Source organism: Actinomyces sp. zg328 (genome assembly GCF_009829635.1).
GTDB lineage: Bacteria > Actinomycetota > Actinomycetes > Actinomycetales > Actinomycetaceae > Actinomyces > Actinomyces marmotae.
Genome location: NZ_VWPE01000004.1, coordinates 1 through 57023, shown reverse-complemented (window position 1 = coordinate 57023; position 57023 = coordinate 1). Strand labels below are relative to the sequence as shown.

The 57023-nt window shown below is 71.1% G+C and carries 47 protein-coding genes and 1 tRNA gene (1 of these 48 running past the window's edge); 21 read left to right on the top strand and 27 right to left on the bottom strand.

What is annotated here, in order from left to right:
* The 4 genes from GVV75_RS03895 to mmsB all read left to right on the top strand — a co-directional run.
* Positions 1-1144, top strand: the 3' portion of a protein-coding gene (locus GVV75_RS03895; RefSeq protein WP_159813572.1) for an FGGY family carbohydrate kinase. It extends 320 nt beyond the left edge of the window; 1144 of the gene's 1464 nt are visible here — the last part of the coding sequence; its start codon lies beyond the left edge, outside the window; it ends in the stop codon at positions 1142-1144.
* Positions 1145-1405: 261 nt separating this feature from the next.
* On the top strand, positions 1406-2527 hold the full coding sequence (gene chvE / locus GVV75_RS03890) for a multiple monosaccharide ABC transporter substrate-binding protein (RefSeq protein ID WP_159813570.1): 1122 nt from the start codon (positions 1406-1408) through the stop codon (positions 2525-2527).
* 34 nt (positions 2528-2561) lie between these two features.
* On the top strand, positions 2562-4172 hold the full coding sequence (gene mmsA / locus GVV75_RS03885) for a multiple monosaccharide ABC transporter ATP-binding protein (protein WP_159813568.1): 1611 nt from the start codon (positions 2562-2564) through the stop codon (positions 4170-4172).
* Positions 4169-5338, top strand: coding sequence for a multiple monosaccharide ABC transporter permease (mmsB, locus tag GVV75_RS03880; protein ID WP_159813566.1), 1170 nt, complete (start codon positions 4169-4171; stop codon positions 5336-5338). Before mmsA ends, mmsB begins: the two co-directional genes overlap by 4 nt.
* 82 nt (positions 5339-5420) lie before the next feature.
* Here mmsB and GVV75_RS03875 read toward each other — a convergent pair.
* From GVV75_RS03875 to GVV75_RS03865, 3 genes are all read right to left on the bottom strand, one after another.
* A tRNA-Thr gene (locus GVV75_RS03875) sits at positions 5421-5496 on the bottom strand.
* A gap of 65 nt (positions 5497-5561) precedes the next feature.
* The gene (locus tag GVV75_RS03870) at positions 5562-6488 is read right to left on the bottom strand and encodes a DsbA family protein (RefSeq protein WP_159522518.1); all 927 of its coding nucleotides are present in this window, start codon (positions 6486-6488) and stop codon (positions 5562-5564) included.
* A gap of 189 nt (positions 6489-6677) precedes the next feature.
* Entirely contained in the window at positions 6678-8798 is a 2121-nt protein-coding gene (locus tag GVV75_RS03865; protein ID WP_159813564.1) for a protein kinase domain-containing protein, read from the bottom strand.
* A 270-nt stretch (positions 8799-9068) separates the two neighbouring features.
* Between GVV75_RS03865 and GVV75_RS03860 the strand changes: the two genes are divergently transcribed.
* Together GVV75_RS03860 and GVV75_RS03855 are read left to right on the top strand one after the other, a co-directional pair.
* Entirely contained in the window at positions 9069-10196 is a 1128-nt protein-coding gene (locus GVV75_RS03860; RefSeq protein WP_159522516.1) for an ABC transporter ATP-binding protein, read from the top strand.
* A 612-nt stretch (positions 10197-10808) separates the two neighbouring features.
* Positions 10809-12182 (top strand): DUF4032 domain-containing protein, encoded by a 1374-nt coding sequence (locus tag GVV75_RS03855; RefSeq protein ID WP_159522515.1) that lies wholly within the window; start codon positions 10809-10811, stop codon positions 12180-12182.
* A 187-nt stretch (positions 12183-12369) separates the two neighbouring features.
* Here the strand turns inward: GVV75_RS03855 and GVV75_RS03850 are convergent, their stop codons facing one another.
* The 4 genes from GVV75_RS03850 to ispF form a co-directional block, all read right to left on the bottom strand.
* Positions 12370-13605, bottom strand: a complete 1236-nt coding sequence (locus GVV75_RS03850) for a hypothetical protein (protein ID WP_159813562.1) — start codon at positions 13603-13605, stop codon at positions 12370-12372.
* A 185-nt stretch (positions 13606-13790) separates the two neighbouring features.
* Entirely contained in the window at positions 13791-14786 is a 996-nt protein-coding gene (rlmB, locus tag GVV75_RS03845) for a 23S rRNA (guanosine(2251)-2'-O)-methyltransferase RlmB (protein WP_159624058.1), read from the bottom strand.
* 82 nt (positions 14787-14868) lie between these two features.
* Positions 14869-16395, bottom strand: coding sequence for a cysteine--tRNA ligase (gene cysS, locus GVV75_RS03840; RefSeq protein WP_159813560.1), 1527 nt, complete (start codon positions 16393-16395; stop codon positions 14869-14871).
* A 60-nt stretch (positions 16396-16455) separates the two neighbouring features.
* Positions 16456-17007, bottom strand: coding sequence for a 2-C-methyl-D-erythritol 2,4-cyclodiphosphate synthase (ispF, locus tag GVV75_RS03835; RefSeq protein WP_159813558.1), 552 nt, complete (start codon positions 17005-17007; stop codon positions 16456-16458).
* 184 nt (positions 17008-17191) lie between these two features.
* Between ispF and GVV75_RS03830 the strand changes: the two genes are divergently transcribed.
* Positions 17192-18505: a methyltransferase domain-containing protein gene (locus GVV75_RS03830; RefSeq protein ID WP_159813556.1), complete on the top strand. Its 1314-nt coding sequence runs from the start codon at positions 17192-17194 to the stop codon at positions 18503-18505.
* A 296-nt stretch (positions 18506-18801) separates the two neighbouring features.
* Entirely contained in the window at positions 18802-19767 is a 966-nt protein-coding gene (locus GVV75_RS03825; protein ID WP_159813554.1) for a hypothetical protein, read from the top strand.
* Between the two features lie 249 nt (positions 19768-20016).
* Here the strand turns inward: GVV75_RS03825 and GVV75_RS03820 are convergent, their stop codons facing one another.
* Positions 20017-21474 carry a chemotaxis protein gene (locus GVV75_RS03820; protein ID WP_159813552.1) on the bottom strand — a complete coding sequence of 486 codons (1458 nt, stop codon included), beginning with the start codon at positions 21472-21474 and terminating at the stop codon, positions 20017-20019.
* A 187-nt stretch (positions 21475-21661) separates the two neighbouring features.
* Here GVV75_RS03820 and GVV75_RS03815 point away from each other — a divergent pair, with 187 nt between their 5' ends.
* Positions 21662-22117 (top strand): GNAT family N-acetyltransferase, encoded by a 456-nt coding sequence (locus tag GVV75_RS03815; RefSeq protein WP_159624069.1) that lies wholly within the window; start codon positions 21662-21664, stop codon positions 22115-22117.
* Positions 22118-22252: 135 nt separating this feature from the next.
* Here the strand turns inward: GVV75_RS03815 and GVV75_RS03810 are convergent, their stop codons facing one another.
* From GVV75_RS03810 to GVV75_RS03770, 9 genes are all read right to left on the bottom strand, one after another.
* Positions 22253-23809 carry an NlpC/P60 family protein gene (locus GVV75_RS03810; protein ID WP_159813550.1) on the bottom strand — a complete coding sequence of 519 codons (1557 nt, stop codon included), beginning with the start codon at positions 23807-23809 and terminating at the stop codon, positions 22253-22255.
* Positions 23810-23907: 98 nt separating this feature from the next.
* Positions 23908-24549: a hypothetical protein gene (locus GVV75_RS03805; RefSeq protein WP_159813548.1), complete on the bottom strand. Its 642-nt coding sequence runs from the start codon at positions 24547-24549 to the stop codon at positions 23908-23910.
* A gap of 37 nt (positions 24550-24586) precedes the next feature.
* A complete protein-coding gene (locus tag GVV75_RS03800) occupies positions 24587-25384 on the bottom strand; it encodes an HAD family hydrolase (protein ID WP_159624075.1) in 798 nt (265 codons plus the stop codon).
* Between the two features lie 146 nt (positions 25385-25530).
* A complete protein-coding gene (locus GVV75_RS03795; RefSeq protein ID WP_159522497.1) occupies positions 25531-26376 on the bottom strand; it encodes a PTS system mannose/fructose/sorbose family transporter subunit IID in 846 nt (281 codons plus the stop codon).
* A 19-nt stretch (positions 26377-26395) separates the two neighbouring features.
* Positions 26396-27328: a PTS mannose/fructose/sorbose transporter subunit IIC gene (locus tag GVV75_RS03790; RefSeq protein ID WP_159624077.1), complete on the bottom strand. Its 933-nt coding sequence runs from the start codon at positions 27326-27328 to the stop codon at positions 26396-26398.
* 38 nt (positions 27329-27366) lie between these two features.
* Positions 27367-27858: a PTS system mannose/fructose/N-acetylgalactosamine-transporter subunit IIB gene (locus tag GVV75_RS03785; protein ID WP_159813546.1), complete on the bottom strand. Its 492-nt coding sequence runs from the start codon at positions 27856-27858 to the stop codon at positions 27367-27369.
* On the bottom strand, positions 27858-28298 hold the full coding sequence (locus tag GVV75_RS03780) for a PTS sugar transporter subunit IIA (protein WP_159717256.1): 441 nt from the start codon (positions 28296-28298) through the stop codon (positions 27858-27860). The genes GVV75_RS03785 and GVV75_RS03780 overlap by 1 nt, the downstream gene beginning before the upstream one ends.
* Positions 28299-28653: 355 nt before the next feature.
* Complete coding sequence (locus GVV75_RS03775; RefSeq protein WP_159813544.1) at positions 28654-30867, bottom strand: NAD(+) synthase; 2214 nt, start codon at positions 30865-30867, stop codon at positions 28654-28656.
* Between the two features lie 132 nt (positions 30868-30999).
* Complete coding sequence (locus GVV75_RS03770) at positions 31000-32010, bottom strand: LacI family DNA-binding transcriptional regulator (protein WP_328703533.1); 1011 nt, start codon at positions 32008-32010, stop codon at positions 31000-31002.
* Positions 32011-32098: 88 nt separating this feature from the next.
* Between GVV75_RS03770 and GVV75_RS03765 the strand changes: the two genes are divergently transcribed.
* Entirely contained in the window at positions 32099-32878 is a 780-nt protein-coding gene (locus GVV75_RS03765; protein ID WP_159813542.1) for an HAD family hydrolase, read from the top strand.
* On the top strand, positions 32875-33714 hold the full coding sequence (locus GVV75_RS03760; RefSeq protein WP_201288697.1) for a glycerophosphodiester phosphodiesterase family protein: 840 nt from the start codon (positions 32875-32877) through the stop codon (positions 33712-33714). The genes GVV75_RS03765 and GVV75_RS03760 overlap by 4 nt, the downstream gene beginning before the upstream one ends.
* Positions 33715-34299: 585 nt before the next feature.
* Here the strand turns inward: GVV75_RS03760 and GVV75_RS03755 are convergent.
* On the bottom strand, positions 34300-37047 hold the full coding sequence (locus GVV75_RS03755) for an ATP-dependent Clp protease ATP-binding subunit (RefSeq protein ID WP_159813540.1): 2748 nt from the start codon (positions 37045-37047) through the stop codon (positions 34300-34302).
* A 256-nt stretch (positions 37048-37303) separates the two neighbouring features.
* Here GVV75_RS03755 and GVV75_RS03750 point away from each other — a divergent pair, with 256 nt between their 5' ends.
* The 4 genes from GVV75_RS03750 to GVV75_RS03735 all read left to right on the top strand — a co-directional run bounded on the left by GVV75_RS03750 (position 37304) and on the right by GVV75_RS03735 (position 40101).
* Positions 37304-38011, top strand: a complete 708-nt coding sequence (locus GVV75_RS03750; protein ID WP_159624090.1) for a hypothetical protein — start codon at positions 37304-37306, stop codon at positions 38009-38011.
* Positions 38012-38176: 165 nt separating this feature from the next.
* Positions 38177-39133, top strand: coding sequence for a hypothetical protein (locus tag GVV75_RS03745; RefSeq protein ID WP_159813538.1), 957 nt, complete (start codon positions 38177-38179; stop codon positions 39131-39133).
* Between the two features lie 138 nt (positions 39134-39271).
* A complete protein-coding gene (locus tag GVV75_RS03740) occupies positions 39272-39697 on the top strand; it encodes an MmcQ/YjbR family DNA-binding protein (RefSeq protein ID WP_159813536.1) in 426 nt (141 codons plus the stop codon).
* A gap of 179 nt (positions 39698-39876) precedes the next feature.
* Complete coding sequence (locus GVV75_RS03735; RefSeq protein WP_159522486.1) at positions 39877-40101, top strand: Rv0909 family putative TA system antitoxin; 225 nt, start codon at positions 39877-39879, stop codon at positions 40099-40101.
* 156 nt (positions 40102-40257) lie between these two features.
* Here GVV75_RS03735 and GVV75_RS03730 read toward each other — a convergent pair whose 3' ends face one another.
* The 4 genes from GVV75_RS03730 to GVV75_RS03715 form a co-directional block, all read right to left on the bottom strand.
* Positions 40258-41091: an alpha/beta fold hydrolase gene (locus GVV75_RS03730; RefSeq protein ID WP_159813534.1), complete on the bottom strand. Its 834-nt coding sequence runs from the start codon at positions 41089-41091 to the stop codon at positions 40258-40260.
* Positions 41084-41713, bottom strand: coding sequence for a DUF998 domain-containing protein (locus GVV75_RS03725; protein ID WP_159624096.1), 630 nt, complete (start codon positions 41711-41713; stop codon positions 41084-41086). The genes GVV75_RS03730 and GVV75_RS03725 overlap by 8 nt, the downstream gene beginning before the upstream one ends.
* A complete protein-coding gene (lysX, locus tag GVV75_RS03720) occupies positions 41710-44922 on the bottom strand; it encodes a bifunctional lysylphosphatidylglycerol synthetase/lysine--tRNA ligase LysX (RefSeq protein ID WP_159813532.1) in 3213 nt (1070 codons plus the stop codon). The genes GVV75_RS03725 and lysX overlap by 4 nt, the downstream gene beginning before the upstream one ends.
* Positions 44923-45165: 243 nt before the next feature.
* Positions 45166-45633 (bottom strand): hypothetical protein, encoded by a 468-nt coding sequence (locus GVV75_RS03715; protein WP_159522479.1) that lies wholly within the window; start codon positions 45631-45633, stop codon positions 45166-45168.
* A 642-nt stretch (positions 45634-46275) separates the two neighbouring features.
* On the opposite strand from GVV75_RS03715, the gene GVV75_RS03710 reads away from it, so the two are divergent.
* Together GVV75_RS03710 and GVV75_RS03705 are read left to right on the top strand one after the other, a co-directional pair.
* Positions 46276-46935 (top strand): response regulator transcription factor, encoded by a 660-nt coding sequence (locus GVV75_RS03710; protein WP_159522477.1) that lies wholly within the window; start codon positions 46276-46278, stop codon positions 46933-46935.
* Positions 46932-48164 carry a sensor histidine kinase gene (locus GVV75_RS03705; RefSeq protein ID WP_159813530.1) on the top strand — a complete coding sequence of 411 codons (1233 nt, stop codon included), beginning with the start codon at positions 46932-46934 and terminating at the stop codon, positions 48162-48164. Before GVV75_RS03710 ends, GVV75_RS03705 begins: the two co-directional genes overlap by 4 nt.
* 5 nt (positions 48165-48169) lie before the next feature.
* On the opposite strand, the gene GVV75_RS03700 is transcribed toward GVV75_RS03705, so the two are convergent.
* The 4 genes from GVV75_RS03700 to dnaK all read right to left on the bottom strand — a co-directional run bounded on the left by GVV75_RS03700 (position 48170) and on the right by dnaK (position 52304).
* The gene (locus tag GVV75_RS03700) at positions 48170-48613 is read right to left on the bottom strand and encodes a heat shock protein transcriptional repressor HspR (protein WP_159522473.1); all 444 of its coding nucleotides are present in this window, start codon (positions 48611-48613) and stop codon (positions 48170-48172) included.
* The gene (locus GVV75_RS03695) at positions 48610-49641 is read right to left on the bottom strand and encodes a DnaJ C-terminal domain-containing protein (protein WP_159813528.1); all 1032 of its coding nucleotides are present in this window, start codon (positions 49639-49641) and stop codon (positions 48610-48612) included. Before GVV75_RS03695 ends, GVV75_RS03700 begins: the two co-directional genes overlap by 4 nt.
* Before the next feature lie 138 nt (positions 49642-49779).
* A complete protein-coding gene (locus GVV75_RS03690) occupies positions 49780-50433 on the bottom strand; it encodes a nucleotide exchange factor GrpE (RefSeq protein ID WP_159813526.1) in 654 nt (217 codons plus the stop codon).
* Positions 50430-52304, bottom strand: a complete 1875-nt coding sequence (dnaK, locus tag GVV75_RS03685) for a molecular chaperone DnaK (protein WP_159522467.1) — start codon at positions 52302-52304, stop codon at positions 50430-50432. Before dnaK ends, GVV75_RS03690 begins: the two co-directional genes overlap by 4 nt.
* A gap of 523 nt (positions 52305-52827) precedes the next feature.
* Between dnaK and GVV75_RS03680 the strand changes: the two genes are divergently transcribed.
* Entirely contained in the window at positions 52828-53163 is a 336-nt protein-coding gene (locus GVV75_RS03680) for a type II toxin-antitoxin system VapB family antitoxin (RefSeq protein ID WP_159522465.1), read from the top strand.
* Between the two features lie 87 nt (positions 53164-53250).
* Positions 53251-53871, top strand: coding sequence for a LytR C-terminal domain-containing protein (locus GVV75_RS03675; RefSeq protein ID WP_159813524.1), 621 nt, complete (start codon positions 53251-53253; stop codon positions 53869-53871).
* Between the two features lie 138 nt (positions 53872-54009).
* Here GVV75_RS03675 and GVV75_RS03670 read toward each other — a convergent pair whose 3' ends face one another.
* Positions 54010-55410: a uracil-xanthine permease family protein gene (locus GVV75_RS03670; protein ID WP_159522461.1), complete on the bottom strand. Its 1401-nt coding sequence runs from the start codon at positions 55408-55410 to the stop codon at positions 54010-54012.
* 264 nt (positions 55411-55674) lie between these two features.
* Here GVV75_RS03670 and GVV75_RS03665 point away from each other — a divergent pair, with 264 nt between their 5' ends.
* Together GVV75_RS03665 and GVV75_RS03660 are read left to right on the top strand one after the other, a co-directional pair.
* Entirely contained in the window at positions 55675-55986 is a 312-nt protein-coding gene (locus GVV75_RS03665; protein WP_159813522.1) for a DUF4190 domain-containing protein, read from the top strand.
* Positions 55987-56091: 105 nt separating this feature from the next.
* Positions 56092-56826, top strand: coding sequence for a glutamine amidotransferase-related protein (locus tag GVV75_RS03660; RefSeq protein WP_159624119.1), 735 nt, complete (start codon positions 56092-56094; stop codon positions 56824-56826).
* Positions 56827-57023: the final 197 nt, after the last annotated feature.

The window sequence follows — 57023 nt, the reverse complement described above, 5'->3', positions numbered from 1 at the left end:
GCTGGGCGGGGGCGACCAGGCGGCCGGGCGCGCGGCGTGGGCCCGGGCGGTGGGATCGGTGCCGGTGGCCTCGCTGACCGTCACCAAGCTGCGCTGGCTGGCGGACCACGAGCCCGGGGCGGCCGCGCGCGTCGCGGCCGTGTGCCTGCCGCACGACTGGCTGACCTGGCGCCTGCGGGGCACCGGGCGCTTGGAGGATCTGGTCACGGACCGCTCCGACGCCTCGGGCACGGGCTACTTCGATCCGGTGGCCAATGCCTACCGGCGCGACCTGCTGGCCCTGGCCCTGCGCATCAGCGAGGAGGAGGCCGAGGCGATCATCCTGCCGCGCGCGCTGGGGCCCCACCAGGCCGCGGGCCCCGGCGGCCGCGATGTCCTGGGCCGCGACCTGTCCCACCTGGCGCTGGGCCCGGGGTGCGGGGACAACGCCGGGGCGGCCCTGGGCCTGGGCCTTGGCCCCGGTCAGACCAGCGTGTCCTTGGGCACCAGTGGCGTGGTCGCGGCGGTGTCGACCACCCCCGTCCACGACCCCAGCGGCCTGGTGGCCGGCTTCGCCGACGCCACCGGGGCCTTCCTGCCGCTGGCCTGCACCCTCAACGGCGCCCGGGTCCTGGACGCCGCCAAGACGGTGCTGGGGGTGTCCTACGAGGAGTTCGACGCCCTGGCCCTGGCGGCCGCCGAGGGCGCGGGCGGCCTGGTGCACGTGCCCTACCTGGAGGGCGAGCGCACCCCCAACCTGCCCGGGGCCACCGGGATCCTGACCGGCATGACCCTGGCCAACCTCACGCCCGGCAACTACGCGCGCGCCGCCGTCGAGGGCCTGCTGTGCCTCATGGCCGACGCCCTGGACGCCGTGCGCGCCCAGGGGGTGGGCATCAACGAGGTCACGCTCACCGGCGGCGGGACCAGATGGGCCTGCGCCAAAGCCCTGGCCCCCGCCATCCTGGGCGTACCGGTCAACGCGCCCGCCCCCGCCGAGCGCGTCGCCGACGGCGCCGCCAAACAAGCCGCCTGGGTTCTGACCAACACCGACCAGCCCCCCGCCTGGACCCCCAGCGCCCCCGAGCGCCTCACCGCCACCCCCCGACCACGCATCCGCGCCGCCTACCACACCGCCGCACGTCTCCTCCTCACCCGCGGCTGAACAGCCGAGACCCCACAACCCCATCCGCCCCGATCTCGCGGGCGGTGGAAGCGCGCATCGCCCCGGGACGCCGACCGCGCCCCCATAAATCGGTGCCCTGCCTCAGGACGTCGTTGACTGCCATACCTCTGTCTTAAGGATGAACTGTCACCGGCGATTGGAAGCAGGGCACCCTTGTTTACAGGTCATCCTTCAAGTGCTACGGTGAAACAAATAGGCGGCTTGTCGGGCCGCCCCTCACATAGCAGGCAAGGAGGCCCTATGTCGAACCTGACCCGCAGGTCGTTCGTGGCCGGTGGGGCCGCGAGTCTCGCCACCGCCCTCGCGGCGTGCACGGCCGAGCGCACCGCCGATTACTACGGCTCGTCCTCCGGAGGGCAGGGCGCCCTCGTCGGCGTGTCGATGCCCACCAAGAACCTCGAGCGGTGGAGCCGCGACGGCGAGAACCTCAAGACGCTCCTGACCGACCTGGGATACCAGGTCGAGCTCCAGTTCGCCGACAACAAGGTCGAGCAGCAGAGCTCCCAGCTCCAAACCATGATCAACAAGTCGCCGAAGGTCATCGTCGTCGGCGCGATCGACGGCTCGGCCCTGGCACCGGTCCTCCAGTCCGCCGCCAACCTCGGCATCACGATCATCGCCTACGACCGCCTCATCCGCGACACCGAGGCCGTGGACTACTACGTCACCTTCGACAACTACAACGTCGGCGCATTGCAGGGCAAGTACCTCGTCGATGCGCTCGGCCTGGAGTCCGCCAAGGGGCCGATCAACATCGAGCCCTTCTCCGGCTCCCCGGACGACAACAACGCGCGCTTCTTCTTCTCCGGGGCCTGGGATGTGCTCGCCCCCTACGTCAAGGCCGGTACCCTCGTGTGCCCCTCGGGAAAGATGCCCGCGTCCGTCGATGACTGGCAGTCCATCGGCATTCAGGCCTGGTCCAACACCACGGCCCAGGCGGAGATGGAGAACCGCCTCAATTCCTTCTACAGCGCCACCACCCGCGTCGGAGCGGTACTGGCACCCAATGACGCCATCGCCCTGGGCGTGTCCCAGGCGCTGGACTCCGCGGGCTACGGGCCCACCGACTGGCCAGCGCTTACCGGCCAGGACGCCGATCAGGCCAATGTCGCCAATATCGTGGCGGGCCGGCAGTCGATGACCGTCTTCAAGGACACGCGCAAGCTCGGCGAGCGCTGCGCGGCGATGGTCGACCAGATCATCAAGTCCGAGCAGGTCGAGGTCAACGACACCGACTCCTATGACAACGGCGTCAAGGTGGTCCCGGCCTACCTGCTCGAGCCGGTGACCGTCGATGCGGGCAACGTCAAGGAGGTCCTCGTCGACTCCGGTTATTACAGCGCCGGGGAGATCGGGCTATGAGCCCGGTGTGCGGACGCATGGGAGGGGAGCGGTCATGAGCCCCGAATCGACGTCGTCTCCCGCCATTGCCGGCGCCCCGGACGGCCTTATCCTCCAGATGAGGGGCATCACGAAGTCCTTCGGGCGGTTCACCGCCCTCCAGGATGTCACCTTCGATGTGCGGCGCGGTGAGATCCACGCGATCTGCGGGGAGAACGGCGCGGGAAAGTCCACCCTCATGAATGTCCTGTCGGGGGTGTGGCCGCGCGGCACCTACGACGGCGACATCGTCTACGACGGCGCGGTCCGCGAGTTCCGCTCCGTGCGGGACTCCGAGGCGCTGGGAATCGTCATCATCCACCAGGAGCTGGCGCTGAGCCCCTACCTGTCGGTGGCTGAGAACATCTTCATGGGCAATGAGAAGCAGCGCGGGGGCGTCATCAACTGGGAGGACACCAATGACGAGGCGGCCCGCCTCCTGGCCGAGGTCGGCCTCGACATTCAGCCGCGGACGCGAGTGGCGGACTTGGGTGTCGGCCACCAGCAGCTCGTCGAGATCGCCAAGGCCCTGTCCAAGGACGTGCGCCTGCTCATCCTCGACGAGCCGACGGCCGCGCTCAACGACGAGGACTCCGAGCACCTGCTCGGCCTCATGCGGGGCCTGCGCGAGCGCGGCATCTCCATGGTCATGATCTCTCACAAACTTGGGGAGATCTCCCGCATCGCGGACCGCACGACGATCATCCGCGATGGCCGGACTATCCAGACCGCCCCGTTGCACGGCCCCGGGGCGATCACCGAGGACGAGATCATCCGCCTCATGGTGGGCCGCTCCCTCGACAACCGCTACCCCGAGCGAGCGCCGAGCATCGGCCAGGAGATCCTCCAAATCCGCGACTGGACGGTCCACCATCCCATCGACACCGCGCGCAAGGTGGTTGACGGGGCGGCGCTGAGCCTGCGACGCGGTGAGATCGTGGGCCTAGCCGGCCTCATGGGCGCCGGGCGCACCGAGCTAGCGATGAGCGTATTCGGGCACTCCTACGGCACGGGTATCTCCGGCACCGTCCTCAAGGACGGCGTTGAGGTCTCCACCTCCTCGGTTGCCCGGGCCATGGATGAGGGCCTGGCCTACGTCAGCGAGGACCGCAAGGCGCTGGGGCTCAACCTCATCCAGGACGTCAAGACGAACACCACCGCCGCGGCGCTGCGGAAGATATCTCGTCGCGGCGTCGTCGACGAAAGCGCCGAACTCGAAATCGCCGAGCGCTACCGCCACGAGCTGCGGACGAAGACCGCCTCCCTGTCGACCCCGGTGGGCTCCCTGTCCGGGGGCAACCAGCAGAAGGTCGTCCTGGCCAGGTGGATCTTCACCGACCCCGACGTCCTCATCCTCGATGAGCCCACGCGCGGGATCGATGTAGGCGCCAAGTACGAGATCTACCAAATCATCGGCGAGCTGGCGGACTCCGGCAAGGCGGTCCTCGTCATCTCCTCCGAGCTGCCCGAACTACTGGGCATCTGCGACCGCATCTACGCCATGAGCCACGGGCGCATCACCGGCCAGCTGCCCCGCGCCGAGGCGGACCAGGAGAGCCTCATGCGGCTCATGACCATCGAGAAAAGCGACCGCGATCGATCAGCGGGAAAGGACGGCGCGAAGTGAAGGGCGTCAACGCATACCTGGGGCGCAACCTGCGCCAGTACGGCATCCTCGCGGCCCTGGTCGCGATCATCCTCTTCTTCCAGGTCCTCACCGGCGGCCTCCTGCTGTCACCCAACAACGTGGCCAGCCTCATCCAGCAGAACGCCTACGTCATGATCCTGGCCGTGGGCATGGTCATGGTCATCATCGGGCGCCATATCGACCTGTCCGTCGGCTCCCTCGTGGGATTCATCGGCGGCATCATCGGCCTGCTCATCGTCAACCAGGGCCTGCCCTGGATCGTGGTGGTCCTCATCGCCGTCGGCATCGGGATGCTCGTGGGGTGCTGGCAGGGCTTCTGGGTCGCCTACATGGAGATCCCCGCCTTCATCGTCACCCTGGCGGGCATGCTCATCTTCCGCGGTCTGACCGTGGTCCTGGTCCAGCGCACCGTCTCCGGCATGCCCTCCAGTTTCGTTTCGATCGCGAATGGCTCCCTGCCGCCCTGGCTGGGCTACTTCCAGGACTACGACGGCGTGACGATCCTCATCGGCGTCGTGGCAATCGGCGGATTAGTTCTGACGCAGACGCGGGCCCGACGGCGCGCAGTGACCGCGGGCCGCCCCGTCAAGCCCCTGGGCGCCTTCCTCGTGCGCGAGGGCGTCTTCGCGGCCGCGATCGCGGCGCTCACGGCACTGCTCGCCTACTCGGCCGGGGGCACGCCGATCGTGCTGGTCATCGTCGGCCTGGTCATCCTGGTCTACTCCTTCATCATGGGGCGCACGGTCTTCGGCCGACACGTCTACGCCGTGGGCGGCAACCTCAAGGCCGCGCGCCTGTCGGGGGTCGACGTGCGCAAAGTCGATTTCCTGCTGTTCGTCAACATGGGCTTCCTCGCCTCACTGGCGGCCATCGTGACCACATCCCGCGCGGGGGCCGCGGTCTCCACGGCCGGCAACCTGTATGAGATGGATGCGATCGCGGCCGCCTATATCGGGGGCGCCGCGGTCTCCGGGGGAATCGGCAGGGTGTCCGGGGCGATCATCGGAGCGCTCATCATGGGCGTGCTCAACATGGGACTGTCGATCATGGCGGTCGACTCCGCATGGCAGCAGGCCATTAAGGGGCTGGTCCTCCTGCTCGCCGTCGCCGTCGACATCGTCGGCAAACGGCGCGCGGGGGCCTGACCCGCGGAATAGCGCCCCTCCCGCGCATCGACGCGGGAGGGGCGCGCGTCCCGATCCGCATGCCGCTGACGACCGATGGGCGTGGAGCCGCGTGCCGGGTTCGAACCGGCGACCTGCTGTTTACAAGACAGCTGCTCTACCAACTGAGCTAACGCGGCGTGCGGGCCTCGGCACGAGGCCCGGGCGCAAGTGTGGCACATGCGCCGAGGATCGCGGGACGCTCTCAGGCGCCGGGTGTCGCGGCGCCCTCCTCGGGGGCGGGCTCATCCGAAGCGGCGGGCGTCTCAGGGGCGGGGGTCTCGGTCGGCGTGGCGGGCGCTGCGGTCGGCGTGGCGGGCGCTGCGCCGCTCTGCTGGCCGTTGACGTAGTCAGCCAGGCTGTTCTTGGCCTGGAGCAGGTTCAAGTCGACCTGCTTCCCGTCGTAGAGGATCGTCGGGGTGGCACGGAAGCCGCCGTCCTGGAAGGACTTGGTAGAGGCGTCGATCCACTTCTGATAGCCGGAGTACTTCAGCGCCTTCTTGATGGCGCTCCGGGTGTCCGAGGACAGGCCCGCCTCAGAGGCGACCTCGTTGATGGCTGTCTTGGTGATCAGGCTCTTGTCCTTCTTGGAGAACGCGACGCCGAAGCGGGCGAGAAGGGCGTTGTGGTAGTCGAGGGCCTTGTCGGGCTCGTTGTCGAGAACGGCGCCCATGGCGTGGTAGGCCATGTTCGTCCAGTCCTGGTTGAGGAACTGCGCGGGGTGGAGGGCGAGGGTGATCTTGCCGTCAGAGGCGAGCTTCTTCATCTCCTCGGAGTGGTCCACCTCGAAGTTGGCGCAGAAGTGGCAGGCGTAGTCGAAGTAGACGTCGAGGACCGGGGCGTCAGCGGTGGAGGAGCCCACCGCGAGATCCTTTCCGTAGGTCCACGAGCCGTCTTCGCGGACAGCGGAGGGAAGGCGGCTGTTCTTCTTGGCGTCTTCAACTGACTTCGCGTGCCAGACCGTCCCGGCGACTCCACCAACGACGGCGACGGCACCCGTCCCGATGAGGGCGCGGCGCGTGAGGGCAGCGCGGTGGGACTTGCGGGCCTGCTCCTCGCGCAGGGCCTGAGCCTTGACACGGGCGGCCTCCCGGCGCTCGGCCTTGGTTGGGCGGGGATCATTCGAGGCCATGATCGGCTCCTCCGAATCTGCGTGGATGTCGTAGCGCAACGGTTCGCACAGACAATAATTGAAAATTCACTATTCTGGAAGGGGCGGCGCGAACCGCGACCGTCACGGGGCGCCGGGGAAGCGGCCCCAGCGGCGAGGCCCGCCCCAGTCCCACGCCGCGTCCTGCGGCGATCACCGACGACGCCGCCCTCACTGGAGGGGGCTAAGGGTCGCCGGCGGAAGGCGCATGAGCACCTCCAGCACGAGGCACCCGACGCCGAGAGACACGAGCACGACGGCCCACAGCGCGCGGATCGGCCGACCGGGCATGAAGGCGGACACGATCTTGGCGCCGCCGCGCCGAGTGGAGGCGCCCCAGGGGACAAACCACACGATGAGCAGGAAAACGAGCTCGCAGCCCGCCATGAGCAGGGCTCGGCGATGGCGCAGGCGCATATCCTCGAGGAACGACGGATCCACGCCGACCTCCGCGCCCATCGGATCCCGCAGCAAGAAGTAGAGACCGCCAGCGACGACGCCGGCCAGGAGGATCGCGGGCAGCGCCGCCCCGGCGGAGCGAAGCAGGTAGAGCGGGCTCGTGGCCCACATGCGAGCGGTGTCGGCCGCCGTCGCGCTCCCCTTGTGAAGCCTGCGCCAGCGCCGGTCGTCATCCCCGCGGCCCACGGCGCCGGCGATGACCACGAGAATGGACGCGGCCAATGCCACCCAGACAGGCGCCCACATGCCGAGCATGACGAGGAGGAAGCCAACGCACAGGATCATCGTGCGACGGCGCTGGGGCTCGCGGGCCCAGTCGGGCAGCGCCGCGGCCGGGGCATCCGCGACTCCGGAGGTCCCGACCGAGGCGGGGCGGGCCTCGTGGCTCGCGGGGTCGAGCGCCCCGGCGGAGGCAGTCCCCACACCCGTCGGCCCGGTGTCGGTGGGACCGGTCGCCCAGCCCGACGCGGCCGGGCCGGGGGTCCCCGGGGCCCCTGACCCCTGGGCCTGGGGGGAGATCGCGGGCGGCATCGGCTGGGCGGCCTGGGCGGGGGCCCAGCCGGGGGTCGACCCTCCGGCCGGAGAGACCGGCCCGCCGGAGGGAGGAGTCGGCAGCGCGGGCGGCGAGGCGGGCCGGCTCATGGGAGACGCCCCGCCGGGTCCCGCCCCGCCGGAGCCCGGGGCGTAGGAGACGGGCAGCGCCGTTCCGCCGGCCCGCGCATCGGGGGCGGCACCCTCGAAGGGGCTCGGCGCGGGGACCCTCCCATAGGCTCCCGGGGCGGCGCCGTAGCCGGAGGCCGCAGGGGTCATCGTGGGGCTGCCCCCCGGCCGCTGGACCGACGTCAGGCTCGGCCCGCTCGCCGGCGGCACCCCGTAGGCGCCGTCCGACGCTCCCGAGGATGGCAGCGGCGCGGCGCCACCGGCCCCGGGAAGAACCGCGGCGAGCGCCCGGGAGCCGTCCCCGCCGTCGGCGATCTCATCGAGGACGGAGAGAAGCCCGTCGATCGAGAGGCGGTCCGCCACCTTGGGCTCCAGGGCGGCGCGGAAGGCCCGCGCCAGGGCCGGGCACTCCTCGGGAAGATCGCCGAGCTCGGGCGTGCCGGCGTAGACACGGCGGAAGACCACCTGCCAGGGGCCGGAGCCGAAAGGCGCGCGCCCGGTGACCGCGAAGAGGAGAACACCCGCGCAGGCGTACCAGTCGACCCCCGGGGAGGGCTCATCGCCGTCGAGCATCTCGGGCGGGATGAACCCGGGAGTCCCGGTGACCTGGCCGGTCTGGGTGAGGCGGACGTCGTCGGCAACCTGGGCGATGCCGAAGTCGATGAGGACCGGGCCCTGGGCGCCGAGCATGACATTGGAGGGCTTGAGGTCCCTGTGGATGACTCCGGCGTCATGCACGGCACGCAGGGCGTCGACCAGGCCATGGGCGAGATCGGACAGGTCACGGGCGTCGGTGACGAGGTCGTAGGCCCCCTCGCGGTCGACCTCGCGCTGGAGGGTGGGGCCCTCGACGAGCTCGGTGATGACGAAGGTCATGCCGTGAGCGGACTCGGAGTCGCCGGTCTCGATGTCGAGGATACGGGCGACGCGGGCGTCCCGCACCCTGGCCAGGACCTGGGCCTCCCGATCGAGGCGGCGCCTCGCCATGGGGTCGGCGGCGATCTGAGGATGGAGGATCTTCATGGCGACGCGGTCGCCGGCCTCATCGGTCACCTCCCAGACCGCACCCATGCCCCCGGCGCCAAGGCGCCGCAGGAGCCGATAGCCGCCGACGGTGGCGCCCGCCCGCAGTCCGCTGATCGACGGAGGAAGAGAGACAGGCGGCTGCGTCATGCGGCCAGGGTACCGGCCAAGCAGGACCGACCATAGTATGTGATGTAGTTCACAGGTGTTTGTCCAGGTCTCATTCTGACAGGTGTCGCGCTCGGGAGTGCGCCATGACACTATGTCTCCCGTCGAGGGCTTCCGCCCCGGCACCGTGCCAAGGACGCCACGCGCTGCCCGGCTCGACCGATCTCCGTCATCCTCCGTCAACGCTCACATCCCGGCACCTCTCCACCACGGATCGTCCGGCACGTACCTGCCGGTGAAGGGAATAACTCCATGGCTACCGTGACCTTTGATCACGCCACCCGCATCTACCCGGGCAATGACCGCCCCTCGGTGGACCAGCTCAACCTCGAGATCGCCGACGGCGAGTTCCTCGTCCTCGTCGGCCCGTCCGGCTGCGGGAAGTCGACGTCACTGCGCATGCTCGCCGGCCTGGAGGACGTCAACTCCGGCCGCATCCTCATCGGCGACCGGGACGTCACCGATGTCCAGCCCAAGGACCGCGACATCGCCATGGTCTTCCAGAACTACGCCCTGTACCCGCACATGAGCGTGCATGACAACATGGGCTTCGCCCTGAAGATCGCCGGCACCCCCAAGGAGGAGATCGACAAGCGCGTCCGCGAGGCCGCCAAGATCCTGGGCCTGACCGAGTACCTCGACCGCAAGCCCAAGGCCCTGTCCGGCGGCCAGCGCCAGCGCGTGGCCATGGGCCGCGCCATCGTGCGCAAGCCCAAGGTCTTCCTCATGGATGAGCCCCTGTCCAACCTGGACGCCAAGCTCCGCGTCCAGACCCGCACGCAGATCGCCTCCCTCCAGCGCTCGCTGGGCGTCACCACGGTCTACGTCACCCACGACCAGACCGAAGCCCTCACCATGGGAGACCGCATCGCCGTCCTCAAGGACGGCCTCCTCCAGCAGGTCGGCACCCCTCGTGAGATGTACGACAAGCCCGCCAATGAGTTCGTGGCCGGCTTCATCGGCTCCCCCGCGATGAACCTGGGGCACTTCACCGTCAACGGCGATGTCGCCTCCATCGGCTCCGCCAAGATCCAGTTGAGCCGCGCCACCCTCGACGCCATCAAGCCAGAGGACGGCGGCAAGATCACCATCGGGTTCCGCCCCGAGTCCCTCGAGGTGGTCTCCGCCTCCGATGAGCACTCGATCCCGGTGCGCGTGTCCTTCGTCGAGGAGCTCGGAAGCGACGCCTACATCTACGGCGAGCTCGTGGGCGCCGAGGGCTCGGAGGACAAGCTCGGCAGCGGCGAGGACTCCAGCCAGATCATCGTCCGCGTTCCCCCGCGCACCGCTCCGGGCGCTGGCGAGACGGTCAACGTGCGCATCAAGCCCGGCCAGGAGCACATCTTCTCCGCGGCCACCGGTGAGCGCCTGCCCGCTTGATCACAAGCCCCACGACCCTCTCAGGTCATCGTCGGAGCCCCGTTCCCGCCACGGCGGGGGCGGGGCTCCGCCGTGGCGCAGCGGAGAGCGCTGGCGCGGCTGTCGGTCGTGCGCCGTCGGGTGGCGCCATCCGCACCGACGGGCGCCATCCACACCCAGTGGAGCGCCCCAACCCACACCCACAGGCGCCATCCACACCCACAGGTGCCATCCGCACCCAGTGGAGCGTCCTACCCGCACCAGTCGGTGATTTCCGCACCAGTGGGTGCGAGAAGCACCGGTCAGGGCGAAAACGCTTGTTATCGCGGGGCGCCGGGGCGTGAACTCCGGGACGGGCGGGGACGCCCCGGCAGCCAGGGGCCTCCTCAAGGCCTACGGCGTCGAGCCCGGTGCGGGTCATCACCGACAACGCCGCCCTCAACCACCACGGCAGCTGCCATCGGCCCCGCACCGCCCACCACAACCGGCCACCCACCACAACCGGCCACCCACCGCCCGCCTCGCCCACCCGCCTCGACCAACTGCCCGCCTCTCGGCTCACCACCCGGGCAGCGTCATGCCCTCAGGCATTTGGTCGGCCCGACAGCACGGGATTCCTGCAAGAATCGTCGCATGCTCATGTCCATGCAGATCTCGGCCGCGACGATCGATCCGGCCCTCCTCGACCTGCCCTGGGAGCTCCCCCTGGAGGAATGGCCCCAGGATGTTCTCGCCGCCCTGCCGCGCGGCCTGTCCCGGCACGTCGTGCGCTTCGTCAACCTCTCCGAGCGCGTCATCGCGGTCAAGGAGATCGGCGAGGCGGTGGCGCACCGCGAGTACCAACTGCTGCGCGACCTCGTGCGGCTGGGCGCCCCCTGCGTCACCCCGACGGCAGTCATCACCGGCCGCATGAGCGCCGACGGCGAGCGCCTGAACTCGGCCCTCGTCACGGAGCACCTGTCCTACTCCCTGCCCTACCGAGCCCTGTTCAGCCAATACATGAGCCCCGACACGGCCACGCGCCTCATCGACGCCCTCGCCGTGCTGCTCGTGCGCCTCCATCTGCTGGGCTTCTACTGGGGGGACGTCTCCCTGTCGAACACGCTGTTCCGACGGGACGCGGGAGCTTTCGCCGCCTACCTCGTGGACGCCGAGACGGGAGAACTCTACCCCGAGGGCGGCCTGACGGAAGGCAAGCGCCTGTACGACATCGACGTCGCCCGAACCAACATCATCGGTGAGCTCATGGACCTGCAGGCCGGAGCCCTCCTGGAGCCGAGCGTCGACACGATCGAGGTCGGGGACCGGATCGTGGAGCGCTACCACGATCTGTGGGAGATCCTCACCGGTGAGGAGTCCTTCTCCATGAGCGAGCGCTGGCGGGTGCGCCTCCGCATCGAGCGGCTCAACGAGCAGGGATTCGACGTCGGGGAGCTGACCATGCGCACGGACGAGACCGGGGAGCACCTCGTCATCCAGCCCAAGGTGGTCGACGCCGGCTACTACCACCGCCGCCTGCTGCGCCTGACGGGACTGGATGTCCAGGAGCGCCAGGGGCGCCGCATGCTCAACGATCTGGAGGCCTACCGGGTCACCCGCGGGATGCGGGATCGGCCGCTCGAGCAAGTGGCGCATGCCTGGCTCGCCGAGGTCTTCGAGCCAACCATCCAGTCCGTGCCGATCGAGTTGCGCCGCAAACTCCAGAGCGCGGAGATCTTCCACGAGGTGCTGGAGCACCGCTGGTACATGTCCGAGGCGCAGCGACGGGATATATCCATCGATGAGGCCGCTCAGGACTACATCGCCAATGTGCTTCCCCAGCACTGGGACGAGGAGTCCTACCTGTCGCTCGGGGACAGCCAGGAGATGGAGGCGATCTTCACCGATGACGACGAGCCGCTCATCGAGGACGACGCCGAGTTCGCGGCCCGCGACGAGGAGACGGCCGAGGCCTACAGCGCCAACCCCTTCGGCTTCACCGCCGGCATGAAGTTCAAGGGCGAGTAATCACCTCCCCCTATATGCGAGACCGGTCGAAAATAGGAGCGAGACCGGTCAGTTATCCACAGGCCGCTCCGGTGCACCAAGGGCGCCGCCACCCTGCGCGCCGCGGACCGGTCTCGTGCCTGATATCGACCGGTCTCGACGCCGTTTTCGACCGGTCTCGCTCCTATTTTCGACCGGTCTCGGCGGATTAGTCGGAGACGAGCTCGGTCTCGACGAGGCGCGTCTCCTCGTCCGCGCGACGGCGCAGCTCGCGATGACGCACGACGGAGGCCAGCGAGGCCTGGAGGACCGCGTCGACGAGCACCATCGCGCCCACCGCCGCCACCCCCTTGTTGATCCCACCGCGCCGGCGCAGCGCCGCCCCGAGCAGCGCCCCGCCGATCCCGCCCTCCAGCACGAGCGCGGCTCGCACCGTCCACGGCTTCTCCGTGACGGTCTCCACGTAGGCCTGCCGGATCGCCTGGCCGGGTGTTCCCGGATCGCTCACCATGAGACCGACGGAGCGGGTCACGGCATTGGCCAGGCCGCGGGGCTCATGGACGACGACGCCCGGCACCTCCACGGGCGCCAGCGCCCCGGAGAGCACGCTGTCCACCCAGCCCGGCAGGCCCAGGGCCTTGATCATCGCGGTCAGACCCGCGGCGCCCGGGGTGGCCAGGGCCTTGGCAACGGCCTCTGCATCGGCTCCCGGGACGGCGGCGGTGATCGCCGACGCGTCCGTGACGTCGGTGAGGAGGCCGTCCACCACGGCGCTCAGCGCGGGCCCGGGCTCGGCGACCCCGCCCCACACGTACTGGGAGGTCATGCCCCAGGAGAAGACGGCGTCATCCTCGGACTCACCGGTGGTCACGGCGCGAACGGTCATGTCGCCCTCGTCGACCGTCAGGACGAGCGCGGGCAGGGACTCCTCGTCCCAGCCGAACATCCCGAGCGACAGGCCCTCACCGGAGTGCAGGACGATGCGCCGATCGATCTCCGGGACAGTGGCCACCGCCAGCGGCCGCTCGAGGAGCGTGGCCTGCAGGGGCACCATATAAGCGCTGATCGGGGAGACGATGACGGTGCGGGCCGTCGGCGTGCCATGGCGGGCGAGCCCGGGCAGCTCTGCGTCAGCGGGGAGCGCGTTGAAGGAGGCGGGGCCGATCGTCACCGAGGCGCCGAAGGCGCGCGCGAGGGACTCGGCCAGCTCGCTGACCCCCATGCCGGGAACGACGCCGCCGCGACTGGGCGGGGTGACGGCGACCCGCGCCTCGGCGTCGGCGAGCAGGGTGATGGACAGCAGGTGGGGGGTGCTCGGGTACCACTCGAGGCGCGCGACGACGCGCTCGGAGTCCAGGCGCTCGGCCACTTCCTGGGGCGCTGTGCCGGGGGCGATGACGACGCCCTCCGTGCGGTTCCAGCGCTGCGATGCGTCCTGTGCCATGGCGGTCTCCTCGAGGTTGGCTGCGACCCATTGTGGCAGTAATACGGCCCGCGTGTGAATGAGGGCGGCTCCAGGGCCCGCGCCAGGGGCGCCGCGCCTGAGCCCGGTCGCGGCGCCCGGTCGCGGCGCCCGGTCGCGGCGCCCGGCCGAGATCAGCCAGGGATGGTGAGCCCCGAGCCGCCCGCTCAGCCCTCGGCCGCCGCGCGGCGCAGGCGGTCCACCTCGTACAGGGTGATGCCCGTGGCCACGGCGGCGTTGAGGGACTCCACGCTCGTGGAGATCGGGATGGAGGCGATGACGTCGCAGGTCTCGCGCACGAGTCTGGACAGCCCCGAGCCCTCGGCGCCAGTGACGACGACGAGGGGGGCATCGGCCAGGGAGAGCCCCCCCACCGGGGTGTCGCCCCCGCCGTCGAGCCCGACGACGAAGCACCCCTCCTTCTTCAGTTCTCGCAGGGCCCGCACCAGGTTGGTCTCGCGGGCCACGCGCACGCGGGCGGCCGCGCCGGCGGACACCTTCCAGGCGGTGGCGGTGACCCCGGCGCTGCGGCGCTCGGGGATGATCACGCCGTCGGCCCCGAAAGCCCCGGCCGAGCGCAGGACTGCCCCCAGGTTGTGGGGGTCGGTGACCTGGTCGAGGGCGACGAGCAGGGGCGTGCGACCGAGCGAGCGGGCGCGGTCGAGGAGGTCGGCGGCGGTGGTGTACTCGTAGGCGGGGACCTCAATGGCCACCCCCTGGTGGGCGGCGCGGTCGGTGAGGGCGTCGAGGTCGAGGCGGGTGGTCTCCAGGACGGGGGCGCCCAGCAGCGCCGCGCGACGCACGACGGCGCCGAGCCGGTCATCGGAGGAGGCCGAGACGGCCATGAAGACCCGGCTGATGGGCACGCCCGCGCGGGCGGCCTCGGCCACGGCGTTGCGACCGCAGACGATCTCGAATCCCTCGGGCACGCGGAAGCCCCTCTTGAGGCGCTCCATCTGGTTGACCCGCTGATTGGCCCCCGAGGCGCGGGCCTCGGCGCGGGCCTTGGCGAGCGCCTTGGGGTGGCCGACGCGGTTCTCGGCCTTGGGCGTGGGGCCCTTGCCCTCCAGGCCCTGTCGGCGATTTCCGCCCGAGCCCTTCGTGGGGCCCTTCTTGGATCCGGGGCGGCGCCGGGGGCCGGGGTACTGCTCGTTGCCGGGCATCGCGTGCCCTCCTGTCTTACGTTTCGTGGGGTTGCGGCGCGGGCGGTGATCCGCGCCCGGGCCGGGATGGTTCAGGCGGTGGTCACGCGAGGTGCCAGCGGGCGCCGCCCGCGGAGTCCTCGACGACGACGCCGGCCGCCGCGAGCTGATCGCGCAGGGCGTCGGCGCGGGCCCAGTCCTTGGCGGAGCGCGCGGAGGAGCGCTCGTCGAGGAGCGCGGTCACAAGGTGGTCGAGGGCGCCCATGGCGGCGTCGGAGCCGTCTGCCCCGGCACTGCCGAGCGTGCCCGCCCGCCAGGGCTCGGAGAGGGGGTCGAGGCCGAGGACGTCGAGCATGGCGCGCAGGTCGAGGGCCGCGGCGGCGACTGCCGTCGGCTCGGGGGTGGGGGCGGCGAGCGCGGCGTTGAGGGCCTTGAGGGCGGCGTGGACGCAGGCCATGGCCCCGGCGAGGTTGAGATCCTCATCCATGGCCGCGGTGAACTCGCCGGGCAGGGGCCGCGAGCGCAGCTCAAGGGCGGGGGCGTCCACGGAGCCGGCCGGGCCGGCCGCCTCGCCGGGGACGAGCTCGAGCGCGCGGGTGATCGCGCCGGCCAGTCGCTCCCACAGGGCGGCGGCGTCGGCGAGGGTCTCCTCGGAGAACTCGACCGTGGAGCGGTGGTGGACGGCGCCCAGCGCCAGGCGGAGCACGGGGGCGGGGTAGGCCTTGAGCAACTCGGCCACGACCAGCGAGTTGCCCAGGGACTTGCTCATCTTCTCGCCCTTGACGGTAACCCAGGCGTTGTGGACCCAGTGGCGGGCGAAGCCCCAGCCGGCGCCGTGGGACTGGGCCTGCTCATTCTCATGGTGGGGGAACCTCAGGTCGATGCCGCCACCGTGAATGTCGAACTCGTCGCCGAGGTAGCGCCGGCTCATGGCGGAGCACTCCAGGTGCCAGCCGGGGCGGCCGCGCCCCCAGGGGGTGTCCCAGGCGGCGTCGTCGGGCTCGCCGGGCTTGGCGGCCTTCCACAGGGCGAAGTCGCGCGGGGAGTGCTTGTCCGCCTCGACATCGGCGTCGATCTGGGCCTCATCCTCCGTGGAGGCCAGGTCCTCAGGGCGCTGGTTGGTCAACGAGCCGTAGTCGGGCAGGGAGGCGACATCGAAGTAGACGTTGCCGGGCGAGCCGGCATAGGCGTGACCGGCGTCGATGAGGCGGGAGATGAGGTCGATCATCTCGGGGATGTGGCCGGTGGCGCGCGGCTCGTAGGTGGGCGGCGCGATGCCCAGGGCGCGGTAGGCGGCGTCGAACTCGCGCTCGAAGCGCTGCGCCCAGGCCCACCACTGAACCGGCGGCTCGGCGGCGGCGGACTTGGCCAGGATCTTGTCGTCGATGTCGGTGACGTTGCGGATGAGGACGACCTTCTGCCCGCAGCGCTCCAGCCAGCGGCGCAGCACGTCGAAGGCGATGCCGGAGCGCATGTGGCCGATATGCGGGGAGCCCTGGACGGTGGCGCCGCACAGGTAGATGCCGACCACCCCGGGGGTGACGGTGGGGGCCAGGGGAACGACGTCGCGCGCGGCGGAGTCGTACAGGCGCAGGGCCAGTGCTGGGGCGTCGGTGGTCTCGGTGCTCACGGGGGCAGCCTATCCGGTGGGCGCGTCGAGGGCCGGGGCGGCCCGGGGCGGGGACCTGGGTCAGGGGCGCGCGGACGGGGCGACGGGGTAGACGAGGGCGGTGGCGATGGCGAGCAGCCCCTCAGCCCGGCCAAGAAAACCGAGGTGGTCGGTGGTGGTGGCGGAGAAGTGGACGGGCGCGGCAGCGGCCCGGCTGAGCGCGGCGGTGGCCTCGGCCATGCGGGGGGCGATTCGGGGGCGCTCGCCGACGAGCTGGACGGCGATATTGCCGATCTCGAAGCCGGCGGCCCGCACCCGCCGCGCCGCCTCGGCCAGGAGCGCGCTGCCCGCCGCGCCCTTCCACTGCGGCTCGGCAGTGCCGAAGTTGGAGCCGAGATCGCCCAGGGCGGCGGCGGAGAAGAGGGCGTCGCAGCAGGCGTGGGCGACGACGTCGCCATCGGAGTGCCCCGCCAGCCCGATCTCACCGGGCCAGTCCAGGCAGGCCAGGCGCAAGGGCGTGCCGGAGTCGGCGGCGGCGAAGGCGTGGACGTCAGTGCCGATCCCGGTGCACGGGAGCACGAGGGGGGCAGAGGTGGCGGGCGGGGAGCTGGGGGTGGCGTCGGATGGGCTCATGGGAGCAGTGTGCCGCGCGCGGGCGGGGCCGGATAGGCCGGCGGGGCCGGCCGGGCGAGGCCGGGCGGGCGGGGCGGGATAGGCGGGCGGGGTCGGATAGGCCGGCGGGGCCGGCCGGGCGAGGCCGGCATTGACCCCGGCGCTGACGCCAGCCCTGACACGGACGACCGGGATATCCTCGGGCATGCCCATCGACCGTCATGTCGACCGTATCGTCGGCGCCCTCGGCCCGGACGCGCCGCCCGCGCCGGCGACGCCGTCGGGAGCCTCATGCGCGCTGCACGACTCGGGCGACTGCCGCTCCTGCCCGCGGATGGGCATGGAACTTCCCGATCAACTGGCAGCCAAGCAGGGCGACGTCGCCCAGCGACTGGGCGCGCGCGTGCCCAACACCGCCTGGGCCGCCCCGGCCATGAGCGAGCCCTCGCGCTTCCGCAACAAGGCGAAGATGGCGGTCAGCGGGACGGTGGACGCGCCGATCCTGGGCCTGGCGGATCGCTGGGGCGGCGCCGTCGACCTGCGCTCCTGCCCTCTCCATGCGCCGGCGATCGAGGAGGCCCTGCCGGTGCTCGCGGGCTTCATCAGCTGGGCGGGCCTGGAGCCCTACTCCATCCTGAGCCGGCGCGGCGAGCTCAAGCACCTCCTCGTCACCGCCTCCCCTGACGGCGACCTCATGGTCCGCTTCGTCCTGCGCAGCCGGCGCCTGGTGGGGAGGCTGCGCGACGGGCTGGCGCGCCTGCGGGGCCTCCTGCCAACGCTCGCCGTGGCCAGCGCGAATATCCAGCCCATCCACCAGGCCATCCTGGAGGGGGATGAGGAGATCGTGCTCACCGAGGAGGACAGCCTTCTCATGCGCCTGTCACTGCCGGACGGGGCACGGACGGCCCCGGGAGGGTCGACGGCATCCGCTCCGCGCGAGCTGGCGCTCTATCTGCCGACGCGCTCCTTCTTCCAGACGAATACCGCCGTTGCTGAGGCGTTGTACGCGACGGCCCGCGACTGGGCGGGAGACTCCCCCGATGGCGCGGCGCCGGCACGGCGAATATGGGACCTGTTCTGCGGAGTGGGCGGTTTCGCGCTGGCGCTCGCGGGGGCTGCGGGTCAGGGCGGGGATCCGGGGCCAAGTGTGCTCGGGGTGGAGATCTCGTCGTCGGCGATCGACGGCGCGCGGGCCTCGGCGGCGCTGGCGGGCCTGCCCGCTGATCGGGTCCGGTTCGAGGCTGGCGATGCCCGCGTGCTCGATCCCTCGGCAGCGCGTGAACTCGGCGGCCTTCCGGATCTTCTCGTCGTCAACCCGCCGAGGCGCGGGATCGGGGAGGAGCTAGCGGGGCGGATCGAGGCCTCGGGGGTGGAGCGGGTGCTGTACTCCTCATGCAATCCGGCGACGCTGGCCGTCGATCTGGAGAGGATGCCGTCGCTGCGCGCCCGCCGCGCGCGCCTATTCGACATGTTCCCGCACACCTCGCACGCCGAGGTGCTCGTCGAGCTCGCGCGCTGAGGCGGCCCATCCGCGCCCAGCAGCGCCATCCGCACCGAGAGGTGCCACCCACACCGAGAGGTGCGTCCTGCCCGCACCGGTCGGTGATTTCGGCTCCTGTCAGTGCGAAACGCGCCAGTCGGCATCGCGATCCACGCCGTCCCACCGGCATCCGCCCGATCTCATAGAGACCTCCCACCAATGCGCGGCAATGGTCACGGCGGATCGGGAACCACAGGGAGCGCCGAGCACACTCAAGGCCCGCTTCTGGGGAAGGGATACCCAAGAGCCGCGGAAGACGCCGCACGCTCGACTCCATGAACGCAGCCCAACCGGGACCCGCCCGGCTCACTTCCCCACCAGCGCCGGTCATCGTGATCGCCAAGGAGACGGCGACACTGGACAACGGTCCCCGGCACCCCGAGCGGATCGATGGCCTGATACGGATCGCCTCGGGGATCTACACGGAGGCGGCCTCCTGGGGGACGATGGCGCCGCGAGAGCGCCACGAGGTTCTCATCGAGGCGGTGCGGCGCATCGAGCAGGGCACGATCCTGATCGGGGCCTCGGCCGCGGTCGCCTACGGCCTGCCGATCGTCGGGATGCGCCTGGGCCGAGTGGAAGCGCTGCGCGTGTCCGGCCAGCGGAGCGCGACCACGCTGCTTCACCGCCGCCATAGGGAGGGGCTGACGGGCATCTCGGAGAACCAGGGCCTCCTCCTGTCGTCGGTCGCGGACACCGTCATCGACATCGCTCGCTGGGGCGGTCTCATCCCGGGCGTGTGCGCGATGGATGCCGCCCTCCATGAGGAACTGTGCGTCTGGGAGGAGATCCAAGAGGCGCTGGAGCGGCTGCCGGCCGGCAGCCGGGGAGTGCGGACCGCGCGGACCGCCCTCGGCCTGGCCGATAAGCGCTCCGAGTCGCCGGGCGAGTCCGTGTCGCGGGTGCGCCAATGGCAGGGGCGCTTGCCGCGGCCGGTCCTGCAGTACGTGCTGGACGTCGGTGGCCGGGTGATCCGCGTCGACTTCTTCTGGGCCCAGATCAACCTGGTCGGCGAGTACGACGGCAGGATCAAATACGACGCCGCGTCCTTCGGGAAGGACCCGCGGGCGGTGCTGCTCGATGAGAAGGACCGGCAGAACGACCTCGAGGACCTGTACGGCGTCAAGGTGCGGCGGTGGCGCTGGGCCGACGCCTGGTATCACGACGGCGCAGCGATGATCGAGCGCCTGGTCAGAGCCGGTCTGGCACAGATGCCCGCGCCATGGCCGTTGCGCGCGTGACCCTGGCGGCACTCCTCACCAGTGCTGCTCAAGAGGGGCCAGGGCCCAGCGCGGCCGAACCGAGCGCCGCCATCCACGCCGAGCGGTGCCGCCTACACCCACTGGCGCCACCTACACCCAGCGGTGCCATCCGCGCCGAGCGGTGCGTCCTGCCCGCACCGGTCGGTGATTTCGGCTCCTGTCAGCGCGGAACGCGCCGCACGGCTCAGCGCGGAACGCTCCGCGCGGCTCAGCACGGCTCGGGGCAACTCAGCGCAACTCAGCCAGGGCGCGCCGCACGGCGGTGATGCGCTCCTGGATCTCGGCGGCCAGCATGGGGATCTCCAGATCACGGATGGCACCGGCCAGATCCGCCAGGTCGCGCGCCTCGGGGAAGCCGTCCTCGCAGAGCGAGGCGGCCCTCCGCACCTCCTCGCTCTCCCCGACGCTCGCCGCGGCGGCCTCGGCCAGGAGCTCGGTAAGTGGGCCTCGCGTGGCCGTGAGCTCCTCGGCGACGGCGTCGAGCTCCCCGCCGACGAGCTCTCGCCGGGCCTCCAGCAGGGCCCGGTGATCGGTGAGCCGCGTGATGCCCTCGCTCAGGGCGCTCGTCAACTCCTCGAGGGAGCCGACAGCGTCGTTCTCAGCCACGTCGTCATCCCCGGCGAGGATCTGGGCCGCGAAGAACCCCGAGGCGAGGTTGTGCAGGCGCATGAGGGCGATAGCGAAGCGCACGGAGTAGGCATCGCCGCGCAGCTCGGAGACCTGCCCGGCCAGGGGCCGCAGTTCCTCGGCGCATTCCAGGACGAGGGCGTCGACCCTCCGGTAGCGCTCCTCGAAGCCCGCGGCACCAGCGCCCGCGCCGATGACGCTGGCATCCCCGCCCGCATCGGGCCGCAACGCGTCGAGGCGCGCGACCTCGTCGCGCGTGGCGCGCAGGGCGGCGCGCAGCTCGGCCAGCCTCGTCGAGAGCGCCTGGATGTCGGTGGCGCGGCGCTCCAGGAGGCGCACGAGGCGGGCGAGCTCGTCGAGGAGGGCGAGGTGCCCACTGGTGGCCTCCTCGATCGCCTGCATCTCCGCCAGCACGCGGGCCACCGGCCCCTCAGCCCCCTCCGCGCTCGGGATGCCGACCCCGGCGGCCACGAGCGCGGCCACCTCGGAGGCCACGGCCTGCCGGGTGAAGTCGACCGTCGACTCATACCCCAGCGCCTCCAGCTCGCGGCTCAGCGCCGCCTGCCCGGCGGCGGCGACCTCCCGCCGGGTCGAGCCGCCGGCGGCTGAGGCCGCCTCGACCTCCCGCACCCGCTCGAAGGCCCGCTCGAAGGCGTCGCGCTGCTCGGTGAGCTGGGGGAGGGTGCGGATGGACAGGTAGCCGCTTCCCGAGGGGACGATGGTGGCGAATACCCGGTAGTGCCCGCCGTCGGAGGATCGGTTGGTGATGTAGGCGCTGGCGGCGTGGCCGGCCTCGATGTCCTCCCACACCCCGCGGAAGAGCCCGGCGGGCATGACGGCGTGGCGCACCACGTTGTGAGCCCGACCCACGAGCGCCCCGCGCGGGTAGCCGGACAGCCTCATGAAGATCGAGTTGGCGCGGCGGATGCGACCGGCCGCGTCGGTGGTGGAGAAGAAGATCTCGTCGGCCTCGAAGACGCGCTCCGGGGCGGGCGGCGCGCCGTCCCCGGCCGACTCGCTCCGGCCCGCTGTCCGGGTCAGCTCGGTGTGCTCAGTCATGGCGGGGCCTCCTCCGGCCGAGTGCTCGTCCCAACGGTGCCGCGCTGGGCTCCCCGAGACTACCCCCGATGCCGACGCCGCGCTCCCGGACCGCCCGCGCCCCGGACCATCACGGCTAGGCTCAGGGCAAACGCGCCGACCCTCAGACGGCGCGCGTCCCGCGGCAGTCACGCAGAGAGGCACCACGATGGCCACCGAGATCGTCACCCAGGCCGGACCCGAGCTCGTCGAGGCGATGGAGCGCCTCATCCCCCAACTCTCCCGCAGCGCCCCCGCCCTCACCGCCGAGCAGTGCGAGGCGCTCCTCGCGCAGGACGGCGTCTATCTCTTCGTCTTCCGCCCGGACTCCCCCGCCGACGGCGCCCCCGCCCCGATCCTGGGCATGCTGACGCTGGCGACCTTCACGATCCCCACGGGCCTGCGGGCCTGGGTGGAGGACGTCGTCGTCGACGCTGAGGCGCGCGGCCAGGGCGCCGGCAGGCAACTCGTCGAGGCGGCGGTCGCCCACGCCCGGGAGCTGGGGGCGCGCACCGTCGACCTCACCTCGCGCCCGTCCCGCGAGGCAGCCAACCGGCTGTACCAGCGCTGCGGCTTCGAGTTGCGCGAGACGAACGTCTACCGCCACAGCGCCCCCAAGAACTGAGCCCTCTGAAGGTCACGCCCCGGCACCGGCGGCATTCGGATCCCGCTCCAGAGGCGCCCCCGCCCCGTTCCAGGGCGGGGGCGCCTCATCGCTCCAACGAGCGGAAGGGCGGGGCTCGCCGCTCAGATCCCCGGATCAGTTCTCCGGGAAGGGGCGCACGACCTCTCCGACCATGCCGCTCCAGCCGTAACCGACGGTGATGTGCTGGATGCGCGCGGGCCGTCCCATCCAGTCGGTGTGGACCACCTGGTCGCCGCCGAGGTAGATGGCCACATGCGTGATCGTGCCCGAGCCGTCGACGTAGAAGATGAGGTCGCCGCGCTGGCGCTGGGACAGCGGGATGTGCTGCATCCTGGGGTGGCGGAAGAGTTCCTGCGAGGTGCGGTAGTCCGGCCAGGCGTGCCGGTGGGTGTTGATGGGCTGGGGGTCGAGGCCGCCGGCGTAGAGGGACTGGAGGACCAGGCCGGAGCAGTCGTAGCCGAGGCCGTAGGGGCCGGCCCCGCCCCAGGTGTAGCTCGATCCGATCTGGTCTTGCGCGTAGCCGATCATCGCCTCGATGCGCTCGGAGCGGGTGGCGCTCAGGCGGATGGGGGTGGCGTGGTGGTCCTCAATGGCGAACCAGTCGTAGCCGGTTCCCAGGGCGTCCCAGGTGGCCTTGTCGACGACGCCGGTGGCCGGCAGCCCGGCACGGCTCTGGAAGTTGGCGACGGCGGACATGAGGGCGTCGTCCACCGAGGCGAGCTTCGAGGGGCTCCACAGGCCCAGGGACTGCTGCACGATCCTCACCTTGACGCCGTTCATCCCGATGGTGAGGTTATTGCTGGCGCCGTTGAGCGGGGTGATGGTCTTGGTGGGCTGGAGGAACCACGACGGCGCCCAGTAGGCCCACCAGGCCCCGGAGTCGTAGAACCAGTAGGTCTTGCCATCGATGCTCCGGCTGCCGGTGGCCATGATGCCACTGGAGGGGTCCATGTAATACCACTCGTCCAGGCCGAGCCACCCGGTGGCCATGGCTCCGGTAGAGGGGGTGTAGTAGCGCCAGCCATCGGCGTGCTTGATCCATCCGAGCGCCATGGCGCCGTCGGCGGCGAGGTAGTAGCGCGCCCCGTCCACGGTGAGGCTGCCCGTGCTCATGACGCCACTGGAGGGGTCGAGGTAGTACCAGTGCCCGCGATCCTTGAGCCAGCCGGTGTACTGGGTGCCGGAGGCGCGGTTGTAGTGCCAGCCGGCGTCGTCCTTCCACCAGCCGGTGCGCATGTAGCCCTCGGCGTCGAAGCAGTAGATGGCGTAGTCGATGGGGGCGCACTGGGAGCGGGGGAAGGTGCCGTCGGGGTTCCTCCACCACCAACGCCAGTCGGCCTTGACCCATGTGCCGGCGGGGTTGACGGAGGACGGGGCGATGGCGGGCACGGCGGCGGCCTGACGCTCCTCCGGCCGAGGGGCCACGGCCGCGGGCCCGGCCGCCCCAGGATCAATCGCCGACGGCGTCGCGCCCGCGTCGGGCCGGCCCTCCGAGGGCGCGGGGCCCAGGCGGTTCCCGGCGCCCGAACCGGTGGTCGACGCCGGGGCGCTCGGGGATGGCGTCGCCCCCGGGTCATCGACCGCGCTCGCCTGTGCGGCGAGGGGGAGGGCGAGGGCGGCGGCGAGGCCCGCGGCCGCGAGTCGGCGGGCGGCGCTCCGTGTCCAGTGCATGGGTTCTTCTCTCGTGGGGAGGGGCGCTTCATCGCGCCGGCTGTGGAGTTGGGCGGGTTTCGTCTCAGGGCGGGGCCTGGGAGGAGCGTGGGGCGGGGTCAGAAGACTACCGGCCAGGTCGATAGGCAGCCGGTGAGGGCGATCTGCGCCTGCGCGCGGGATTCGGCGGCGGCCTGGTACTCGGGGTTGGGCGTCGGGGTCCGCCCGGACTTGATGTCGTCCTCGGCCTGGGCGGCGTCCGCATACTCGGAGATCTCGCCGCCCGAGAGCCTGCCGGCCACGCTCACGTAGGCGTCCAGGGAGGTCAGGGCGGCGGTGGCCGTCGGGTCGGAGCCGGCGGCGTCGGCCAGCTGGCCCCGGTGGCTCGACGCGAGCACTCCGGCGAAGGACTCCCAGGCTTTCTGCTTGGCCACGGGGTCCTTCGAGTCGGCGAGCGCCGTGTAGCGCTGCCCCTCGGGGGTCTCGGCCAGGGCCCTCCCGACGACGCCGTCCATCGCCGCGCACTGCGCGGAAGCGGTGACGGCAGCGAGCGGGGCGGGGGTCGTGGTGGCGGTGCGCAGCTCGGTGGGTAGCCCCGCGCCGGGCTGCTCGGCGCCGGCGGGTGCCGCCGTGGCCGCGGTGCTGGGGGCGGCGGCGGGCGTGGACTCAGCGCATCCGGCTAGTCCGACGACGGCGAGGAGCGCCGCCGCAGCGGCCCGGGGGACCGTGCTGGTGAGCAGGGTGTTGAGGCGGCGCATCATGCGGTCAGAATACCAAGGCGATGACGGCTATCTCACCTCAGAGGACCGGTGGGACCTGGCCGAGGAGGTCGTCGATGAGCTCGGCCATGGAACCGACCACGCGCTCGCAGGCCCGGCTAACCTCGGGCGGGGCCCAGGGCAGGGTGATGGGGTGGTCCGCGAGGGCGTGCATGGAGACGTCGTTGTAGGAGTCCCCGAGCGTCCACACCTCAAGGCCCTCGGAGGCCCGGATGGGCGCCAGGGGGCCGGCGAGGAGTTCGGCGAGCCCGCCCCCCTTGGAGGATCCGGTCGGCACGATGTCGAGGAACTCCAGGTTGCGGTGGCACTCGATGCCCGCCCCCCAGCGCTCGACGGCCTCGATCTCGATGCGCTCGCGCAGGAAGTCGTCGGTGACACGCAGCGGCACCCCGATGAAGCGATGCTCACTCATCAGCGCGGCACTCATGGGCTCGAAGACCTGGAGGATGGGGGAGGTGTCGCCGTTGTTGTCGGCCAGGATGTAGTCCTGCGTGATCGTGGTGGCGTAGGTGGTCACGCCGGGTAGGCCGGCGGTGTCCTCGACGATGGCGCGGGCGACTCCGTCGGGGAGGTGGCGGGCCGCGAGGACCCGGTACTCGCCATCGATGAGGACGGCGCCGGTGAAGACGACGCCGTAGTCGAAGCGCACCCCTTCGGGTTCCAGGACGCCGCGCGCGGCGAAGATGGATTTGCCGGTGTCGATGGCGAGCAGGTTGCCGGCAGCTCGCCAGCGCTCCATGGCCTCGCGGTCGGCCCGGGCCACGGCGCGATTGAAGATGATGGTGGAGTCGAGGTCGGTGACGATGAGGCGTCGCATGGGCCCTCCGTTGGGCTTCTGGCTGGGCTGGCGGATCTCAGGGCGAATCGGGCCTGGCGCAGGCGACGGCGCCTGCGCGCGCGAGGGGCGCGGGAGCGGCGCTCCACGCGCCCCTCGCAGCCTAGGGCATGGGGCCGCCCACCGGCTCAGCCGAGGAGGCCCGTCCAGGCGCCGAGGATGCCGACGACGAACATGCCCAGGATGATCCACAGCGCGTTGACCTTCTTGTTGAGCAGCCACATGCACAGGAAGGTCAGTCCCAGCGCGGCCACTCCCGGCAGCAGCTGATCGAGGATCATCTGCAGCGTCGTGTCGGTGACGATGCCGGTGTCCCGGTTCTCGACCGACGCGACCACGGCCGGGAAGTTGATCGTCGTCCACTTCGAGACCAGGGCGCCCATGACGAACAGGCCCATGACGGCAGCCATCTGGGTGATCTTCTTGAGTTGGCCGCCGCCGACCTCGGTGACCATCGCGGTGCCCCGCTCGTAGCCGAGCTTGAGCCCGTACCAGCGCGTAGCCACGCGCAGGACGTTGATGCCCAGGAAGAACAGCAGGGGACCCACGATGGAGCCGTCGAGCGCCAGCGAGGCGCCCAGGGCCGCCAGGACGGGCCGGGCGGTTCCCCAGAAGATGGGGTCGCCAACTCCGGCGAGCGGCCCCATGAGGCCGATCTTGACGTTGGTGATGGTGTCGTCGCCGATGGGCTCGCCCTTGGCGCGCTGCTCCTCCATGGCGGCGGTGATGCCGAAGACGACGGAGGACACCCACGGGTGGGTGTTGTAGAACTCCAGGTGGCGCTCGAGAGCGGCGGCCTGCGCGGCCTTGTCGCCCTTGTAGACCTTCTTAATCACGGGCATGAGGGTGAAGCAGAAGCCCATCGCCTGCATGCGCTCGAAGTTGAAGGAGCCCAGGAGCGTCGTCGAGCGCCAGTACATGGACCGCAAGTCCCTGTTGGTCAGGGAGCGCTCAGCGGTCGTGGTGGAAGTCATGATCATGTTCTCCATTCACTCAGTCGAGCTCGTCGTCGAGGTCATCGTCCGCGTAGGCGCCGCCACCGGCGGGCGCGGGGACTGCCTGGGGCGCGGGGGCCGGCTTGGCGAACTCGGGGTTGAGCTGGGTGTAGATGACGGCGAGGCAGGCGCCCACGATGCCCAGGCCCACGAGCGTCACTCCGGTCGGCATGACCTGGAGGACCCAGTTCGCCATGTCCCCGGCGCCCTGGGGGGCGGCGACGGAGCCCTTGCCGGCGATCGTCGTGGCGAAGGTGGCGAAGACGAAGCCCAGGAAGAAGAAGGGCATGAGCTTGCGGGCCTTCATCATGTTGATGACCATCGCGTATCCGACGACGACGATGAATCCACCGGCGATTCCCAGTCCCTTGGTGATGACCTCGGGGATGGCGTCCAGCGCCTTGTTGACGGCGTCGCCGGAGGCAAGCGCCGCGACGATCGCGGTGGGGATGGCCACGCGCAGGCCCTGGAGGCCCAGGGCGGTAAAGTGCATGGCCACGATGCCCCGGTAGTTGGCCTGCTTGGCGTATCGATCGGCTTGGTGGGCGAAGAACACGGCGATGGTTCGCACGAAGATCGTCAGGGCCTGACCGGCGACGGCCAGTGGGACGGCGACGCCGATAGCGGCATCGATGGCCGCCTTCGTGCCACCGGCGCCGTTCATGGAGGCGACGGCGATGACGGTGGAGATGGTCGAGGCCATGGCCGCGTCGGGGGCCATGGCGGCGCCGACGTTCAGCCAGCCCAGCGCGATCAGCTCCAGGGTGCCCCCGACGACGATGCCGACGGTGGGCTGGCCCAGGGCGAGTCCGGTCAGGGTGCAGGCGACGAGGGGGCGGTGGAACTGGCGCTCGTCGAGGACGCTCCCCAGCCCCGCGATGAAGGCGACGATGGTGACCAGGATGATCTGGATTGTGGAGATGTCATGCATGGGAGAACCTTTCGCGTGGGCTCAGCGCGAGGCCGGCCCTACGCCAGCCCCTTCGACTTGAGGGTGGGCATGAGGTCGGAACGACCCGTGGAGGGGACCTGCTGGATGTACTGGGGGATGCCCCGGGAGTCGATCTCGGTGAAGGCGGCGACGTCCTCGGGGGAGGCGTAGACGGCCTGGGACACCTGTGAGGTCCCCTGCTTGAAGGTCATGCCGCCCACGTTGACCTCGCTGGCCTCGATCCCGAGGTCGAGGAGCCTCACGATGTCCGCGGGCGTCTCGACCACGATGATGGCCTTGAGAGCGGCGTACTTGGGGTTCTTGTAGACCCGCGCCGCCTTCTCCACACCCAGGACGTGGACCTTGACCTTGCCGCCGCCGGTTTGAAGGAGGAGGGACTTCCGCAGCTCGTCATTGGCGGCGCTGTCCGAGACCGCGAGGATGGCCTCGGCGCCCAGGGAGCCCGCCCAGTTGTTGGCGACCTGTCCGTGAACCAGACGGGAATCGATGCGCAGGAGCTTGATGTCCATCAGAGCTCGTCTCCTTCGTCGTCAGAGGTGGTGAAGGTGTTGGGGGTGTACTCCTCGGAGAGGATTTTGATGCCGGCCTGGCCGGCGGTGCGGGCGACCTCGACGAGCTCGGGCAGGTCCGCGCCGGCCATGCGGCGGGCGAGGACCTCGACGAGCATGGGAAGATTGGCGCCGGAGACGACGTCGGCGTCGGGGCGCTCCGCCGCGAAGCGCGCCGCGGCGTTGTAGGGGCTCCCGCCGAAGAGGTCGCACAGGATGAGGTGCCGCTCGGACGGCGAGGCCTCAACGGCCGCCGCGTACTTGGCGAGGAGGTCGTCAGGCCCCTCCGATTGCTCGAAGGTGACGGCGACGACGTCGTGGCTCGGGCCGACGATCATGGTGGAGGAGCCGAGCAGCCCCTCCGCCATGCGCCCATGAGCAGCGATGATCACGGATACCACGGATAACCGCCTTCCAGTCGGGCCGACGGCGAGCGAGCCCGACGCCGGCAAACGATGTGGCGACAGGGACGATAGGCGCTCTCACAAGCCAATAGAGCTCGATGCGCCCCGGTGATACCGGAGATAACGGGCGTTAGCAACGCGCGTCCCCAAGCGTTAGCAATGAGACGCCCGCCACGCCGTAGATATCGCATGGCTCACACGAGACGATCGCTAACTCGGACGCTAACCATGATCTCAGTCACACATGCGTCGATCCGACCGCCCTCCCCTCCCCCTCCTGGCCGAGACCGGTCGAAAACAGCGACGAGACCGGTCGCAGGGGCCGGTCTCGGCGAGAGCGGCGGGCGGAGGACTAGGACTGGGGGACGTTGCGCTCGAGCTCGGCGATCCAGGCGGCGCCGCTCGCGTCGGAGGGCATGCGCCAGTCCCCGCGGGGGGACAGCGACCCCCCGGCAACGACCTTCGGGCCGTTGGGCAGGGTCGAGCGCTTGAACTGGTTGGCGAAGAAGCGCTTGAGGAACAGCAACTCCCAGCGCCGGATCTCCGGCAGCGCGTAAGCGACCCGATCCGCCTCGGGCAGGCCCTGAGGCCAATCGCCCTCGGAGGCGTTGGACCACGCCTTCTCCGCCAGGAAGGCGATCCGGCTGGGCCGCGAGCCCCTGCGCAGCACGTGCCACAGGGTGAAGTCCTGGAGGGCGTAGGGGCCGATCCGCGATTGGGTGGACTGCATGGGCTCGTCCTGACTGCCGGGCACCAGCTCGGGGCTGATCTCGGTGTCGAGGATGGACAGCAGCGTGCGCCCGACGGCGTCGTCGAAGATCCGCTCGGCCACCACCCAGCGGATGAGGTGCTGGATGAGGGTCTTGGGGATCCCCGCGTTCACCCCGTAGTGGGCCATGTGGTCGCCCACGCCGAAGGTGCACCAGCCCAGCGCCAACTCGGAGAGGTCCCCCGTGCCCAGCACGATCCCGCCACGGGCGTTGGCGATGCGGAACAGGAAGTCGGTGCGCAGTCCTGCCTGGACGTTCTCGAAGGTGACGTCGTAGACCTCGGGGCCGCGCTCGCCGCGCCCGTAGGGGTGCCCCATCTCAGTGAGCATCTGCGTGGCGGTGGGACGGATGTCGAGCTCGGAGAAGGAGCAGCCGAGCCCGACAGCGAGGTCCTCGGCGTTGCGGCGGGTGGTGGCGCTCGTGGCGAAGCCGGGCATCGTGTAGGCCAGGATGTCGGAGCGGGGGCGGCCCAGGCGGTCCATGGCGCGGGCGGCCACGATGAGCGCCTGGGTGGAGTCCAGCCCCCCCGAGACGCCGATGACGATCCTGGGGTTGCCGATGGCGCGCAGGCGCTGGATGAGCGCCTCGACCTGGATGGAGTAGGCCTCGTAGCAGTCCTGCGCCAGGCGCGCCGGGTCGTCGGGCACGAAGGGGAAGCGGTCCACGCGCCGCCGCAGCCCGATATCCGTCCGAGGCGCGCGCAGGTCGGCGGCGGGGATCTCGATGCGCTCGAAAGCCCGCGGGTTGGCGAAGGAGGCGGGACCCGGGGCGTGCGCGCCACCGGCGGCGCGCGCCAGGGTGCGGGCGTTGTCCTCGAAGGTCCCCTGGCGCAGGCGCTCGGCGCGCATCCCCTCGATATCGACGTCGGCGATGGTGGCGCGCGGCCCGTCCGGGAAGCGCTCGGAGGAGCCCAGCAACTCACCGTTCTCGTAGATCATGGTCTGGCCGTCCCAGGCCAGGTCCGTGCTCGACTCACCCTGCCCGGCGGCCGCGTAGACGTAGGCGGCCAGGCCCCGGGCCGAGGAGGCGCGCGCCAAGAGGTGACGATCCTCGGCGCGGCCGACGGTGATCGGCGAGGAGGAGATGTTGAGCAGCACCGTGGCGCCCGCGAGCGCGGCCACGGACGACGGCGGGACGGGCACCCACATGTCCTCACAGACCTCCACGTGGAAAGTGAGGCCGGGGACGTCGGCGACGTCGAAGAGCAGGTGAGGGCCGAAGGGCACGGTCGCGTCAGCGGTTCCCGCGCCCCCCGGGCCCCCGGGCCCCCGCACTCCCCGCAGGCGCGCGCGGCGCTGATCGGCCTCGGGGGCGTCGCCGGCGGCGAAGTGCCGGGCCTCGTAGAACTCGCGGTAGGTGGGCAGGTAGGACTTGGGGGCGACGCCGCGCACGGCCCCTCCGGCGATGACGACGGCGCAGTTGAACAGGCGGTTGCCCACGCGGATCGGGGCCCCGATGACGATCGCGGGGAGGAAGTCCTCGCTCGCGGCCCGGATGGTCTCGATGGCGGCGAGCGTCTCATCGAGGAGGACGTCGGCGTGGAGGAGGTCGTCGATGGCGTAGCCGGTCAGGCACAGCTCGGGGAAGGCGGCGAGGCAGACGCCGTCCTCCCCAAGCGCCCGGGCCCGGTCGATGATGGCGGCGGCGTTCTCACCCGGGTCGCCGGGGACGACGGGCAGGGTGACGGCGGCGACGCGCGCGAACCCCTGGTCGTAGGCGGAGCGGAAGGCGATGCTCGGGCGGTCGGCGGCCTCGGCCTGCGGGGCCGCCGAGTCCTGGGTGTCCTGGGTTGCCATGCCCCGATCCTGCCATGATCCTGCCCCGATCCTGCCGCGATCCGACGCCGACTCGGGCCCGCCCGAGCGCCCCGGTCCACCCGGCCGGCCCGGTCCACCGCCCACCGGGCCCGCGCCCCCTCGGACCGGGCCTCAGATGGAGGCGCGGCGCACGAGCCGCCCTGGCAGCAGGGTCTGGGCGGGCACGCTCTCGCCCCTCAGCATGGCCGCCAGGCGCTCGACGCCGACCCTCCCCATCTCCTCGAAGGGAAGCGCCACGCAGGTCAGGCCGGGGCGGAGCTGGGCGGGGGCGAGGTCCTCGTCGTCGATGCCGATGATGGCGACGTCGTCGCGCACGCGCAGGCCGCGCTCGCGCACGGCGTCGTAGGCGCCGATCGCCATCCTGTTGTTGCCGCACAGGAGGGCGGTCGTCCACGGGTTGGCGTCGAGGAGCTGGCCCGCGGCCCGGTAGCCGCCCTGGATGGTGCCGTACCCGACGGCGGTGGCAACGCCATCCCAGTCGATCCCGGCGCGCGTGAAGCTGGCCCGGTAGCCGTCGCGCCGCGGCTGGTTGCCGACATCGGCCCCGGAGATCTCGATGACGCCGATGTCCCGGTGCTCCCCGGTCAGGAGCGCATCGGCCTCAAGACGGGCGATGCGCTCCTCATCGGGGCGGACACTGGGACGCCCGCCGTCCGATGACTGGCAGTTGACCAGGATCGTGGGGATGTCGCGGGCCTCGGCCGGCACGGCGACCTGGCCGCCGCTGGCGCGCGCCTGGAGGACGGCGCCCACCCGGTGCTCCAGGAGCGAGGCGACGGCGCGACGGTCGTCCTCCGCGCGCCCCGTGGTGGGGATGAGGAGCAAGGGCATGCCCTCGCGCAGGGCGGCGTCCTGCATGCCGCGGATGATGGAGGAGGCCTGGGGTCCGGTGAGGATGTCGGTGACCACGCCCAGGGCGCCGCGGGAACGGGCCTGGGCGAGGCGCGCCGTGCCCTGCGGCCGGTAGTCGAGGTCCTTCGCGGCCTGGAGGACCCTCGCCCGCGTGGCCTGGGGGATGCGCGAGTCCGGGCGGTCGTTGAGGACGAAGGAGACGGTGGTCCGCGACACCCCGGCGGCGCTCGCGATATCCGCCATCGTCGCCCGGCGCTCAATGCGGCTCACGGGCGGCCCTCCTCCCGGATCGATGCTGCCATCCCCACGATGCCATAGGAAAGCCCCATGGGCGCGCGCCGCGCGCTACGCTCGCGGGATGGCGATCACAGTTGCTCCCTCCCATCCAGGCTTCACGATCCGGGCGGTCCTGTGGGACATGGATGGCACTCTCATGAACTCCCAACCGTTCTGGGATGAGGCCTTCGTCGCCCGCACCCGCGCGGCCGGGGGCACCCCCACCCCGAGGATCGTGGAGCGCCTCACCGGAGCCTCCATCGAGACGGTGCGGCGACTCATGGCGGAGACGGGAGCCGTCCCCGACTGGACAGACCCCGCCGCCGGGGCGCTCTTCGCCGCTATCGCCGACGACGTCGAGGCGCGCGTGGCGGCCGCCCCTCCCCTGCTCCCCGGGGCGGAGCGGATCACCTCGGCCCTGGCGCAGATCGGGGTTGCGCAGGCGATCGTGTCCGCCTCCCCCCGCCGGATCGTCGAGAGCGTGGCGCGCGCCCTCGGGGACGTGTTCGCTGTGACCGTCACGGGGGACGACGGCGCGGGCGCCAAGCCCGACCCTCTCCCCTACGCCACGGCGGTCGAGCGACTCGGCCTGACCCCCGCGGAGTGCGTCGTCGTGGAGGACTCGGCGACGGGCGCGGCCTCGGCCCGCGCCAATGGGATCCATGTGGTCCAGATCGGCGCGGCCAAGTCGTTCCCCGCCGATCCCGGGCTCATCGCCGTGCCCGACCTGGCCTCGGTGACGCCCCACACCCTCCTGTGGGAGGAGTGGTGGAACGCCCCCGCTGGCAGTGCCGGCTGCGCTGACCGCGCTGCCACCGCTAGGCGCCGCGTCCCCGCCGGATCAGCGCCGGGGGCGCGATGACGGCCGTTGAGCGCCCCAGCCCCGCCCCTCCCTACGAGCCCCTCCCCCTCCCCCGGCCGGTGCCGGCGGGCACCCGGGTCGTGCTGGGCCATCGGGGCGCCCCCTCCCTCGCCCCGGAGAACACGCTCGCCTCGATCCGTCGCGCGGCGCGGGCGGGGGCCTCCTGGGTGGAGATCGACGTCGACGTCATCGGCGATGGGACGCCCGTCGTCATCCACGACTCCACCTTGGACCGCACCACCGACCGCACGGGCCCCTACTACGCCCTGTCCCGGGAGGACCTGGAGGGCATCGACGCCGGGGCGTGGTTCATCGCCGAGGATGGCTCGCGCCCGTACGCCGGCGAGCCCCTGCCGACGCTCGGGCAGGCGCTGGGGGTGATCGCCGCTGAGGGCCTGAGCGTCAACGTGGAGATCAAGCCCTGCGAGGCGGGCGCGCGAGCCTGCGCGGATCTCGTCGACGCCGTCGCGGAGCATCTGGACCGATTGGCCTCCTGCGCGCCGAGCAGCCAGGTGGTGGTCTCTTCCTTCAACCCGCTGCTCCTGGAGCGGATGGCCCGGCGCCGCCCCGCCACTCGGCTCGCGCTCCTCATGGAGGCCGGGATGCCGGTCGGGGACTGGCGCAGCCGGGCGGAGATGCTGGGGGTTGAGGCGGTCAACCCCGCGGACGAGGGACTGGAGAGGGCACTGGTCGAGGAGATCCGCGCCCTGGGCTACGGGGTCAATGTCTGGACGGTCAATTCGCCCGAGCGCGCTGAGGAGCTCTTCTCATGGGGCGCCTCAGGCATATTCACCGACCGGATCCACGAGCTCGGACGTCTCGTTACGGAAATGTGATCCCATGGGCGTCAGGGCCCCGATCTGGCGATTCTCCGCCGTTTTGAACGGACTGAGGCTCGGCGCGATCCCATTCCGCGCCAGCTTCTGAGACGCGAATGTGCTTCGCGGCGATCGGGTCGCATATGATGACGCCGTCGGGAAACGCCCCGGCACGAGGAGATCAGGGACTCCGATGACATGCCGCGGCGTTCGGGACTCGCGCGATTCAGGGACCGCGCCCCCGTACCCGACCGGGGCCCCGCACCGTGCTGAGGTGCGGGGCCCCCTTTTCATCCCTCACGGACGATGCATGTGAAATCGGGCATATGAGGCCCGCGTTCTTCAGGACCGCCTCTTGCGTCAATAATTACGGAAAAATAACATCCTGATATGAATCCCGAATTTAGTGGGATGCCACCATCCTTACGGTCGTCTGACATACATGGCTGACGTTCAGGATCGCCCGCCACCCATACCCCTACAGGTATCCGGTGTCCGTTCACCCGCTCTCCTCTCAGGGCCGAGGGGAGGCGCCACGAGCGCTATGCGCGAGGGCGCGCCCGAGTTTTTCCTACCCGGGCGCGCCCTCGTGATGTGTCGCTCTTATGCGAGCGGCCCCGCTGGGGCGCTTGACGCGCTTGGCGCGCGCCCCTCGCCCACGGCGCGCAGGGCCAGGCCGGCGGCCGGGCCGTCAAGACTGAGATCGACGACGACCTCCTGCCCGTCAGCCACCTCACCGGACAGGATGAGCCTGGCCAGGCGGTCTCCGATCTCCCGCTGAACGAGGCGGCGCAGGGGCCGCGCCCCGAAGGCGGGGTCATATCCCTCGTCGGCCAGCCACTGGCGGGCGGCGTCGGTGACGGTGAGCGTGAGGCGCCGGTCCGCCAGGCGCTCCCCCATCCGGGCGAGCTGGATGTCCACGATCCCGCCCAGCTCCTCCTTGGTGAGCGGGTCGAAGACGAGGGTGTCGTCGAGCCGGTTGAGGAACTCGGGCTTGAAGTGGGCGCGGACCCGCGTCATCACCTCGTCGCGCTTCTCGTCGGGGCTGAGCAGAGGATCGATGAGGAACTGCGAGCCGAGGTTGGAGGTGAGCACGAGGATCGTGTTGCGGAAGTCCACGGTGCGCCCCTGCCCATCGGTGAGGCGGCCGTCATCGAGCACCTGGAGGAGCAGGTCGAAAACCTCGGGATGGGCCTTCTCCACCTCGTCGAGCAGGACCACGGAGTAGGGGCGGCGCCGCACGGCCTCGGTGAGCTGACCGCCCTCCTCGTAGCCGACGTACCCGGGAGGGGCGCCGACGAGCCGGGCCACCGAATGCTTCTCGGAGTACTCGGACATGTCGAGGCGCACGATGGCGCGCTCGTCGTCGAAGAGGAAGTCTGCGAGGGACTTCGCCAACTCGGTCTTCCCCACCCCCGTGGGGCCCAGGAACAGGAAGGAGGCGGTGGGGCGGTCCGGGTCGGACACCCCGGCGCGCGAGCGCCGCACGGCATCGCACACGGCCGCGACGGCGGCCTTCTGGCCGATGAGCCTCTCCCCGATGATGCCCTCCATGTGGAGGAGCTTGGCGGACTCGCCTTGGAGCAGGCGCCCCACGGGGATGCCGGTCCAGGAGCCCACGACCTCCGCGATCTCAGCGGCGCCGACCTTCTCGGCGATCATCGGCTCAGCCGCCCCCGTGGCGTCTCGCGCGACGCCGTCAGGGCCGGCGACGGCGTGCTCGGCGGCCTCGGCCTGGCGGATCTGCTCCTCCAGGGAGGGCATCTCGCCGTAGCGCAGGCGGCCGGCCTCCTCGAAACGGCCCTCGCGCTCGGCGAGGTCGGCCTTGGTGCGCAGCTCGTCGAGAGCGGCGCGCAACTCGCCGATGCGGTTGTGGCCGGCCTTCTCAGCCTCCCAGCGAGCGGTCAGCCCGGCGAGCTCCTCAGAGGCATCGGCGAGCTCGGCGCGCAGGCGCTCAAGGCGCTCACGGTCAGCGGCAGCCTCGACGGAATCCGCGCCACCGCCCGCGGGCGAGCCGTCACCGCCAGCGGTCCCGAGGGACTCGGCGAGGTAGGACTCCTCCATGCGCATGCGGTCCACACGACGGCGCAGGGCGTCGATCTCCTCGGGACTGGAGTCGAGCTCCATGCGCAGGCGGGAGGCGGCCTCGTCAACGAGGTCGATGGCCTTGTCGGGCAGCTGGCGGCCGGTGATGTAGCGGTCGGACAGGGCGGCGGCGGCCACGAGGGCGCCATCGGAGATCGTCACCTGGTGATGGGCCTCGTACTTGGGGGCGATGCCGCGCAGGATCGCGACGGTGTCGGCCACGCTCGGCTCGTCGACGAGGACCTGCTGGAAGCGGCGCTCAAGGGCGGGGTCCTTCTCGATGCGCTCGCGGTACTCGTCTAGAGTGGTGGCGCCGACGAGCCGAAGCTCACCGCGGGCGAGCATGGGCTTGAGCATGTTTCCGGCGTCCATGGAGGAATCAGCGCCCGAGCCCGCTCCCACGACAGTGTGCAGCTCATCGATGAAGGTGACGACCTCGCCGTCGGAGTCCTTGATCTCGGCCAGGACGGCCTTGAGGCGCTCCTCGAACTCGCCGCGGTACTTGGCACCGGCGACCATCCCTGCCAGGTCGAGGGAGATGAGGCGCTTGCCGCGCAGCGAGTCGGGGACGTCGCCGGCGACGATGCGCTGGGCGAGGCCCTCGACGACGGCGGTCTTGCCCACGCCGGGCTCGCCGATGAGGACAGGGTTGTTCTTGGTGCGCCGGGACAGGACCTGCACGAGGCGGCGGATCTCGGCGTCACGGCCGATGACGGGGTCGAGCTTGCCCTCGCGGGCGGCCTCGGTCAGGTCGGAGCCGTATTTCTCCAGCGTCTTGTAGGTGCCCTCGGGATTGGGGGAGGTGACGCGGGCGCCGCCGCGCAGGGCGGGCAGGGCGGCGCGCAGGGCGTCGGGCGTGGCGCCCTCGGCGCGCAGGAGCGAGGCAACGGGGTCGCCGGAGGCGCCCGCCGCCAATCCGATGAGGAGCATCTCGGCGGAGATGTAATCGTCCCCGGCGGTCTTGGCCTCGCCAGCGGCGGTCTCAAGGGCGGCGAGGAGCGCCCTCGAGGGCTGGGGCTGGGAGACGGTGGAGCCCGAGGAAGCGGGCAGGGAGGTGAGGACGCGGCGGCAGGCCGCGCCGATGCGCTGTCGCCGGGCAGGATCCGAGTCGACGGCGGTGAGCAGGGCCAGAGCCGTGGAGTCCTCAGAGCCAAGGAGTTCGGCGAGCAGGTGGGCCGTGTCCACCTGGGGGTTGCCAGCGGCGGCCGCCGCCTGCATCGCCCCGGAGATCGCCTCCTGGGAGCGAGTGGTGTAGTTGGTGTCCATGCGGTTCTCCTTGGGGTGTCATGCCTGGTGGGCGAGTCCGGGCGGGAGGGGCCCGGGAGGGGCCGTGACGCGGGCCGCTTTCTCCGAGCACCTCAACCGCCGACGAGTTGAGTCTATTCCACTCAACTTTCGCGCGCGCCGGGGCGCCTCTTCCTCGATGGGGAGATCTTCCCAGGTCCGCGCCTCAAGACGGCGGGACGGGAACAGCGCGGCCCGGGATAAGGTGACCGCACGTCGTTACCCTGAGGAGATCTTCATGAAGATGACCCGTCCCCTGGCCACCGTCGCGGCGCTCGCACTGACGCTCCCGCTCGCGGCATGCTCCTCCGACAAGTCCGAGGACGCCAGCCCCACCAGTTCCGCAACTGCCACGACCGCCACCGCGATGGCTTCAGCCGACGCGATGGCCGGCTCCAGTTCGGCCGCCCCGGCCGCCTCGGCCGACGGCCAGGAGGTGACCGCCTCAACCGCCGGCGTCACCTTCCTCGCCCCCAGTAACTGGATGGTCCTCTCCGACCCGTCCAACCTGGATGAGAACACCCTGAGCGCGGCCGCGAAGGCGGTTGGCCAGGACCCGGCAATCTACAAGGCCAACTTGAAGCAGGTTGACCTGCTTGTCTCGAGCACAGAGGTCAAGGAGATCGGCAGCACCCCCTTCACCGACAGCATCCTCGTCGCCCGTCAGACCCTCCCCGGGTCACAGGTGCCAGCGGACGAGATGAGCGCGGCTCAATTCGCCAAGGTAACCGGCGCGAGCAGTATGACGAAGTACGAGAAGGTCAGCACCACCAATGGTGAGGCCACCGTGGTCCACTACGGCGTCACGGTGAAGGATGGCACGGCCTACGGGGCCGTCGTCTTCGCCCCCGCCTCCGACGGCGACTACGCGGTCATCACCATCAACGCCACCGAGGCCTCCACGGTCAACGAGCTCGTCACCCAGGTGACCAGCAGCGTCAAGTGACGCCCCATCCTTGATCCCTTCTCCCGCTGAGGAGACCCGCCCCGGCGCGCCCCTTCGGCTCGCCGGGGCGGATCATCCCCTCGACACCACCACCCCGCCAGCGCCCCCAGCCTCAGGCGGCCTTCGGCGCCGCTCTTAGTCCCCCGAACCCCCTAGGATCAACACATGTCCCAGTACCCTCCGAATGGGCAATACCCCGGTCAGTATCCGGGGCAACACCCCGGCCAGCCCGCCTCGCCCGCCTCGCAGCAGCCCACCCAGGCCTACCCATGGCACGGCCAGACCCACCCGGGCCATCCCCAGGCGGGCTACGGCTCCGGCTACCAGCCCGGGCTCACCCCTTCCTCCCACATCGGGGCCCAGACGGGACCCCAAGGCTCCTTCCAGCCCGTCGACCCCGCCTTCGGCTATGGCGGCCCCAACCAGGGCCCCCACCAGCCCCAGAAGAGCACCGGGCTCATCGTGGGCATCGTCAGCGCCGTCGTCATCGGCCTCATCGCCAGCGGCGTCGGCGCCTTCCTCCTCCTGCGCGGCGACGACGACGCCGCCAACGCCACCGCAACCGCCCAGGGAACGAGCGCCCACCCCGAGTCCGCCGACGCGGCCACCCGCGCCAAGCGCCCCTCGGAGTCGCCAGCGCCGTCATCGACCCCGGGCGCGGCGGCGGGCTCACAGGAGGTCACCGGCCCGGCCACGGGCTTGACCTTCTCGGTCCCCAAGAACTGGACCACCGGGGTTGGCGGAGCCCCCGACCCGGGCGGCATTCTCACTGCCGACATCACCTCCGACCTTGACGCCTACGCCTACAGCGGTTCGGGGCTCAAGCAGGTGCAGCTCCACAAAGACGTCGAGTCGTTGAGCAGCGCCCTGAGCGAGGACCTGCTCAAGGCGGCCCTCTCCCAGCAGCCGGGCACGACCTTCTCCTCATACGAGAAGTTCACGACCCCCAACGGCGATGGCGCCATGGCGTATTTCACGGTCAATCAGGATGGGATCACCATTTACGGCGCCCTCATCACGCCCAAGACCAGCTCAGGAGGGTACGCGACGCTCACAACCGTAGCCTTCACAGAGGCGCAGAGCAAGGAGTTGACTCAGAGCGTCATCGCCTCGATCCGCTGAGCGCTCGCGCCCGGCGCTCATCGACTGGCGCGTTTCGCTCCGACAGGCGCGTTCTGCCCGCACCACTCGGAGCGCAGCGCACCGGTGGGGGGCGGAGCGCACCGGTGAGCGCCGGCGCCAGAGACGTAGCCTTCTGCCATGACATCCGCCGAACCGGCCCTCGACCGGGCCTCGGAATTGCTCGACTACGCCGCCACGCTCCCCGGGGCATGGGTGGGGCACAAGCCCGAGTGGGACACGAGCGTGGCGAGCATCGGGCCTCGGCTCTTCGCGCTGCTCCTGACCCACACCGACGGCCGACTCATCGTCAACGTCAAGCTCGATCCGGAGGACGCCGTCGCTGTGCGCCGCTCGATCCCCTGGACGGAGCCCGGATTCCACCAGGCGAAGAAGCACTGGGTGAGCATCGACCTCACCGCGCCGGGATACGACGCCACCACCGCCCACGAGCTCGTCGAGGACTCCTACCGGCTCGTCCACTCACTGCTCCCCCGCGCCGTCCGTGGGGCCCTGCGCCTGGCCGTCGCCGCCGGGGAGGCGCCGCGGCCCACCTGGCAGTGGTGATCCCGGGTGATTCCGAGCGCCCTGGGCGAGCCGCGGCACCGGTCGGGCCCAGCCACCTCCTCGCGCTTCCCGTGACAGGGCGAGGAACTCGTCGGCTTGCCCGATGGGACTGTGTCTGATTCCATCAGGTCAGACGCCGCGCCGCCCGGCGCTGCGTCCCCCGAGGAAGGGAGCACATCATGGGAATCGATGACCTCAAGGACAAGGCCGGCGACCTCGCTGGCAAGGCGGGCGACCTCGCCCACAAGGCCGGCGACGCCCTCAAGAGCGACAAGGCCGAGGCCGTCAGCGACAAGGTCCTTGGCGCCGCCGCTGGCGCCGCCAAGAAGGTCACCGGCGGCAAGTTCGACGAGAAGATCGACTCCGCCGTCGAGGCCGCCGACTCCAAGATCGGCAACGAGTGACGACCCGCGGCGCGGCGGTGCTGTGACGCGCTCGTTCTGACGAGCGCGGCCGCGCGGCCGCCACGACCTGGGGCCCCGCACCACGCGTGCGGGGCCCCACGCGCGTTGGGGACGGTGGCGCGGGCGCCTCGCGCCGCGTCCCACCGCGCCGCCGCGTCACGACGCGGTGGCCTGGCTGAGGTCGTCGACGGCGCGGGCGATCTCCCCGGGAGCGTCGAGCATCATGAGGTGGCACGAGCCCGGTAACCGCCGGATCTCCAGATGGGAGAAGGCGGAGGCGAGGGCCTCCTCCTGACTGGCGGAGTGGAAGGGCTTGCCGTCCAGGAGGATCGCGGGCACCGCCGCGGGCGCCGCCTGCTCGGCTCGCAGCGCGGCCAAGTCCGCGGCCTGGCCGCCGTAGGAGACGAACTCGGCAGCCGAGGCCGCCAGCGCCTCAGAGGAGTCATGGCAGGCGCGCCACAACTCGTCGTCGAGAACCTCGGGATGGGAGGTCTCATGACGCATCCCGTAGCGGACCGCGGCCGCCGCGAGGCGCCGCACCGGCTCGACCCGGACCGCCGAGCCCAGCGCGCGGGCTATCCCCGCCGCCCCCGCGCGGCGCAGATGACCGGAGCGGGCGCTCACCTCGACCGCCGGGTCGGCGAGCACGATCCCCCGCGCCGAGCGGGGGTGGAGACGGACCAGCGCCTCGGCCTGGAAGGCCGCCATGGAGTGGGCGACCACGATCGCCGGGGCGTCGTCGCCGATGATGCGGGCGAGGATCCCGGCCTCCTGGCGCAGATCGGGGAGGCCGTCATTGACGGTGCCGCAGCGGCCAGGCCGGTCGACGGCGATGATGGCGCGCCCGGGCAGGGCCTCGACGACGGCGTCCCAGGCCACCGAGGCCAGCCCGCACCCGTTGAGCAGGACCACGGTGGGCCCCTCGCCCGGGCGGCGGTGGACGGTGTGCTCGGCGAACCGGCTCTCCCACCGATCCTGCGCGTCAGTCATGCTGCTCCTGAGGTAGCCGCCACGCCAAGTAGGCGATCCAAAGCGAGCATAAGAGGATCTGCACGACCTGGATGGGTCCCTGCGCGCCGGGGAGGGCGTAAGGCGCCGCCGCGCTGATGAGCAGCAGCACTGTCACCAGCCCGGCCAGCCAAGCCGCCTGTCGTGCCCGCAGGGTCCACCCATCGCGGGCCGCGAGCGCCAGGGCGACGATGGCGATCATGGCGACCTCCGCCGTCGAGGTGATGGCGGAGGCCGCCTCATGCAGGTGCCGCTCAATGCTCGGCATGGCGGCGCAGGCGTCGTCCCAGCTCTCAGCGCAGGGCAGGTTGAAGATGATGTCAAGGGCCGTGCCCACGGCCACCACCAGCAGGGAGAAGCCGAGACGACGGCTCCAGCGGGCGCCGAGCCAGGCCTGCCAGCCCCGCCGGCCCAGGAGGCCGGTGATCGCAAAGACGACGGCGGCGGCGATGTCGGCGGCGCGGAAGAACCAGGCGAAGGGCTGGTCATCGGCGGCGAGCTCGGAGACGTACCCCAGGAGGGCGTCGGGGCGGCCGTTGAGGGGCCATGCCAGCCAACTGTTGTAGAGGACGACGGATCCGACCGCCAGGAACCAGCGCCTCACCGGCCCGGCCTCACCAGCGGGAAGGCGATGGTCTCGCGGATGGAGGCGCCGGTGAGCATCATGACGAGGCGGTCCAGGCCCATGCCCAGGCCTCCCGAGGGCGGCATGCCCTGCTCCAGCGCGGCGAGGAAGGCCTCATCGAGCTCCATGGCCTCCAGGTCCCCTCCTGCGGCAGCCAGGGACTGGGCGGTGAGCCGCTCCCGCTGGATGACGGGGTCGACGAGCTCGGAGTAGGCGGTGCCGACCTCCGAGCCGAAGATGATGAGGTCCCAGCGCTCGGCCAGGCGGGCGTCGCGCCGATGCTGGCGGGTCAGCGGTGAAGTGTCGGCCGGGAAGTCGGCGAAGAAGGTCGGCTCCACCGTCGTGCCCTCAGCCAGGTGCTCGTAGAGCTCCTGCATCATCGTCCCCCACCCCCACTTGGGGTCGTAGGGCATGTCGATGCTCTCCGCGTGGCGGCGCAGCGCGGCCACCGGGGTGTCGGTGCCGATCTCCTCGCCGAGCGCCGCGGAGACGGCCTCGGCGATCGTCACGGTGCGCCAGGGCGCGGCGAGGTCGATCTCGTGCTCGACGCCGCCCACGCTCCCCCGCACGATCGTCGAGCCGGTCGCGGCCCGGGAGGCCGCGATGACCATGTCCCGCATGACATCCTTCATGACGTTGTAGTCGGCGTGCGCCTGATAGGCCTCGAGCATCGTGAACTCGGGGTTGTGGGTGGCGTCGGCGCCCTCATTGCGGAAGTTGCGCCCGATCTCGAAGACCCGCTCCAGGCCGCCCACCATGAGCCTCTTGAGGTAGAGCTCGGGGGCGATGCGCAGGTAGAGGTTGAGGTCGTAGGCGTTGATGTGGGTGCGGAAGGGCCGGGCGTTGGCGCCGCCGTGGACGGGCTGGAGGATCGGGGTCTCGACCTCCAGGTAGTCGCGCCCCAGAAGGGTGGAGCGCACGGCCTGGATGGCGGCCGAGCGGGAGCGCACCATCTCCCGCTGGCGCTGGTTGACGATGAGGTCCACGTGGCGCAGGCGCACTCGCGCCTCGGGGTTCTGGATGCCGTGGCGCTTGTCCGGCAGGGGGCGCAGCGCCTTGGAGGTCATCATCCAGGAGTCGGCGAGCTGGCTGCGCGTGCCCGTGCGGGAGTCTCCGATCTCGCCGACGACGGCGATCTGGTCCCCGCTGCTCACCAGGCGCCGGAAGGAGGCAAGGGACTCGGCCCCGGCGCGCCCGGCCTCGAGGATGATCTGGAGATCACCGCTGGCGTCGCGCAGCGTGGCGAAGATGACGCCGCCGTGATCGCGGATCGTCAGCACGCGCCCGGCCACGGAGCAGGCGCCCTCAGCGGTGGCACAGGTGGCGTCAACCATCACCGACGCGGGGTAGGGATCGATGCCATCGGCGATCATGGCCTCGCGGGTAGCGGCGCGGGCGATGAGCTGGTCGGAGCGCTTAGGCTCCGGGCGGGCGATCGTCGATCCGGCGGTGACGGCCAGGAGCGCGGCGGACTCCTGAGCGCTGCGCTGGTCCTGGTCCGGGATGGGGCAGAGCCATCGGGGCGCGTTGACGAAGCCCTCCGCGACACCCATGGCCGCGGCGACCCGGGTGAAGTCGCTCGGGTCGGGGTAGCAGATGAGGCGCGGCACCCATTCCGGGTCGTACTTGGCATTGGAGCGGTAGAGAGCCTCAAGCTGCCACCAGTGCGAGGCGAGCAGGAGGACGCGCCGCCACAGCCGCTGGATGGGTCCGGCGCCGATCCGGGAGCCCTCGGTGAAGGCCGAGCGGAAGACGGCGAAGTTGAGGGAGACGCGGTGGATGCCGAGCTCGCGGCCGTCGTTCATAAGCGCGGCGACCATGAACTCGGTGACGCCGTTGTCCACCTGGGGATGGCGCCGCATGACGTCGAGGCTGACGCCGTCGGCGCCCCAGGGGGCGAAGGAGAGCAGTCCGGCGATCTTCCCGCGCTCATCGCCCTCGGGGAAGAGGGCCTCCACCATGATGCACTCGCCGTCGGAGGGATCGGCGAAGCGGCCCAGCGCCATGGAGAAGCCGCGCTCGGGCTCGCCGTCGAGCCAGCGACCGGCCAGGCGGGACAACTGCTCCAACTCCGCGGTGGGGATCGAGGCGTGGCGCCGGATGCGGGTGGTGTAGCCGAGTTCGGTGAGCTTCAGGACGGCGCGGCGCACCTCGGGAAGGTTGTTGATGCCGAAGGAGGCGGTGGACAGGATGGCCTCGTCGCCCAGGCGCAGGGCGCGCAGGCCGGCCTCGGCGTAGGCCCGGGCGCCGGCCTCGGAGGCCCCGATGACGGCGGGCACCCAGCCGTAGGACTCGGCATGGCGCTTGAAGGCCAGGGCGGAGGCCGGCCAGCCGGCGGGATCGCCCAGTGGGTCGCCGGAGGCGAGGGCAACGCCCAGGCCCACCCGGTAGACGACGCCGCCGTGCTCGGTGAGGAACGCGGACTTGTCCCGCCGGGTGGCGAAGTAGCCGAGGGAGTCGTTCGGGCTGGCGGCCAGGAGCTCGCGCACGCGGGTCTCCTCGTCGACGCTCAGGCGCGCCTCGCTGCGCTGGGATCGCAGCATGACAGCGAAGGCCATCAGGAAGCTGAGGGCGAGGCCCAGGCCGACGAGCGCGAAGAGCAACTCGGGCACCGGTGAGGGGGTATCGGGATCGCTGACGAGCTCGAGGAGGAATCCCTTGACCTGGTTGATGCCGATCCCCGTGTAGAAGAAGGCGCCCAGAATCCCCACCTGGAGGACGATCGCGATGCTCACGATGAGCACGAGGAGGACCCGCCCAGCGTTGCCGCGCGGTGAGCGCACCGTGAAATCCCGTCGGTGGCTCACCAGGACGATGAGCAACGCGATGAGGATGAGCAGGTTGATGGCCAGGGCCCATCGGGTCTCCTCGGTGAAGACGACATTGGGCGGGGCCAGGTGGAAGGAGGCGAGCAGGCTGGTGAAGACGAGCAGGCTGAATACCACGCCGATGACCATGATGATCCACGCCGCGCGCTTGCGCCTGGCGATGCCGGAGGCCAGGAGCAGGAGGATGACGCCTGAGAGCCAGTCGACGTTGGGAACGGGGATGAGCCAGTTGATGAGGCCGCCGAGGGCTCTGCCGATCCCGGGCGCCGTGCCGAGGAAGGTGTAGAGGAGGCAAACGAGTCCCGCGGCGAACAGGTATCGGGACAGAAGGCGGGCGGCGCTGGGGGCGCGGTTGGTCACGACCGTCCTCCTCGGGTAGCGGTGTTGGGGGCAGGGAACATGACGGGATTCTCTCCCAGGACGGGGGATCGGGCGTCATCGCGATGAATGACGCTGCTGGGGGACGGTCCGCCGCGAGGATGACCGAAGGCTGTCGCCCCCCGCGCGATGCGGGAGGCGACAGCCCTCACGATCAGCGCGCCGCGCACGACGAGGCAGGAGGAGCACCTCCGTCCTCGGAGCGGGCAGTCACGGCGCGGCGGCTCAGCGCCGGGCGCCGTTGCGAGCGATGTCGAGCAGGAGGCGCAGGGTCAGCAGGGAGACCAGGGACAGGCCCGCCCCGCCGATGCCGCGCACGAGGATGGCGTCCCACCAGGACACGGTGATCAGCTTGGCCTTGGAGTAGGCGGAGCCGAACTCGACGCCGGTGGCGGCGTCGATGATGCCGGTGAGGAACCACAGGGCCCAGGCCACGATCACGCCGATCACTGCGAACTGCATGATCTGCTTGCTGTGCCTGGCGCTGAAGTCGGTGGTGCCGTCGAGAAGGGCGCTGAGCATCGAGCTGCCCGCGGGCTTGGCCGGGACGGGCTGGCCGGGCATCTGCTGGCCAGGGACGTACTGCGCCGGCTGGGGCTGCTGGTACTGGGCCTGGTACCCACCGGGGACGCCGGGCGCGGAAGGCGCGGACTGCGGCTGGTAGGGCTGGCCGGGTGTCATCGGCTGAGACATTGTGGGATCTCCTTGATTGGGGTGACCGCATCAGACTACAAGGTCCTCAAGCGGTCATGACATGATGCTCCGCACAGCGCCAAGGCCCCGGGGACGAGGGCCCCGCACTGAGTTGTGCGGGGCCCTCGCGGGGTCCCGGCCCACCTGAGCCCCTCTCCCGTGCGCCCACGACGCCCATCACCGCAGTCCGGCGTCGTCAGCGCGAAGGCTCACAGTGGTTTCGCCGGGACGTCTCTATCGCCTCCCCTCGGGTTTCCCGGCTCCTCCCCTACCGCGCGTTGAGCGCAGCGGTCGGAGGAGTGCGGGAGGCTCGAACGGCCGGGCGCGCCCCGGCCGAAGCGCCGATGACGATCACGCGGCCCAAGGTGATGCCCCGGGCGTTGAGGCTCATCTTCATGGGAAAGGGTCCTTTCGGCCGCGTCAGGGGGATGCCCCTTCGATCAAGACGCAGCCAACCGGTGACGGCGTTGTCGGGGCGTTCAAGGATTCGCTTACGCTGCCGCAACACGCGATGTCACCCCAGGGGCAGGGCGACAATGCGGGCCGCGAGCGGGTAGACAAAGGGGCATAACCTCAGCCGGGGCCCCGGGCCAGGCCCTGCGACGGGAGATCGACCGAGCCCACAGCGAAGGAGACAGGACAATGCGTGTGCTCGTCGTGGAGGATGAGGAGTACCTCGCCGAGGCCATTGCCACCGGGCTGCGGCGTGAGGCGATGGCGGTGGACGTCGTCGGCGACGGGGCCAGCGCCCTGGAGCGGGTGGCGACCAACGACTACGACATCATCGTCCTGGATCGTGATCTTCCTATCATCCACGGCGACGAGGTCTGCCGACGGGTGGTCAATGAGCACCCCGAGGTCCGCATCCTCCTGCTCACCGCGTCCCGGACCCTGGACGCGCGCGTGGGCGGCTTCGAGTTGGGCGCGGACGACTACCTCACCAAGCCCTTCGAGTTCCCCGAGCTGGTGGCGCGGCTGCGGGCCCTGGGGCGGCGCATCCACCCCGCGCGCACCCCGATCATCGAGGCGCACGGGGTGCGCCTGGATCCCTTCCGCCGGGAGGTCACCCGGGAGGGGCACTTCATCCGCCTGAGCCCCAAGGAGTTCGCAGTCCTCCAGGTCCTCATGGAGGCCGACGGCGGGGTCCTCAGCGCCGAGACGCTTCTGGAGAAGGCGTGGGACGCCAACGCCGACCCCTTCACCAACTCCACCCGGGTGACGATCTCCCACCTGCGCCGCAAGCTCGGTAAGCCGTGGGTCATCCAGACGGTGCCCGGCGCGGGCTACAGGTTCAGCGCATGATTAGACGGGAGGTGGTGGCCGGCGACGGACGGCGCGCGGCCGAGCGGGCCACCGCGGCCCCGGGCGGGAGGAAGCGCTCGCGTCGCCCCAAGCGGCTGAGCATCCGCACCCGCCTGACGCTGACCTACTCCGGCCTGGTGATGGCGGCCGGCGCGGCGCTTATCGCCGTCGTCTACATCTACACCCGATACGTCGCGCTCCAGATCAATATCAACGCGCCCACGAAGGACGTCACCGGCCCCCCGGCCGCGCAGACCACCGCGACCCCCCAGGTCGACACGAACCTCTTCGAGCTGCTCAGCAGCATCATGCATTCGGCCGTCGGCGTGCTGGCGCTGCTCGTGGTGCTCTCGGGAACCGTGGGCTGGGTCCTGGCGGGGCGGATGCTGCGGCCGCTGTCGTCGATGAACACGGCCGCCAATCTCGCCGCCTCGGGAGACCTCAGCCAGCGCCTGGCCCTGGTCGGGCCGCATGACGAGATTCACGACCTGGCAGACACCTTCGACCACATGCTGACCTCCCTGGAACGGTCCTTCTCCGCGCAGCGGCGCTTCGCCGCCAACGCCTCGCACGAGCTGCGCACGCCCCTGGCGACGACTCAGACCATGATCGAGGTGGCGTTGTCCGACCCGAGCGCCTCAGCCGAGGACCTGCGCCGGGTCCTGGGCCGCGTGCTGGAGGCTAACTGCTCTCACCGGGAGACGATCGACGCCCTGCTGGACCTGGCGGACGCCCAGTCGGGCAGGCTCGCCCGCGAGGACGTGGACATGGAGGCGACGGTCCGCGACGCCCTGGGGCTCCTCGCCCCGCAGATCGCCGAGCGCGGGCTGAGGCTGTCCACCCACCTGCTGCCCGCCCGGGTCCCCGGCGACCCGGTGCTGCTGCGCCAGGGGGTGACCAACCTGCTGCGCAACGCCGTGCGTTATAACAACGACGGCGGGCGCATCACGGTGGGGATGGCGCACCTGGCCGACGGCGTGCGGCTGACGATCCGCAACGACGGGGCCCAGGTACCGCCCGAGAGCGTCGAGTCCCTGCGCGAGCCCTTCGTGCGCGGCGAGGGCCGGGGCCGCACCCGGGGCTCGGGGCATGGCCTGGGGCTGGCCATCGTCACCGCGCTGGCCACCGCCCACGGCGGCCAGTTGAGCCTGAGTGCGAACCCCACGGGTGGGATGACGGCCATTCTGGAGATTCCCGGCGAGGAGGCGCGGACCGAGCCGCAGCGCTGAGCGGCTCAGGCCTGCGTGCCGGGGCGGCCCGTGGCCCCCGGGAACCGGCGGCCGGCGGCGAGGACCTGGACCTCGCCGTCGGCGGCGGCGGCGAAGATCCGCTGGACCGCCGCATGGCGCAGCCGCAGCAGGCGGTTCTCGTCCTCCAGGTCCTCCAGGCGGGCCTCAAGGGCGAGGATGCGGGCGATGCCCTCCAGGTTGACGCCCTCCTGGCTCAGCGCCTGGATGCGGCGCAGCTGCTCGACGTCGCGGTGGGAGTAGCGCCTCCCCCGCCCGGGCGTCCGGGCGGGGCGCACGAGGCCGAGGCGGTCGTACTGGCGCAGGGTCTGGGGGTGCATGCCGGCGAGCTCGGCGGCCACGGAGATGACGTAGACGGCGCGGTCGGCCGCGTCGTCGGCGAGGAAGCCGAGGCCCTGCCCGGTGACGCGCGAGGCTCGCCGAGCGCTCATCGCGCGGCCTCCTCCCTCAGCGTGGCGCGCGGGTCAGTGCCGCCCATGGCCGCGTCGAAGTCCTCGAGGGCCTTCTTGGCGGCCTTCGAGAGCTTCTTGGGCACGGCCACCTCGACGGTGACGAGCAGGTCGCCCGTGCGCTTGGCGGTGGCGATGCCCGCGCCGGGGATCCGCATGACCGTCCCCGAGGGGGTCCCCGGCTTGATGCGGACCTTCTTGGCGCCCCCGTCCAGGAGCGGGACCTCGACGTCGGCGCCGAGCGCGGCCTCGGCCAGCGAGACGGGCAGGCTCATGCGCAGGTTGGCGCCGTCGATGGAGTAGACGGGGTGCTTGGCCACGGAGATCGTGACGATCATGTCCCCATTGGGGCCTCCGTGGTTGCCGGGGCGGCCCTTGCCGGCCAGGCGGATCCTCTGCCCGTCGTGGACGCCGGCGGGGATGCGCACGGTCATGGTGCGCTTGTCCGCGGTGAGCTCGACGGTGGTGCCGGCCACGGCGTCGCGCAGGGACAGCGTCGCGCTGGTGATGACGTCGGGGCCCTTGGTGGCCTCCGGCGCGCCGCCGAAGCCCCCGAATCCCCCGAAGTTGAAGGCGCCGGGGCGGCCGTTCCTCCGGGTGGGGCTGGGCGTGCCGCCGAACATGCGCAAGAGCTCATCGAGGTCGGGCTCGGCGCCGCTGCCCGCGCCGCCGGTGGAGAAGCGGACGTTGCCGCCCCCGCCGAACATGGAGGACAGGATGTCCTCGAAGCCTCCCCCGCCGCCGGCGCCCCCGGCGGTGAACCGGGCACCGCCGCCGGTCATGTTGCGAATGGCGTCGTACTGCTCGCGCTCCTTGGCGTCGGACAGGACCGCGTAGGCCTCACCGACCTCCTTGAAGCGCTCGGCGGCGACGGCGTCGTCGGGGTTGCGATCGGGGTGGTACTGCTTGGCGAGCTTGCGGTACGCCTTCTTGATGGTCGCGGAGTCGGCGTCCTTGGCGACGCCGAGGACCGCGTAGAAGTCCTTGGTCATCCAGTCCTGGCTGGCCATGGGTCACCTCCTCCTCACTGGGGTGATCGTTGGTTCATTCCTTGTGGCCGCGCGCCGCCCGGTGGGGCGAGCGGGGGCCGGTGGCGCGGGCCCATCCGGGACGGGCCCGCGCCACCACTCCTGACCAGCGCCGCTGGGTCAGGCCGGGTTGGACACCTGCACGCGGGCGGGCCGCACGACCCGTTCGCCGAGGCGGTAGCCGGGCTGGAGGACGAGGGCGATCGTCGGCTCGCTGACCTCGTCAGACTCGGTAGCCATGAGCGCCTCGTGGATGGTGGGGTCGAAGGCCTCTCCCGCGGCGCCGAAGCGCTCCAGGGCGAACTTGTCCGCCAGGATCGTCTCGAGCTTGGTGACCGTGGTCTCGAAGGGACCGGTGAGGTCGCCGTGCTGGCGGGCGAGCTCGGCCTCGTCGAGGACCGGGATGATGGCCTCGACGACGCCGGCGGCGCCGGCCTCCTGATGACCCGCCACCGATTCGCGGGAGCGGCGCACGAAGCCCTGGTACTCCTGCTGGAGGTTGTACAGGTCCGCGCGGGCGCGGGCGAGCTCGTCGGTCAGGCGGGCGGACTCGGCCCGCGCCTCGGCCAGGGGATCGGGCTGCCCCTCCTCCCGCTCGTGGAGCCCGGCCCGGTCGTCATCGCCCGCCGCCTGGGCGGCGCCGCCCGGGGCGCCGTCCGGCGCGGCGTCGAGGTCGACGCCGTCGAAGACGGACTCGACCGCCTCGGCGAGGCTCGGGTCGATGGGCTCGCGGTCCGCGCCGTCGCCCTGGGGAGCGCTAGGGCCGGCGCTCACTTGGACTCCTCGTCGTCGACGATCTCGGCGTCGACGATGTCCTCGTCACCGGCCGCGGCACCGGCGTCCCCGGCGGCGGACTCCCCACCCGCCGCGGAGCCGGCGGCCTGGGCCGCCTGCTCGGAGGCGTAGAGGGCCTCGCCGATCTTCTGAGAGACGCTGGACAGCTTCTCCTGGGCGGTCTTGATCGCCTCGGCGTCGGTGCCCTCCAGGGCCTTCTTGAGGTCGTCAACGGCGGTCTTGACCTCGTCGTGGACCTCGGCGGGCAGCTTGTCCTTGTTGTCGTTCAAGAGCTTCTCGATGGAGTAGGCCTGCTGCTCGGCGAGGTTGCGGGTCTCGGCCTCCTCGCGGCGCTTCTTGTCCTCGGCGGCGTGGGCCTCGGCGTCCTTGACCATGCGGTCGATGTCCTCCTTGGGCAGCGCGGAGCCGCCGGAGATGGTCATGGACTGCTCCTTGCCGGTGCCGCGGTCCTTGGCGGAGACGTGGACGATGCCGTTGGCGTCGATGTCGAAGGAGACCTCGATCTGCGGGATGCCGCGGGGGGCCGGGGCGATGCCGGTGAGCTCGAAGGTGCCCAGCGGCTTGTTGTCCCGCGCGAACTCGCGCTCGCCCTGGTAGACCTGGATGAGCACGGAAGGCTGGTTGTCCTCAGCGGTGGAGAAGACCTCGCTGCGCTTGGTCGGGATGGCCGTGTTGCGCTCGATGAGCTTGGTCATGACGCCGCCCTTGGTCTCGATGCCGAGGCTGAGCGGGGTGACGTCGATAAGAAGGACGTCCTTGCGGTCGCCCTGGATGACGCCGGCCTGCAGGGAGGCGCCCACGGCCACGACCTCATCCGGGTTGACGCCCTTGTTGGGCTCCTTGCCGCCGGTGAGCTCGCGCACGACGTCGGTGACGGCGGGCATGCGGGTGGAGCCACCGACGAGGACGACGTGGTCGATCTCGGACAGGGCGACGCCCGCGTCCTTGATGACGTTGTGGAAGGGCAGCTTGGTGCGCTCAAGCAGGTCCGCGGTCATGGACTCGAACTGGGCGCGGCTGAGCTTCTCATCGAGGTGGATCGGGCCGGCCTCGCTCATGGACAGGTACTGCAGGTTGATGTTGGTGCTCATCGCACTGGAGAGCTCCTTCTTGGCCTGCTCGGCGGCGTCCTTGAGGCGCTGCATGGCGATCTTGTCCTTGGACAGGTCGACGCCGGAGGAGTCCTTGACGCGCTTGACGAGCCACTCGACGATGCGGGCGTCCCAGTCGTCGCCGCCCAGGCGGTTGTCGCCGTTGGTGGCGCGCACCTGGATGGTGGAGAAGCCGTCATCGTCCTTGCCGACCTCCAGCAGGGAGACGTCGAAGGTGCCGCCGCCCAGGTCGAAGACGAGGATGAGCTCGTCCTCCTTGCCCTTGTCCAGGCCGTAGGCGAGAGCCGCGGCGGTGGGCTCGTTGACGATGCGGTCGACGGTCAGGCCCGCGATGGTGCCGGCCTCCTTGGTGGCCTGGCGCTCGGCGTCGTTGAAGTAGGCCGGGACGGTGATGACAGCGTTGGTGACGCTCTCGCCGAGGTAGGCCTCGGCGTCGGCCTTGAGCTTGGCCAGGATGCGGGCGCTGATCTCCTGGGCGGTGTACTTCTTGTCGTCGATGTCGACGGTCCAGTCAGTGCCCATGTGGCGCTTGACCGAGGAGATGGTGCGGTCGACGTTGGTGACCGCCTGGCGCTTGGCCACCTCGCCGACGAGGACCTCGCCGGACTTGGAGAAGGCGACGACGGAGGGCGTGGTGCGGCCGCCCTCGGCGTTGGGGATGATGGTGGGCTCGCCGCCCTCCAGGACGGCGATGGCGGAGTTGGTGGTTCCGAGGTCGATTCCGACGGCGCGTGCCATGTGGCGCTCCTTGATGCTCGTGGGGTCGCGGGCCGTGAGCCCCTGGTTGAGTCGTATGCGCTCAAGGATTGTGATTGAGTCAGTCGTTGTCAACTTCCCAACCGGCCACCTTGAGCCTGACTGACTCAACCCTGGAGGTTCGCGAGCTATTCCCTCTCGCCCTCAGTGACGCCCGCCACTCGATGAACCCGGGACTGGGTTGCGCCGCGGATGACCCAGCCGAGCCTAAGCGCGCCTTCAGGTTTCTTTCAGGTGACATAGGTTCAATGAATCCACCGTCGGACGATGCGCGACGCGAGGGTTGGGGAACCCGATGACCCGAGAGCATCGAGACCGGCAAGGGTCCTAGGGAGCCTGCGCGGGTCGTTTCGGCGAAGGAGGCTGCCTCCTTTCCTGTCATGGGAACCAGGGAAGTCGAGCAGCCTCACGAACGAAGGGCCCGCGGCCCCGAGAATCGCCACTCGGGGACGCGGGCCCCTATCATGCCGGGGCGCACCCCCGGATCAACCGTTAGCATGAGGCCGTGATCTTCAAGGCCGTGGGAGAGTCCGCCCCCTACCCCGATCACGGGGCGAGGGAGCAGCGCGTGTGGGCGACGATCGCTCCCCGCCAAGTGCGGCTCGACCAGCTCATCACCACTCGCGCCACCCTCGACCTACGCGACCTGCTCGATGAGCACTCCACCTTCTACGGGGATCTGTTCGCGCATATCGTGTCCTGGCGTGGCAGTCTCTACCTGGAGACGGGCCTGCACCGAGCCCTGCGCGCGGCCCTCCACGGGCGCACCATCATCCACGGCAGGATCCTGGAGCTTGACGATTCGGGGCGCCCGCTCCTGGCCCCGCTCCCGCCGTCCTGATCGGCTCGGGCCCGCTGCCGTGGCGGACCGCCCACCACCTTGGGTAACGGCCCGCGTGCCTCGCAACGGTCCATTAGTCTGGGGAGCATGAGCGCTTCGGACCCCCGATCTGAGTACCGCCGGCACCTTCAGCACCGGCAGAAGGTCGTCATCGGCAGCGTGCTGGTCGCCCTCGCCATCGTCCTGGTCACCAGCATCGGCGTGTACACGGGGCTGCTCCCCTCCTACAACCCGGGCTTCTCAGCCGATCCCAAGGCCGCCGCGACCGCCGTCGCCCAGCCCTGCCCGCCCGCCGGGGCGACCACGGTGGACCTCACCACCATCCAGGTCAGGGTCTACAACGGCACCCAGAACGCGGGGCTGGCCAGCATCGTCGGCGACTCCCTGGAGCGGTCGGGCATGACGATCCTGGAGCGCTCCGACTGGCCCGACGGCGACTACAACGGCGACGTCGCCATCTCCGCCTCCAAGGCGGGGCTCGCCAATGCCTACTCCCTGGCGCGCGCCTTCAAAGGCGTCGTCATCGTCCTGCTCGACACCAACCGGGACCCCACCGACACCTCGGTCTCCGTGATCATCGGCACCGACTACAACTCCGGCCTCATGTCCCCAGACGCCATCGGCGAGCTCACCGCCGGGGAGAAGATCCAGGCGCCGTCCGCGTGCGCGTCAGCCGTCCCCGACAGGCCCTTGGCCACCGCCCGCTGAGCCGCTCCGCACGCGAAACTCCCCAACGACCTCGCGCCGTCGCCCCGCAGGACTGCTGCGGGGCGACGGCGCGAGGTCGGCGATGCCACGGGCCCGGGGCGCTCTCATCGAGGCCCGGACCGGCGGCGCGGGCCGCCCCTACTTCTTGACGCTGCGCCGGGAGTAGGCGGGGCCCTCCAGCTCGGTGCCCGCGGGCGCGGAGGCGGGCGAGACCTCCTCAAGGTTCGTTCCCCGCGCCTTCGAGATGGCTCGCATGCAGTGGTAGACGATGATCGCCGCGCCGGAGCCCAGCGCGATCCCGGAGAAGGTCATGTCGCCGATGACCCAGGTGTAGTCGGCGATCGCCACGACCATCGCGACGGCGGCGGTGTTGAGGTTGACCGGGTCGGAGAAGTCCACGCGGTTCTGCACCCAGATGCGCACCCCCAGCATGCCGATCATGCCGTAGAGGATCGTGGCCGCGCCGCCGAGGACGCCCGCGGGGATCGTGTTGATGAGGGCGCCGAACTTCGGCAGCATCGACAGGCCCAGAGCGCCAATGGCGGCGACGACGTAGGCCGCCGTGGAGTAGACGCGGGTGGCGGCCATGACGCCGATGTTCTCCGCGTAGGTGGTGGTTCCCGAGCCGCCGCCGGAACCGGCCAGGATCGTGGACAGGCCGTCGGAGATGAGGGCGCGGCCGGTGAGGTCGTCCAGGTTCTCCCCGGTCATCGCGGAGACGGACTTGACATGGCCGATGTTCTCGGCGATGAGGACGAGCACCACGGGGACGAACAGTCCCATGAGGCTGAGGTCGAAGGTCGGCGCCCGGAAGTGCGGGGCGCCCACCCAGCCGGCGGCGTCGATGGCGGAGTAGTCGACCTCGCCGCGAATCATCGCGGTGGCGTAGCCCACGAGCACGCCCAGCAGGATCGCCAGCCGCCCCATGATCCCCTTGAACAGGACGGTGATGAGCAGGATCGCCACGATGGTGACGACGGCGGTCACCGGGGCGGTCTTGACGTTGTTCCAGGCGGCGGGGGCCAGGTTGAAGCCGATGAGGGAGACGATGGCACCGGTGACGATCGGCGGCATGAGGCGGTCGATCCAGGTCACGCCCGCGAAGTGGACGATGACGCCGATGATCATCAGGGAGGCGCCCGCCATGATGATGCCGCCCTGGGCGAGCGAGGCCTTGGCCTGGTCAAGAGGAGTCCCGCTCTGGGCGTCGAAGCCGGTGACGGCGGCGATCGGGGCAATGAGGGCGAAGGATGAGCCCAGGTAGGAGGGCAGGCGCCCGGCGGTCACGGCGAGGAAGAGCAGGGTCCCCAGCCCGGTGAAGAACAGTGTCGTCGCCGGGTCGAATCCGGTCAGGAGCGGCACGAGGAAGGTCGCGCCGAACATCGCGACGATGTGCTGCATGCCGATGCCGATGGTGCGTGGCCATGAGAGGCGCTGCGACGCGGTGACGACGGCGCCGGGGGTGATGGAGCGTCCGTCTCCGTGGAGGGACCAGCCCCGGAAGAGCGGGGATGAGGATGTTGGGGGCGTTGAGGGCACTGCGCTTCTCCTGTCGCGGGTTGAGGAAGGGCCAGCGGCGTCGCCTCCCGTGGGATCGGGGGCGCTCGCTTGCGACAGGACCTGGCAGGACCCTGCCAGGCCTCCAGCATAGGCGCACCGGGGGCATGGTCCCGACCGCGGCCGGGACCCGCCGATGGTGGCATCGGTCGCAATGGGGCCGCGGCCGGTCGGGCCGTGCCGGCGCTCGCAGCTTCCTCCGCCGAGAGGATGCGGGAGGCGGCCCGCCGGGGCGAGGATGCTGCCATGACCCCGCAGCGCCCCCCATTCCCGGGAACCGAGTCCCTTGATCCGGCGCGGATCTTCTCCGGCCCCGGCTACCAGGCGCCCCCGGTGCGCACCGACGGCGTCGCCACGGCGGCGCTCCTGTGCGCAATCCTCTCCTTCATCCCCCTGCTGGGGCTGGTCGCCGCGGGTCTCGGAGCCTGGGCGCTCCGGCGGCTAGGGCGCTCCTACGGCACGGGCAGGACCCTCGCGCGCCTGGCCATCGTCGTGGGCGCGACGGCGTCCGCCCTGCAGCTGTGGTTCCTCGTGGGCCTCATAGCGGTCAGGGGATGACTGGAGGCGGCGCGGGCGGGGCCCGGAGCACCGGGCTCGCGCCGGCCCGTTCGGGTCGCGGCCATGACATCTGCCCGTAGCGAGGCCTGCCCTAGGGTGGGCCGCATGAAGCCCTTCATCATGGTGTCGACGCGTCCCGAGATCAGCGCTGCCGAGGACGAGTACGAGTCCTTCCTGTCCCTGGGCCGGATCGACCGCGCGGACCTGACCCATGTGCTCCTCGAGGAGGTCGACTTCCTCGGCTCCTTCAACGCCGAGGACATCTCCGGCGTCGTCATCGGCGGAAGCCCCTACAACGTCTCGACCCCCGAGGCCTCCAAGACCCGCTCCCAGTTGCACATCGAGGAGCAGGTCAGCGAGTTGCTCGCCGTCGCCCTGGCCAAGGGGGTCCCCGTCCTGGCCACCGGTTTCGGCCTGGAGGTGCTGGCCTCCTACCTGGGCACGACCACGTCGGCCGAGTTCGGCGAGCCCCTGGGCGCAGCGGAGGTGTTCGTCACCGAGGAGGGGCGCCACGACCCGCTCCTGGAAGGCATGCCGCCCTCCTTCACCGTGCTCGTGGGCCACCATGAGGGCGCCGTGGGCGTGCCCGAGCGCGCCACGCTGCTCGCCTCCTCCCCCGATTGCCCCGTGCAGATGCTCCGGGTGGGCTCCTCGGTCTACGGCACCCAGTTCAATCCCGAGCTCGACGCCGACCGCTTCGCCCAGCGCATGAGCGTCTACAGCGACGCCGGCTACGGGCATCCCGGGCATGCCGACGAGCTCCTGCGCGTCGTGCGCGGCGGGGAGCACGTGGCGGGCCGGATCATCGCCCGCTTCTTCGAGCACTTCGCCCGGGACTGATGGCGGTGGCCGCCCGCGGCCGCCCCATCCGCTGAGCCCGCGGGTCAGCCCAGGGTGGCCAGGGCAGCCTCAATGACGTCGCAGATGACGACGGGCGCGGGCCTGTGGGCCGCGGGCATCCCGACCGGCGGGGTGACGGCGGCGCGGCGGCCCGCCGCCCGGGCGGCGCTGCGACGGCCCGAGCCCGGGCGCGGGGG

What these genes read in the sequence shown, in the direction of transcription:
- GVV75_RS03800 (WP_159624075.1), bottom strand. Translation starts at nt 25,384, where the DNA reads ATGCGACGCCTCATCGTCACCGACCTCGACTCCACCATCATCTTCAAT.
- rlmB (WP_159624058.1), bottom strand. Translation starts at nt 14,786, where the DNA reads ATGCCCGGCAACGAGCAGTACCCCGGCCCCCGGCGCCGCCCCGGATCC.
- GVV75_RS03665 (WP_159813522.1), top strand. Translation starts at nt 55,675, where the DNA reads ATGACCCCGCAGCGCCCCCCATTCCCGGGAACCGAGTCCCTTGATCCG.
- GVV75_RS03860 (WP_159522516.1), top strand. Translation starts at nt 9,069, where the DNA reads ATGGCTACCGTGACCTTTGATCACGCCACCCGCATCTACCCGGGCAAT.
- GVV75_RS03715 (WP_159522479.1), bottom strand. Translation starts at nt 45,633, where the DNA reads ATGTCTCAGCCGATGACACCCGGCCAGCCCTACCAGCCGCAGTCCGCG.
- GVV75_RS03870 (WP_159522518.1), bottom strand. Translation starts at nt 6,488, where the DNA reads ATGGCCTCGAATGATCCCCGCCCAACCAAGGCCGAGCGCCGGGAGGCC.
- GVV75_RS03765 (WP_159813542.1), top strand. Translation starts at nt 32,099, where the DNA reads ATGGCGATCACAGTTGCTCCCTCCCATCCAGGCTTCACGATCCGGGCG.
- GVV75_RS03730 (WP_159813534.1), bottom strand. Translation starts at nt 41,091, where the DNA reads ATGACTGACGCGCAGGATCGGTGGGAGAGCCGGTTCGCCGAGCACACC.
- chvE (WP_159813570.1), top strand. Translation starts at nt 1,406, where the DNA reads ATGTCGAACCTGACCCGCAGGTCGTTCGTGGCCGGTGGGGCCGCGAGT.
- ispF (WP_159813558.1), bottom strand. Translation starts at nt 17,007, where the DNA reads ATGAGCCCATCCGACGCCACCCCCAGCTCCCCGCCCGCCACCTCTGCC.
- GVV75_RS03710 (WP_159522477.1), top strand. Translation starts at nt 46,276, where the DNA reads ATGCGTGTGCTCGTCGTGGAGGATGAGGAGTACCTCGCCGAGGCCATT.
- GVV75_RS03810 (WP_159813550.1), bottom strand. Translation starts at nt 23,809, where the DNA reads ATGCACTGGACACGGAGCGCCGCCCGCCGACTCGCGGCCGCGGGCCTC.
- GVV75_RS03790 (WP_159624077.1), bottom strand. Translation starts at nt 27,328, where the DNA reads ATGCATGACATCTCCACAATCCAGATCATCCTGGTCACCATCGTCGCC.
- dnaK (WP_159522467.1), bottom strand. Translation starts at nt 52,304, where the DNA reads ATGGCACGCGCCGTCGGAATCGACCTCGGAACCACCAACTCCGCCATC.
- mmsA (WP_159813568.1), top strand. Translation starts at nt 2,562, where the DNA reads ATGAGCCCCGAATCGACGTCGTCTCCCGCCATTGCCGGCGCCCCGGAC.
- GVV75_RS03830 (WP_159813556.1), top strand. Translation starts at nt 17,192, where the DNA reads ATGCCCATCGACCGTCATGTCGACCGTATCGTCGGCGCCCTCGGCCCG.
- GVV75_RS03700 (WP_159522473.1), bottom strand. Translation starts at nt 48,613, where the DNA reads ATGAGCGCTCGGCGAGCCTCGCGCGTCACCGGGCAGGGCCTCGGCTTC.
- GVV75_RS03850 (WP_159813562.1), bottom strand. Translation starts at nt 13,605, where the DNA reads ATGGCACAGGACGCATCGCAGCGCTGGAACCGCACGGAGGGCGTCGTC.
- GVV75_RS03785 (WP_159813546.1), bottom strand. Translation starts at nt 27,858, where the DNA reads ATGGACATCAAGCTCCTGCGCATCGATTCCCGTCTGGTTCACGGACAG.
- GVV75_RS03865 (WP_159813564.1), bottom strand. Translation starts at nt 8,798, where the DNA reads ATGACGCAGCCGCCTGTCTCTCTTCCTCCGTCGATCAGCGGACTGCGG.
- GVV75_RS03740 (WP_159813536.1), top strand. Translation starts at nt 39,272, where the DNA reads ATGACATCCGCCGAACCGGCCCTCGACCGGGCCTCGGAATTGCTCGAC.
- GVV75_RS03675 (WP_159813524.1), top strand. Translation starts at nt 53,251, where the DNA reads ATGAGCGCTTCGGACCCCCGATCTGAGTACCGCCGGCACCTTCAGCAC.
- GVV75_RS03705 (WP_159813530.1), top strand. Translation starts at nt 46,932, where the DNA reads ATGATTAGACGGGAGGTGGTGGCCGGCGACGGACGGCGCGCGGCCGAG.
- GVV75_RS03820 (WP_159813552.1), bottom strand. Translation starts at nt 21,474, where the DNA reads ATGACTGAGCACACCGAGCTGACCCGGACAGCGGGCCGGAGCGAGTCG.
- GVV75_RS03735 (WP_159522486.1), top strand. Translation starts at nt 39,877, where the DNA reads ATGGGAATCGATGACCTCAAGGACAAGGCCGGCGACCTCGCTGGCAAG.
- GVV75_RS03815 (WP_159624069.1), top strand. Translation starts at nt 21,662, where the DNA reads ATGGCCACCGAGATCGTCACCCAGGCCGGACCCGAGCTCGTCGAGGCG.
- GVV75_RS03745 (WP_159813538.1), top strand. Translation starts at nt 38,177, where the DNA reads ATGTCCCAGTACCCTCCGAATGGGCAATACCCCGGTCAGTATCCGGGG.
- GVV75_RS03760 (WP_201288697.1), top strand. Translation starts at nt 32,875, where the DNA reads ATGACGGCCGTTGAGCGCCCCAGCCCCGCCCCTCCCTACGAGCCCCTC.
- GVV75_RS03855 (WP_159522515.1), top strand. Translation starts at nt 10,809, where the DNA reads ATGCTCATGTCCATGCAGATCTCGGCCGCGACGATCGATCCGGCCCTC.
- GVV75_RS03775 (WP_159813544.1), bottom strand. Translation starts at nt 30,867, where the DNA reads ATGGCAACCCAGGACACCCAGGACTCGGCGGCCCCGCAGGCCGAGGCC.
- GVV75_RS03695 (WP_159813528.1), bottom strand. Translation starts at nt 49,641, where the DNA reads ATGGCCAGCCAGGACTGGATGACCAAGGACTTCTACGCGGTCCTCGGC.
- GVV75_RS03805 (WP_159813548.1), bottom strand. Translation starts at nt 24,549, where the DNA reads ATGATGCGCCGCCTCAACACCCTGCTCACCAGCACGGTCCCCCGGGCC.
- GVV75_RS03755 (WP_159813540.1), bottom strand. Translation starts at nt 37,047, where the DNA reads ATGGACACCAACTACACCACTCGCTCCCAGGAGGCGATCTCCGGGGCG.
- GVV75_RS03825 (WP_159813554.1), top strand. Translation starts at nt 18,802, where the DNA reads ATGAACGCAGCCCAACCGGGACCCGCCCGGCTCACTTCCCCACCAGCG.
- GVV75_RS03750 (WP_159624090.1), top strand. Translation starts at nt 37,304, where the DNA reads ATGAAGATGACCCGTCCCCTGGCCACCGTCGCGGCGCTCGCACTGACG.
- GVV75_RS03795 (WP_159522497.1), bottom strand. Translation starts at nt 26,376, where the DNA reads ATGACTTCCACCACGACCGCTGAGCGCTCCCTGACCAACAGGGACTTG.
- GVV75_RS03660 (WP_159624119.1), top strand. Translation starts at nt 56,092, where the DNA reads ATGAAGCCCTTCATCATGGTGTCGACGCGTCCCGAGATCAGCGCTGCC.